The 51455-nt window shown below is 64.0% G+C and carries 48 protein-coding genes (1 of these 48 running past the window's edge); 21 read left to right on the forward strand and 27 right to left on the reverse strand.

Features of this window, described 5'->3' with window-relative positions:
* From AC1DW9_RS24240 to psrA, 8 genes are all read right to left on the reverse strand, one after another.
* A protein-coding gene (locus AC1DW9_RS24240) for a hypothetical protein (protein WP_476776855.1) crosses the window boundary here: on the reverse strand, positions 1–134 show its 5' portion. Its footprint begins 745 nt before the window's first position; the window shows 134 of its 879 coding nt (coding positions 1–134); its start codon is at positions 132–134; its stop codon lies off the left edge, out of view.
* Positions 80–1249, reverse strand: coding sequence for a hypothetical protein (locus AC1DW9_RS24245; RefSeq protein ID WP_476776854.1), 1170 nt, complete (start codon positions 1247–1249; stop codon positions 80–82). Before AC1DW9_RS24245 ends, AC1DW9_RS24240 begins: the two co-directional genes overlap by 55 nt.
* A 169-nt stretch (positions 1250–1418) precedes the next feature.
* A complete protein-coding gene (gene phnY / locus AC1DW9_RS24250; RefSeq protein ID WP_476855199.1) occupies positions 1419–2870 on the reverse strand; it encodes a phosphonoacetaldehyde dehydrogenase in 1452 nt (483 codons plus the stop codon).
* 10 nt (positions 2871–2880) lie between these two features.
* Positions 2881–4128: a phosphonoacetate hydrolase gene (phnA, locus tag AC1DW9_RS24255; protein WP_441493471.1), complete on the reverse strand. Its 1248-nt coding sequence runs from the start codon at positions 4126–4128 to the stop codon at positions 2881–2883.
* 128 nt (positions 4129–4256) lie between these two features.
* Entirely contained in the window at positions 4257–5060 is an 804-nt protein-coding gene (phnE, locus tag AC1DW9_RS24260) for a phosphonate ABC transporter, permease protein PhnE (protein ID WP_441493472.1), read from the reverse strand.
* A gap of 20 nt (positions 5061–5080) precedes the next feature.
* A complete protein-coding gene (gene phnC / locus AC1DW9_RS24265) occupies positions 5081–5890 on the reverse strand; it encodes a phosphonate ABC transporter ATP-binding protein (RefSeq protein ID WP_441493473.1) in 810 nt (269 codons plus the stop codon).
* A 33-nt stretch (positions 5891–5923) separates the two neighbouring features.
* Positions 5924–6802 carry a phosphonate ABC transporter substrate-binding protein gene (gene phnD, locus AC1DW9_RS24270; protein WP_441493474.1) on the reverse strand — a complete coding sequence of 293 codons (879 nt, stop codon included), beginning with the start codon at positions 6800–6802 and terminating at the stop codon, positions 5924–5926.
* 83 nt (positions 6803–6885) lie between these two features.
* Positions 6886–7977, reverse strand: a complete 1092-nt coding sequence (gene psrA / locus AC1DW9_RS24275) for an iron-containing alcohol dehydrogenase PsrA (protein WP_441493475.1) — start codon at positions 7975–7977, stop codon at positions 6886–6888.
* Between the two features lie 120 nt (positions 7978–8097).
* Between psrA and AC1DW9_RS24280 the strand changes: the two genes are divergently transcribed.
* Complete coding sequence (locus AC1DW9_RS24280; protein WP_441508613.1) at positions 8098–8967, forward strand: LysR substrate-binding domain-containing protein; 870 nt, start codon at positions 8098–8100, stop codon at positions 8965–8967.
* 59 nt (positions 8968–9026) lie between these two features.
* On the opposite strand, the gene AC1DW9_RS24285 is transcribed toward AC1DW9_RS24280, so the two are convergent.
* Entirely contained in the window at positions 9027–9650 is a 624-nt protein-coding gene (locus AC1DW9_RS24285; RefSeq protein ID WP_441508612.1) for a TetR/AcrR family transcriptional regulator, read from the reverse strand.
* A 105-nt stretch (positions 9651–9755) separates the two neighbouring features.
* Between AC1DW9_RS24285 and AC1DW9_RS24290 the strand changes: the two genes are divergently transcribed.
* Positions 9756–10781: a saccharopine dehydrogenase NADP-binding domain-containing protein gene (locus AC1DW9_RS24290; RefSeq protein ID WP_441508611.1), complete on the forward strand. Its 1026-nt coding sequence runs from the start codon at positions 9756–9758 to the stop codon at positions 10779–10781.
* 100 nt (positions 10782–10881) lie between these two features.
* Here the strand turns inward: AC1DW9_RS24290 and AC1DW9_RS24295 are convergent, their stop codons facing one another.
* From AC1DW9_RS24295 to AC1DW9_RS24305, 3 genes are all read right to left on the reverse strand, one after another.
* Positions 10882–12531, reverse strand: coding sequence for a SulP family inorganic anion transporter (locus AC1DW9_RS24295; protein ID WP_441508610.1), 1650 nt, complete (start codon positions 12529–12531; stop codon positions 10882–10884).
* A 402-nt stretch (positions 12532–12933) separates the two neighbouring features.
* A complete protein-coding gene (locus AC1DW9_RS24300) occupies positions 12934–13359 on the reverse strand; it encodes a hypothetical protein (RefSeq protein ID WP_441493480.1) in 426 nt (141 codons plus the stop codon).
* A gap of 205 nt (positions 13360–13564) precedes the next feature.
* Positions 13565–14371, reverse strand: coding sequence for an IclR family transcriptional regulator (locus AC1DW9_RS24305; RefSeq protein ID WP_441508609.1), 807 nt, complete (start codon positions 14369–14371; stop codon positions 13565–13567).
* Between the two features lie 145 nt (positions 14372–14516).
* On the opposite strand from AC1DW9_RS24305, the gene AC1DW9_RS24310 reads away from it, so the two are divergent.
* The 7 genes from AC1DW9_RS24310 to AC1DW9_RS24340 all read left to right on the forward strand — a co-directional run bounded on the left by AC1DW9_RS24310 (position 14517) and on the right by AC1DW9_RS24340 (position 21048).
* Positions 14517–15692 carry an acyl-CoA dehydrogenase family protein gene (locus tag AC1DW9_RS24310; protein WP_441508608.1) on the forward strand — a complete coding sequence of 392 codons (1176 nt, stop codon included), beginning with the start codon at positions 14517–14519 and terminating at the stop codon, positions 15690–15692.
* Between the two features lie 81 nt (positions 15693–15773).
* Positions 15774–16763: an NADPH:quinone oxidoreductase family protein gene (locus AC1DW9_RS24315; RefSeq protein ID WP_441508607.1), complete on the forward strand. Its 990-nt coding sequence runs from the start codon at positions 15774–15776 to the stop codon at positions 16761–16763.
* A complete protein-coding gene (locus tag AC1DW9_RS24320; RefSeq protein WP_441508606.1) occupies positions 16760–17200 on the forward strand; it encodes a PaaI family thioesterase in 441 nt (146 codons plus the stop codon). The genes AC1DW9_RS24315 and AC1DW9_RS24320 overlap by 4 nt, the downstream gene beginning before the upstream one ends.
* Positions 17193–18398 carry an acyl-CoA dehydrogenase family protein gene (locus AC1DW9_RS24325; protein WP_476770377.1) on the forward strand — a complete coding sequence of 402 codons (1206 nt, stop codon included), beginning with the start codon at positions 17193–17195 and terminating at the stop codon, positions 18396–18398. Before AC1DW9_RS24320 ends, AC1DW9_RS24325 begins: the two co-directional genes overlap by 8 nt.
* Before the next feature lie 10 nt (positions 18399–18408).
* Positions 18409–19164 carry an SDR family NAD(P)-dependent oxidoreductase gene (locus AC1DW9_RS24330; protein ID WP_441508604.1) on the forward strand — a complete coding sequence of 252 codons (756 nt, stop codon included), beginning with the start codon at positions 18409–18411 and terminating at the stop codon, positions 19162–19164.
* Positions 19165–19172: 8 nt separating this feature from the next.
* On the forward strand, positions 19173–20246 hold the full coding sequence (locus tag AC1DW9_RS24335; RefSeq protein ID WP_476775931.1) for a phosphotransferase family protein: 1074 nt from the start codon (positions 19173–19175) through the stop codon (positions 20244–20246).
* A gap of 13 nt (positions 20247–20259) precedes the next feature.
* Positions 20260–21048, forward strand: coding sequence for an SDR family NAD(P)-dependent oxidoreductase (locus tag AC1DW9_RS24340; protein ID WP_441493488.1), 789 nt, complete (start codon positions 20260–20262; stop codon positions 21046–21048).
* Between the two features lie 177 nt (positions 21049–21225).
* On the opposite strand, the gene AC1DW9_RS24345 is transcribed toward AC1DW9_RS24340, so the two are convergent.
* Genes AC1DW9_RS24345 through AC1DW9_RS24370 form a run of 6 tightly spaced genes read right to left on the reverse strand, consistent with a single transcriptional unit; the run spans position 21226 to position 27518 of the window.
* Positions 21226–22026 (reverse strand): enoyl-CoA hydratase/isomerase family protein, encoded by an 801-nt coding sequence (locus AC1DW9_RS24345; RefSeq protein ID WP_476775930.1) that lies wholly within the window; start codon positions 22024–22026, stop codon positions 21226–21228.
* Positions 22027–22048: 22 nt separating this feature from the next.
* Positions 22049–23707, reverse strand: a complete 1659-nt coding sequence (locus AC1DW9_RS24350) for an AMP-binding protein (protein ID WP_476775929.1) — start codon at positions 23705–23707, stop codon at positions 22049–22051.
* Position 23708: 1 nt separating this feature from the next.
* Positions 23709–24509: an ABC transporter permease gene (locus tag AC1DW9_RS24355; protein WP_441508600.1), complete on the reverse strand. Its 801-nt coding sequence runs from the start codon at positions 24507–24509 to the stop codon at positions 23709–23711.
* Entirely contained in the window at positions 24506–25354 is an 849-nt protein-coding gene (locus AC1DW9_RS24360; RefSeq protein WP_476775928.1) for an ABC transporter permease, read from the reverse strand. The genes AC1DW9_RS24355 and AC1DW9_RS24360 overlap by 4 nt, the downstream gene beginning before the upstream one ends.
* A 24-nt stretch (positions 25355–25378) precedes the next feature.
* A complete protein-coding gene (locus AC1DW9_RS24365) occupies positions 25379–26422 on the reverse strand; it encodes an ABC transporter substrate-binding protein (RefSeq protein WP_441493493.1) in 1044 nt (347 codons plus the stop codon).
* A 40-nt stretch (positions 26423–26462) separates the two neighbouring features.
* Positions 26463–27518, reverse strand: coding sequence for an ABC transporter ATP-binding protein (locus AC1DW9_RS24370; RefSeq protein WP_441493494.1), 1056 nt, complete (start codon positions 27516–27518; stop codon positions 26463–26465).
* A 135-nt stretch (positions 27519–27653) separates the two neighbouring features.
* On the opposite strand from AC1DW9_RS24370, the gene AC1DW9_RS24375 reads away from it, so the two are divergent.
* Complete coding sequence (locus AC1DW9_RS24375) at positions 27654–28373, forward strand: TetR/AcrR family transcriptional regulator (RefSeq protein WP_441508598.1); 720 nt, start codon at positions 27654–27656, stop codon at positions 28371–28373.
* A 10-nt stretch (positions 28374–28383) separates the two neighbouring features.
* On the opposite strand, the gene AC1DW9_RS24380 is transcribed toward AC1DW9_RS24375, so the two are convergent.
* Positions 28384–29163, reverse strand: a complete 780-nt coding sequence (locus tag AC1DW9_RS24380) for an IclR family transcriptional regulator (protein ID WP_441493496.1) — start codon at positions 29161–29163, stop codon at positions 28384–28386.
* Positions 29164–29433: 270 nt separating this feature from the next.
* Between AC1DW9_RS24380 and AC1DW9_RS24385 the strand changes: the two genes are divergently transcribed.
* The 8 genes from AC1DW9_RS24385 (at position 29434) to AC1DW9_RS24420 (ending at position 39001) form a co-directional block, all read left to right on the forward strand.
* Positions 29434–30336 carry an amidohydrolase family protein gene (locus AC1DW9_RS24385; RefSeq protein ID WP_441493497.1) on the forward strand — a complete coding sequence of 301 codons (903 nt, stop codon included), beginning with the start codon at positions 29434–29436 and terminating at the stop codon, positions 30334–30336.
* Positions 30337–30348: 12 nt separating this feature from the next.
* A complete protein-coding gene (locus tag AC1DW9_RS24390; protein ID WP_441508597.1) occupies positions 30349–31317 on the forward strand; it encodes an ABC transporter permease in 969 nt (322 codons plus the stop codon).
* Between the two features lie 10 nt (positions 31318–31327).
* Positions 31328–32230: an ABC transporter permease gene (locus tag AC1DW9_RS24395; RefSeq protein WP_441508596.1), complete on the forward strand. Its 903-nt coding sequence runs from the start codon at positions 31328–31330 to the stop codon at positions 32228–32230.
* The gene (locus tag AC1DW9_RS24400; RefSeq protein WP_476775927.1) at positions 32227–33039 is read left to right on the forward strand and encodes an ABC transporter ATP-binding protein; all 813 of its coding nucleotides are present in this window, start codon (positions 32227–32229) and stop codon (positions 33037–33039) included. Before AC1DW9_RS24395 ends, AC1DW9_RS24400 begins: the two co-directional genes overlap by 4 nt.
* Positions 33036–34079, forward strand: a complete 1044-nt coding sequence (locus AC1DW9_RS24405) for an oligopeptide/dipeptide ABC transporter ATP-binding protein (protein ID WP_441508594.1) — start codon at positions 33036–33038, stop codon at positions 34077–34079. Before AC1DW9_RS24400 ends, AC1DW9_RS24405 begins: the two co-directional genes overlap by 4 nt.
* Positions 34080–34120: 41 nt before the next feature.
* Positions 34121–35755 carry an ABC transporter substrate-binding protein gene (locus tag AC1DW9_RS24410; RefSeq protein WP_476775926.1) on the forward strand — a complete coding sequence of 545 codons (1635 nt, stop codon included), beginning with the start codon at positions 34121–34123 and terminating at the stop codon, positions 35753–35755.
* 74 nt (positions 35756–35829) lie between these two features.
* Positions 35830–37947 carry an acetate--CoA ligase family protein gene (locus AC1DW9_RS24415; protein ID WP_476775925.1) on the forward strand — a complete coding sequence of 706 codons (2118 nt, stop codon included), beginning with the start codon at positions 35830–35832 and terminating at the stop codon, positions 37945–37947.
* Positions 37948–38266: 319 nt separating this feature from the next.
* Positions 38267–39001 carry a GntR family transcriptional regulator gene (locus AC1DW9_RS24420; RefSeq protein ID WP_441508591.1) on the forward strand — a complete coding sequence of 245 codons (735 nt, stop codon included), beginning with the start codon at positions 38267–38269 and terminating at the stop codon, positions 38999–39001.
* A gap of 4 nt (positions 39002–39005) precedes the next feature.
* Here AC1DW9_RS24420 and AC1DW9_RS24425 read toward each other — a convergent pair whose 3' ends face one another.
* The 7 genes from AC1DW9_RS24425 to folE form a co-directional block, all read right to left on the reverse strand.
* The gene (locus AC1DW9_RS24425) at positions 39006–39839 is read right to left on the reverse strand and encodes an amidohydrolase family protein (protein ID WP_441508590.1); all 834 of its coding nucleotides are present in this window, start codon (positions 39837–39839) and stop codon (positions 39006–39008) included.
* A 28-nt stretch (positions 39840–39867) separates the two neighbouring features.
* The gene (locus AC1DW9_RS24430) at positions 39868–40707 is read right to left on the reverse strand and encodes an alpha/beta fold hydrolase (RefSeq protein ID WP_441508589.1); all 840 of its coding nucleotides are present in this window, start codon (positions 40705–40707) and stop codon (positions 39868–39870) included.
* A gap of 13 nt (positions 40708–40720) precedes the next feature.
* Complete coding sequence (locus AC1DW9_RS24435) at positions 40721–41689, reverse strand: Bug family tripartite tricarboxylate transporter substrate binding protein (protein ID WP_476775924.1); 969 nt, start codon at positions 41687–41689, stop codon at positions 40721–40723.
* Between the two features lie 218 nt (positions 41690–41907).
* On the reverse strand, positions 41908–42279 hold the full coding sequence (locus AC1DW9_RS24440; protein WP_441508232.1) for a hypothetical protein: 372 nt from the start codon (positions 42277–42279) through the stop codon (positions 41908–41910).
* 57 nt (positions 42280–42336) lie between these two features.
* Positions 42337–44769 (reverse strand): arylsulfatase, encoded by a 2433-nt coding sequence (locus AC1DW9_RS24445; protein WP_441508231.1) that lies wholly within the window; start codon positions 44767–44769, stop codon positions 42337–42339.
* 461 nt (positions 44770–45230) lie between these two features.
* Positions 45231–45740 carry a 6-pyruvoyl trahydropterin synthase family protein gene (locus AC1DW9_RS24450; protein WP_441508230.1) on the reverse strand — a complete coding sequence of 170 codons (510 nt, stop codon included), beginning with the start codon at positions 45738–45740 and terminating at the stop codon, positions 45231–45233.
* 12 nt (positions 45741–45752) lie between these two features.
* The gene (folE, locus tag AC1DW9_RS24455) at positions 45753–46418 is read right to left on the reverse strand and encodes a GTP cyclohydrolase I (protein ID WP_441508229.1); all 666 of its coding nucleotides are present in this window, start codon (positions 46416–46418) and stop codon (positions 45753–45755) included.
* Positions 46419–46664: 246 nt separating this feature from the next.
* Here folE and AC1DW9_RS24460 point away from each other — a divergent pair, with 246 nt between their 5' ends.
* The 3 genes from AC1DW9_RS24460 (at position 46665) to AC1DW9_RS24470 (ending at position 50841) form a co-directional block, all read left to right on the forward strand.
* A complete protein-coding gene (locus tag AC1DW9_RS24460; RefSeq protein WP_441508234.1) occupies positions 46665–47126 on the forward strand; it encodes a putative pterin-binding protein in 462 nt (153 codons plus the stop codon).
* A gap of 60 nt (positions 47127–47186) precedes the next feature.
* A complete protein-coding gene (locus AC1DW9_RS24465) occupies positions 47187–49583 on the forward strand; it encodes a putative bifunctional diguanylate cyclase/phosphodiesterase (protein ID WP_441508228.1) in 2397 nt (798 codons plus the stop codon).
* 523 nt (positions 49584–50106) lie between these two features.
* Complete coding sequence (locus tag AC1DW9_RS24470) at positions 50107–50841, forward strand: hypothetical protein (RefSeq protein WP_476770547.1); 735 nt, start codon at positions 50107–50109, stop codon at positions 50839–50841.
* A gap of 362 nt (positions 50842–51203) precedes the next feature.
* Here the strand turns inward: AC1DW9_RS24470 and AC1DW9_RS24475 are convergent.
* Positions 51204–51455, reverse strand: a 252-nt coding sequence (locus AC1DW9_RS24475) for a hypothetical protein (RefSeq protein WP_476855200.1), incomplete at its 5' end; no start/stop codon positions are given.

Genomic DNA, 51455 nt, shown 5'->3' on the forward strand with positions numbered 1-51455 from the left:
TCGACAAAACTGGTGGACAGTCCAGCTTCAACATAGGCGGCCTTCCAGGCCAATACGGACGGAGCCAGATCCGCCGCTGTCATGCCGGGAAAGGCTGGGCCGTGATAGCCGAGGCCACCGGACGGGGCGCCCATCGCTCGCGGCCGCCTGCAAAGATAAGCGTGCAGGCGGACTCGCACCGCGCGGAAACATAAGTGATCAGTCCGCGCGCCTCGATGTTCTGTCGCAGCTTCTCGGCCTCTCCGAGGCGCCCTCCAAAACTGTGCAGATGGACGACCTTGATCCGAGGCGAGGCCTTGATCACGCGCTCGAAATCCGCAGCCAGTCCGAATTTGATCCCGCCTGTGATCTCGATCTCCGTCCCATCTCGCATGACCCGCAAGGAATAGGCTGGAAGCCGAGGGTCGCCTCTCCAGGCCATGTCGTAGAGCTCGGCGAGCTGAGGCGCTGCCCCGTTGACCAGATCGCTCAGGAACCTGAGAACGCCGAGACCGAGACTGACCTTGGCGGCCCTGGACCAGAAAGCGCCCAGGCTCAAGGCCGCACGCCGCTCCGCGTGATGTGTCGCTGACCTCCAGGTGCCGACGACCTGCCAGACCGCGATGAGCGTCACGACAAGCCAGGTCAGAACATTGAGCCAAAAGAGCGGTGCCGGATCGTATCCCGTGTCGGTGGAGAAGATCAGGTTGAGCACCAGGATCGTGATCAGCGCGACGATGTTGCCCAGGACGGCGATGCCCCAGAAGGACCAGCCGAGACTCAGCTCGCCGCGCCAGTGCCGGACGATGAAGTTCTTCCGGGGATTGGTGGGGCCAGCCGGCTCGATCGGTGGTGGCAGGAGGCGCGCCTGCCGATCGGCCTCGGGGCCGGATGCCGCCGCAGCGGACGAAGGCGCAGCAGGCGCGGCGATATCGCGCGCAGCACCGCGCATGGGCGGATCAGCCCGATTGAGGGCCATCGATTTGGGCTTTGTCCGCCCGCGTGCAGCCGCGCCACGGCTACGCAGGAAGTCGATGGCAAATACCGCCAGTTGGGGAAGGACGTATGTTCCAAAGGAGTTGAAAAAATCTGGATCGCCGCCATCGGCCATTCCCAGACCGCCCAGCAACGTTGCGATGGTCAGTGAGAGCCCATTGGCGATGAACACGCGGGAGGTGGTGGTGAATCTGCGAATGAGCGCGGAGATGATCGTCGTCAGAATGACGGCCAACAGAAAGGCGCCGATGAATTGCCCGAACGCGATAGCCACGACAGTCTCCCCTGACCTAACGCAACCATACAGAGAGACCTGGGGCGTCCGCTAGCGGGGGATGAAGCTGGATTGTGGACGGCATGGCTGGCGAGCCGGCTAAATCCACGCACAGGCGGTCTGTTCCGGACGCGCACCGGACGATCCGCGCGCGTTGCGGCGGCGGAGATCAACTCGTCCAGGGCAGGGACCATGTCTTGACGTTGGTGAAGCTCTTCATGGCTTCGACGACGCCCTCCTTGTAGCCGAGGCCTGAATCCTTGATGCCGCCGAAGGGCGACATCTCGATGCGGTAGCCGGGAACCTCCCAGAGGTTGACGGTGCCGACCTCGAGYTCCGCGACRAAGCGCTGGATGTAGTCGAAGCGGTTGGTGCAGACGCCCGAGGACAGGCCATAGGCCGTCGARTTCGAGATCCGGATCACCTCGGCGATATCGTTCGGCACGCGGATGATCGGGATCACCGGGCCGAAGGTTTCCTCATGCACCAGCTCGCAGGYGTAGGGGATGCGGTCGACCACGGTCGGRTGGAASAGCGCACCCTCGGCCCGCTGGCCGTAGAGCACTTCGGCGCCTTGCGTCACSGCGTCGTCGACGCGGGCCTGGAAGAGCGCGGCCGAGCGGGCGTTGATGACGGTGCCGACATCGGTTGCCGGATCCATCGGGTTGCCGCATTTCAGCGTCTTCGCCTTCTCGACGACCAGTTTGGCGAAGGCGTCGGCGACGCTCTCGACCACCAGGATGCGCTTCACCGCGGTGCAGCGCTGGCCGGARTTCTTGGTCGCACCAGTGACCGCRAGCTCGGCCGCCTTGTCGAGGTCGGCATCCTCCATGACGATCAGCGGGTCGTTGCCGCCGAGTTCGAGCACGATGCGCTTGTAGCCGGCGGTATTGGCGATGTGCTTGCCGACCCGGACCGAGCCGGTGAAGGTCACCAGATCCGCATCGGGATCGGTGATCATCGCATCGCCCATGGTCGAGGGGTTGCCGGTGACGACCGAGAGCATCTCGGGCGGCAGSCCGGCCTCGTAGAGCACGTCGGCSAGYGCSAGCGCGGTCAGCGGCGTCAGCTCKGTCGGCTTCAGCACGAGGCGGTTATTGGTGGCGATCGCCGGCGCCAGCTTGTGGCTGACCATGTTGAGCGGGTGGTTGAACGGCGTGATCGCCGAGATCACSCCGAGCAAGGGCTGGCGCGTCGTGAAGATCTTGCGYGCCTTGCCGTTCGGCGAGATGTCGCAGGAGAACATCTCGCCATCATCCTTGATGGTGAGCTGGGCCGCAAAGGACCAGACGTCATAGGCCCGGCTCGCCTCATAGAGCGAATCCTTCCAGCACAGCCCGGCTTCGGCCGTGATCAGCCGGGCGAACTCGTCCTTGCGGTCGCGCAGCAACTCGGCCGTCTTCTGCAGGATCTGCTGGCGCTCATAGCGGGTCAGTGTCGGCTTGAAGGCGCGCGCCTTGGCGAAGGCCTCGCGGACATGCTCGGGCCGCGCCGCCGGCACCAGGCCGACGACGGAATTGTCGTAGGGATTGCGGACCTCGACCATGTCGTCGGTCGAGACGAGCTTGCCGGCGATCCGCATCGTCTCGCGGCGGGGTGTCGGGCTGAAGGGAGCGTTCATCACCAGGTCCTCACGCCGCGACGCAATTCAGGGCGACGTCAAAGACGTCGAAATTGCGCAATGGCCCCTGCGGCCAGTCGACGGCGCGGTTGACCAGCATCGGCACAAGCTGCTCGGTCAGGCCGCCATGCGAGCGCAACGGCTCGGTCAAACCCGCCAGGTCGTGCCGCGCGGCGCTGGTCCCGAGCACCTTGTGGCGGGTCGAGATCACCACGATGTCGCCGATCCGGTCGGCCGGGAGCGAGAAGCGGGCGCAGGCAGCGCCGCTGTCCAGCACGACCTCGACGCCGTTGGTGGCTGCGAGCTCGGCGATGAGCGCCCGGCCGTCCGTTCCCTCCGACAGATAGATGGTAGCGAAGGAGCCGAGCGCGCCGTGATGGGCGACATAGGGGTCGGTGATCGGCAGGATCACGCGCGCCTGGCCGGCGCCGCATCGCGCGTCGACCCAATCCTGGAGATAGAGCACATCGGGCTCGCCCGAGGCGAGGTGCTTATCGTTCATGCCGTGATCGGCGGTGAGCGCCAGCACGCAGCCGAGCGCATCGAGTTCGCCGATATAGCGATCCATCATCGCATAGAAGGCGTTGGCTACCTCGCTGTCCGGTGCGGCCTTGTGCTGGATATAGTCGGTCGTCGAGAGATACATGACGTCCGGCCGGAACGTCCTGATCAGCTTCACGCCCGCTGCGAAGACGAACTCCGAGAGATCGGCCGAGTAGACCTCCGGCAGGGGCTTGCCGACGAAGGAGAGCAAGTTCTCGATGCCGTTCTCGGCCAGCGTCGCCTTGTCGGCCTTTTCCGAGGAGAAGGCGATCGAGCGGCCGCTCTTCGGATCCAGGCCCTTGCCGAGCAGGGTGCGAAGCTTGTCCTTGGCGGTGACGACGGCAACCTTGGCGCCGGCCTCCTCAAAGGCCTGCATGATGGTGCCGGTGCGCATGAAGCGCACATCGTTCATCATCACCTCTTCGCCGGCCGCCCGATCGTAGAAATAGTTGCCCGCGATGCCGTGGACTGCCGGCGGCTGTCCGGTGATGATCGAGATGTTGTTCGGATTGGTGAAGCTCGGGATCACCGAGCGCGCCAGCCGGTAGGAGCCGGCGCGCAGCAGGCGGTCGAGATTGGGCGCCAGTCCCCTGGCGATGGCCGCCTCGATATAGCCGGGCTCGGAGCCGTCGATGCAGACCACGACGGTCGGAACCTCCGGCAGGCGATAGCTGCGGCCATTGGCGGCCACGATGTTAGGGGCTCGCGTGAGCATGGGTCTTCCTTTCGAGAAGCGGACTTGGCGCTTCAGCGACATGGGCTGGTCGAGGCAGGGGGGAGCGCGGGCGGCCCGCGCCGGGAAGGTCAGTTGACCGTGGCGAGGGGCGCCACGGTCGAAGGGCGTTAGCGGATCATGGCCCGGACACGCGATGAGATGAGATCGGCCGCAAGCACCATCGCCAGGATCATCAGGATGCAGGTCGCGGTATCCTGGTACTTGAAGAGCTTCATGGAGGAGACGAGCTCGAAGCCGATGCCGCCGGCGCCCACCATGCCGAGCACGGTCGACTGCCGGACATTGGTTTCCAGCCGGTAGAACACCGTGCCCAGCCAGGTCGGCAGCACCTGCGGCAGGACGCCGAAGAAGAAGGTCTGGAAGGGCCCGACGCCGGCCGAGCGGAAAGCCTCCAGCGGTCCCTCGTCGATATCTTCCATCGCCTCGGCGAAGAACTTGCCGAGCATGCCGGCCCCGTGGATCGCAAGGGCCAGAACGCCCGCGAAGGGGCCAAGGCCGATGGCGGCGACGAAGATCAGCGCCAGGATGATCTCGTTGATGCCGCGCATGCAGTTCAGCACCTGGCGCGTGGCGTGATAGACGACCGGGCTCGGGCTGAGATTACGGGCCGCAAAGAAGCAGATCGGCAGCGCGATGACGACGCCGAGCAGCGTGCCCCAGACCGCGACCTGCAGGCTCTCCAGCGCCGGCTTCCAGAGTCGATCCAGAAAATCCGGGTTGGGCGGCATCATGCGGACCAGGAAATCCCACATATAAGGGATGCCGTTCCACAGGTTGCTGGCATTGATCTGCGAACCGAGCGCGGCCCACCACAGGAAGACGACGATCGCGAGCGACAGGGCGCTGACGCCCCACCAGCCGAAACGGCCCTGCGGCGGACGAAGGACGAGTTGCAATGTACCGAATGACATGATCGGGCTCCCCGTCGCGTTCAGGCTGTTGCGGTGGCGATGAGCGGCGTCAGCACCGGCTGAGCCAGCGCGCGCGGCTTCAGGACGCGGCTGATGCCGGGGTCTTCCAGGCCGGGATAGATCTGGTGGACGATCTCGGAGGTCAGCTGGTCCGGCGTGTCGTCGAAGATCACCCGGCCGCCGCTGAGCCCGACGATGCGCTCACCGAACTCGACGGCATAGTCGACCTGGTGCAGGTTGCAGATCACGGCGATGCCTTCTTCCTTGCAGATCGCCTTGAGGTATCCGAGCACGACGCGCGACGTTTTCGGATCGAGGCTCGCCACCGGTTCGTCGCACAGGATCACGGACGGCTGCTGGGCCAGCGCCCGGGCGATGCCGACCCGCTGCTGCTCGCCGCCGGAGAGCTGGTCGCCGCGCGCATTGGCCTTGTGCGCCAGCTCGACCCGCGTCAGGCATTCCATCGCGATATCGACATCGCGCCTGGGAAAGAGCTGCAGCATCGACAGGAAGGAGGACAGCCCGGCCATGCGGCCGACGAGCACGTTCTTCAGCACCGAGAGGCGCTTCACCAGATTGTGGTGCTGGAAGATCATGGCGACGGGCCGCTCGCCGCGCACGCTGCGCTTGGCATCGAAGACGGTGCCGTCGATCAGCGTCCGCCCCGCATCGGGCTGGGCGAGCCCGTTGATGCAGCGCAGCAGGGTCGACTTGCCGGCGCCGCTGGGGCCGAGCACGACCAGGAACTCGCCCGCTCTCACGGTCAGGTCGATGCCCTGCAGCACCGGCCGACCGACATAGGACTTCTTCAGTCCTTCGATCTTGATCATCTCGGATCCTCCGCGGAACCGCGCCAGGCGCGGCTACTTCATCTTGGCCAGATCGAGATTCAGCACCTTCGCTGTGTCCCGGATGATGTCGTAGGCCTGGTCATTGGTCTCGACGAAGCGGTTGAGCTTGCCCTGATCGGCCCAGGTGATGTCCCTGATGTTCAGGAAGGCGGTCCTGATCTGCTTCTTCAGGTCGTCGGGCAGGTTCTTGCGCCAGCAGGTCGGCGATTCCGGGATCGGGTCGGAGCGCCAGACGACCTGGATGTCGGCGGGGTCGATCAGCTTCTTCTGGACCGCGGCGTCGAAGATGCGGTCGGCGATCGTCGCGGCATCGACGCGCTTGTTGGCGACGGCGAGCGCATTGGCATCGTGCGAGCCGGTGAAGAGCACGCGGCCGAAATCCTTCTCTGGATCGAAGCCGAGCTTCATCAGCCCGGCCTTCGGGAAGAGGTGGCCGGAGGTGGAGGAGGGATCGACGAAGGCGAAGGTGCGGCCCTTCAGGTCCTTCACCTCCTTGATGCCGCTGTCCTTCCGCGTGATGATCTGGGCGTGATAATAGGTGCGGCCGGACTTGGCGGTTTCGGCGGTCGCGAAGGCCTCGATCGGCGCAACCGTGGTGCCGAGCACATAGGAGAACGGGCCGAGATAGGCGACCTCGACATGGCCCGAGCGCATGGCTTCGATGACGCCATTATAGTCCGAGGCGACGAAGCCCTGGACCTTGATGCCAAGGTTCTTCTCCAGGGCGTCCAGCAATTGCTGGCTCGATTCCAGCATGGCACGGGAATCCTCCGACGGGATCAGCCCGACCCTGATCAGCTTCGTCTGGGCCCGAACCAGATGCGGCATGGCCAGAACGGCCCCCGCTGCGGCAAGCGAACCCGTCAACACCTTCCGACGCGAAATGTTCATGTCATCCTCCCGAGATGATCCGGTGGTCCTTTGACCTTGCCGGTGAACCGATTACGGGCGCCGTAGCCCTGATGTGAGTGATGTTAGGCAGCTTTGGCGGCCTGTCTCCCGATGAAATTGCGACCCCGCTCACCCTCCAGCGCCTTTGCGACCAGACGGTCCCATTCGACCGGTGACACGCCATAGGCGGCCGGGTCGGTCTTGACGCCGAGCCCTTGCAGGAACAGGCCAAGCCGTTCGGCGCCGGCATCGAGATCGCTGCCGAACACCCGCCGCAGCGCGGCATCGCATTGTGGCTGCGTGCCCATGGCCCAGCGCATCACGATCGGCAGCGAGAAGGAGCAGGCGATGCCGTGGATCGTGCCGCTTTTCAGCGTGATGTCGTAGGAGATGTTATGGGCCAGCGCCGTCTTGGTGTTCGAGAAGGCGAGGCCCGCCAGCAGGCTGGCGCGCATCTGGCGCTCCCTGAGGCCGATATCGTCGAGCCGCTCCATCAGCCGCGGCAGCGTGTCGATGATCTCGCGCGCGGCCTCCACGGCGTAATTGGCCGAGACCGGGTTGCCGTTGACGTTCCAGATGCTCTCCAGCGCATGCGAGAGCGCGTCGAGCCCGGTCGCAAGCGTCAGGCCGCGCGGCGCGCCCAGCGTCAGGGCCGGGTCGAGCACTGCAGCCTCGGGATAGAGCCGGGGATGGGCGAGCGAGTATTTGCTGCCATTTGCGGCATCCCAGACGGTGGCCCAGGAGGTGACTTCGCTGCCGGTTCCCGCCGTCGTGGGAACGGCGATGATCGGGATGATGTCCGAGGCGTCGAGCGGGACCTTGTCGACGAGATGGCGGCGCACCGTCTCGAAATTGCCGCCGCTTGCCGCGAGCACCTTGGCCGCATCGATCATCGAGCCGCCGCCGAGCGCGACGATGACCTCGGCCCGCTCTGCAGAGGCGCCGAACAGGCGGCAGGATTCGACGAGGTCAGCACAATCGGGATTGGTCTCGATATTGGCGATCGTCACCACCGGCGCCCCGGCAGCCTGTGCCAGGCGCTCAGCCAGGTCGCGGAAGATTGGCTGGTCATAGGTGACGAGCGCCCAGCGCCGCTTGCCGATCAGGCCGGCGACCTCGTTGAAGAGGCCGGCGCCAAACCGAATCCTGACGGGATTCCAATAGGCCCAATGCATGCGTTCCACCCTCGTTCCGTCTCGTCTGCCGCGCTTTCCCGGCGCTGTTGGAGTGGATGCTCACAAAGGGCGACCCAATAAACAAATTGATTTTTCAGACGTGATAGATAGAAATTTGCTATGCGTTATACGCGCCTTCGCTCGTTCCACGCCGTCGCCATGGCAGGCGGCTTCAATGCCGCTGCCGCGGAGTTCAACATCAGCCAGCCGACGCTGACCGCACAGGTTGGCGCGCTCGAGGACGAGTACGGGGTCGAGCTCTTCGTCCGGAAGGGGCGGCGCCGGGAACTGAGCGACGCGGGGCGGCAATTGCTGGCGATCACCACCCGCCTGTTCTCCGAGGAGGACGAGGCGATCGCCTTTCTCGAGCAGTCGCGCGAACTCAGGACCGGCCGGTTGTCGATCAGCGCGGTTGGCCCCTATCACGTCACCGAGATGCTCGCGGCCTTCAATCGCGCCTATCCCGGGATCGAACTCGCCGTGAAGATCGGCAATTCGACCGAAGTTCTGGACGATCTCTTCGAGTATCGCTGCGACGTTGCCGTGCTCGCCTATCTCGACGAGGACGATCGGCTGCTCACCATTCCCTATCGCCGGCATCCGGTTGCGGTGTTCGTGCGCGAGGACCACCGGCTCGCCGGACAGGCGAGCATCGAGATTGCGGCGCTCGACGGCGAGGCGATGATCGTGCGTGAGCGCGGCTCGACGACGCGGCGGGCCTTTGAGGAGGCGCTGGCCGCGACCAGGACGAGGCCGCGCACAGTCATGGAGATCGGCAGCCGCGAGGCGATCCGCGAGGCGGTGATCCGCGGGCTCGGCATCAGCTATGTCTCGGTCGCCGAATTCGTGCCTGACCCGGCGCTCCGCCTGATCCCGATCGCGGATGCGGAGATCTACACCTACGCGCATGTCGTCATCTTGCGGAAGCGCGAGGCCAGCCGGATCGTGCGGGCCTTCCTCAACGCCGTCCGCCAGACCAAGGATATGTGATCGCTCGAACCGCTGGTGTTGGGGTGCGTTCGGGGCCGGCCCGAGCGAGAGCGCTGCGGCTACGCGGCGCGGGCCGGAGCGTGCCGGGCCGCGGTGATCAGGGCGTGCGTCATCTGCCGCAGGATCGCTGTCGCGTCGCAGGTGGACAGGATCTGCGAGCTGACGAAGGCCCCATTGATGAGCACCGAGAGCTGGGTCGCGAGCACCTCGGGATGCTTGACCCGCAGCCGCTCGGCGATGTCCTGCAGGCGCCGGTGCAATTGCTGCTTATGCGTGCGGGCCACGAGCCGGGCAGGGTGATCCTCGTCCGGGAACTCCGCGGCGACATTGATCTGGGGGCAGCCGCGATAATGGGGTCGGCCGACACGCTTGCCGATCCAGGCCATATGCGCGTCGAGCTCGGCTTCGCCGTCGTCCGAGTGGCCCGCTGCCACGCCATCCCAGCATGCCCAGAAATCCTCGTCCTCACGCTGCAGATACGCGGCGATGAGGTCATCCTTCGTGCGAAAGTGACGGTACAGGCTCGTCTTCGCGACGCCGGCCGCCTCGATGATCACATCGACGCCGACAGCGCGGACGCCACGCCGGTAGAATAGGTCGGATGCGGTCGCGAGCAGCCGCTCGCGCATGTCGACCTGGCCAGGTTCCTCAGCCAGCCGTTGGTTCGTCGGCTCCGTCCGCATGCACTGTTCTCCCTTGACGAGGCGACGATAGCAGATCTCCAGTTGACACGCTACAGACCTGTCTGTACCTAAAAGAAACAGACAGGTCTGTAGCGGGAGGGAATCATGAGCGATCAGTTCGAGGGGGCAGGGATCAGCAAGCCTGCCATCGCAGTCTACGGAGCCGCCGGACATACGGGCCGCTTCGTGATCAGGGAGCTGCTGCGGCGCGGCTTCCCAGCCATCGCGATCGGGCGAGATGCCGAGAAGCTGGCGGAGGCGGGTTTCCCGGCCGGCGTCAGGCAAGAAGTTGCAGCGCTTGCGGATTCTGCAGCGCTGGCCCGCGTCCTCTCCGGAGCGGCGGCGCTGATCAACTGCGCCGGGCCGTTCCTCGACACGGCCGAATTCCTGGTGCCGGCGGCCTTGCAAACACGCATCCCCTATCTCGACGTGACGGCGGAACAGCCCAGCGCCCGGGCGACCTTCGAGCGCTATTCCTCCCCTGCGGAAGAGACCGGTGTCGCCGTCATTCCGGCCATGGGCTTCTATGGCGGCCTGAGCGACCTCCTCGTCACAGCTGCAATGGGCGACTGGACCGGTGCGGACGAGGCCCGCGTCGCGATCGCCCTGGACAGCTGGCATCCGACCGAGGGCACGCGGGTGACCGGGCAGCGCAACACGGCAAGGCGCGTGACGATTGCGGAGGGGAGGCTGCAGCACCTGCCCGATCCGGCTCCGAACGCCGTCTGGCCCTTCGCCGAACCCTTTGGCGCGCAGGAGATGGTCGAGCTGCCTTTCACCGAGGCGATCCTGATCGACAGCCATCTCCAGCTGTCGGACCTTCACAGCTACCTGAACACGGCGCCGCTGCGCGACCTGCGCGACGTTTCCACCCCGGCGCCGGTCGCGGCCGACGCGTCCGGGCGCTCGGCGCAAAAATTCCTCGTCGAGGTCGAGATCCGACGGGGGGATGCCGTACGGCGGGCGGCCGCGCGCGGGCACGATATCTATGCCATCACCGCACCGCTCGTGGTCGAGGCCGTCGAGCGGCTCCTGAACGGCGCGAAGGCACGCGGCGGCGTCTTCGCTCCGGGCGCAGTTTTCGATGCCCGGGACTTCCTGGCGGCGCTCGCCCCCGATCTCGCGCTCTGATCACTGACGGGGTGGCAGGCGGCGGCGTTCATGCTGTGCTGCCGCCCCGGTCTCTGTCGGTGCGCTGCGCGATGGAGTTCGATCTCGGCGAGCGTGGAGCTCATGTGCCGGCAGGCGTGGCGCCCGGAACGCGGGCCAGGAGACCATGTGCCGCCAACGCTTCGCGAATTCCGAGATGCACCTTGTACGCGACCTCTCCGTCTTCCGGGGCAAGGAGTTTCAGCCGCTGGTCGACTTCGTCGCGCAGATTCGCGATCTCGAGCGCGATTCCGCCGGCCGCGAGCCTTTGGCGGATGCTGGCCAACGCCGCAGCCGCGGTGCCATCGATGCTGGTGATCGGTGAAAAATCCAGGACAACGAGCTTGAGCCCCTGTGTCTCGGCAACCCTGTCCAGAATCCCGCGCCGAATATTCTCGACGTTGAAATAGACCCAGGGGTGGGCTGTCCTCAGGATCAGTGCGCCGAGCGCGGTGGTTGCGCTGGGGCGATTGGCAAGGTTCACGAAGCTGCTGCTCTCGGCATCGAAGCCAAGGGTGGCGATCTCCGGCCGGGTGAGCTGTGCAATGGTCAGCATGAGCGATGCCGCCGCTGCAATGAGCACCCCGTTGAGGACGCCCGCAATCAGCACGCCAAAGAACGCGACCAGCGCGATGATCCATTCCGCGAACGCAACCTGCCGCAGGTTGCCGATCTGCCGGAAGCGGACGAGATGCTTCGCGGCCATCAGCACGATGGCGGCAAGCACCGGCTCGGGCAGGTATTTGAACACGCCCGTGAAGAAGAGCAGTACGAGCAGGATCGCTGCCGAATTGACGAGCAGCGCCGCCGGCGAGACCGCGCCGCCCATGGCGTTGACCGCGCTCTGCGACATCCCGCCCGAGACGGCATAGCCCTGCGAAACACCCACGGCCAGATTGGCCGCACCAAGGGCCAGAAGCTCCCGATCCGTATCGATTTCGGTGCCGTTCTCCTGGGCAAAGCTCCTTGCAACCGAACTCGTCTCGACGAAGCCGAGGAGAAAGCAGGCAAAGGCCAGCGGTACGAGCTCCGTCAGGTCCTCCGGCTTGATCGCGGGGATACCGAAATGCGGGAGACCTTGTGGGATGTCTCCGACAATCGCGATCCCGAGTTTATCAAGGCCGAACAGGTGAGTCGCGATGATGGCGGCGCCCACCACGAACAAGGTGGTGGGCCGCCGCGGCATCAGTTTCTCCAGCACCAGAAACAGGACAACCGCGGCGATGCCCATGGCGAGCGAGGGGCCGTGCGCGGTGGGCAATTCCCGCCAAAGCTGCAGGAGACGTGGAAGGAAATTACCGGTCCCGCCAGACAGGCCAAAGAGCTTGGGCAGTTGCGTCGACGCGATGTAGAGCGCAGCGCCCGTCTTGAACCCGAGCAGGATCGTGTCCGAGATGAAATAGGCAGTCTGCGAGGCGCGAAGCAGGCGTCCGGCGACGCAGATCAGGCCGAACACGATCGCGGTCGCGGCCGCCAAGGCGGCGTAACGCGACAGATCTCCTGCGGCGAGGGCGGACAAGCCGGTCGGAAACAGGACCGAGAGCGCGGATGTCGGCCCAACGGCGAGCTGGCCGCTCGCGCCGAACAGGGCATAGCCGGGGCCGGCCACGAGATAGCAATAGAGCCCGGCGACGGGAGGCAAACCGGCGAGCGAAGCATAGGCAAGGGATTCGGGGATCGTGAAGGCCGCCAGGGCAAGGCCCGCCGGGATATCCTGTTTGAGGTTGCCCATCTGATATCGGCGAGCCCATCCGAACAGGTTCTCGGTGAATCTGCCGATGGACGACCCGCCGCCGCGGTCGGCCTGGGGACCATTTGGTTGCATGGCGCGCCCTCACGATCGTGCCTGCGTGAATGGCCCGGCTCCGGCAAGGCCAATGCCGAAGCAGGACGGCCTGGGCCAAACCGTCTTCCAAGGTCAGCGCCACTTACGATCAACATCAAAGAGTGCACGGCCCCGCTCATGAAGCCGCCGATGCCGGGAACCGTCCAGCGCAAACCGGCGGCCCGGCTCCCTCCACCGACCTGCAAGTGGCCGGCACTGCCCATCGTGGCGCCGATCAGGTGCCCCTCGCATGCCGAAACCAGCGTTCGGCTCAGGATAGTGCCGTGAGGTTCCGCGAGCGGTGCCGTCCTATTTCGGGCAAAGCCTGTAATTGGTGCCGCTGGTATCGTTCGCGCTGTAGAAGCGCTTGATGCGGCCATCCGGTTCCTTGGCCATGATCGCGGACACCTGTGAGGTCGAGACCGGGTTGACGCAGCCGAGCGACAGGAAGTCGCGATCGCCGACACGTTTGACCGACTGGATCCTGCATGTGGCGGCCGATGTTCTGATGCGGTCACCGCTGATGATGAAGGCCGAGACGAAAAGATCGGGTGGGCTCTTGAAGGTCATGCCGTTTCGGCCTGGTGAGAAAATCTCCTCACAGGCCGTGCCGTCGGCAAGCCAGGCTCCCTGATAGGCCGCGTAGCGACCCTCGGCTGCCCAACCATGCGAGACCAGAGCTGTTGCGGCGACAAGACCGGCGATGGCAGCACTTGCGTAAGAGGCGATAGTCATCTGTTCCCCCAATGCTCGACCTTCGCGAACTATAGCGGGTCTCTCATCCCCGTCGATGCTGTGAACGTCGATTTCCGTCCTCATGACGAGATCTTGGTTTACGTTGGGCGGCGAACGCCATGGACCGCTCATGAGGAGGGTATTCCGGAGTCGGTCAGCGGCCGTCGGGATTTCGCCGCGCCCCATGCCCTTTATCACCTCAGGTTCAGTCGCTGCCCAGCGCCTGGCGGATCCGGTGGGCGACATCCTGCAATTGGACGCCCACTTCATCGAGTTTTTCCCTTGGCAGCGAGAGAGCCGATCCCCCGCAGTTCAACGCAAACGGGCGTGAGCCGTGCAGCAGGATGGGCACTCCGACCGAATTGATCTCCTGCTTCCATTCCCCGACCGAGCGAACATAGCCATGCGCGGCGTATTCGCTGACGGCGATTTCGATTCCGGCCCGGGTGCTCTCGCTGTCGGGTTCATGGTCGCACAGCACGTCGACGATGCGCGATCGCGTCGCAGGATCCAGGCTTGCGAGGTAGGCGCGGCCCATCGCCGAGGTCGCCATCCGGATATGCGAGCCGATCTCGATGCCGAGATGCAGCGGGCTCGAACCACGGCATTCCTCGATATAGATCATCGTGCGCTGGTCGGGCGCGCCGAGTGCGACTGAGGCGCCGACGCGATCGGCCAATTCCTGCATCAGTGGCCGTGCGACATCCCGAATGGCCAGGTTGCCGAGCGCCGAGAAGCCGAGCGCCAGGGCTGCGGCAGACAGCGAGTACTGCCCGTTCATCGGTGAGTATTCGAGATAGCCGAGCTTGCTCAACGTGTAGGTCAGCCGCGAAATCGTCGATTTCGCCAGCCCGGTGCGGTCGGCAAGTTCCTGATTGCCCAGAGCGCGATCGCCGCGCTTGAAGGAGCGCAGCACATTCAGGCCGCGCGCCAGCGCTGTGACGAAGCGGGGGTCCTGGTCCTCATTCTCGCCCGGCAGGGCGGCGCCCACCGGCGTTTCGCGTTTGCGCATACTGCTTCGTCACCATCGCTCAGCTGATTGCGACCCAAAGAAGCGGGCCTTGAACCGATCCAACCGCCCGTGCCGGCTTGACGGTCTGATAGACCATATGCGAGAAAACTCGATAATGGAATTAAATTCCGAGGAATGGAATTAGATGGCGCTCGACCCTGATGTGTTCCGCCAGTTGCTCGACACGGTCGAGCGCTTCGTCCGCGAAAAGCTGAGGCCGAACGAGGCGCTCGTGTCGCAGAACGATCAGGTGCCGGCCGAGATCATTGCGCAGATGCGGGAGCTGGGGCTGTTCGGCATGGCGATTCCGGAGGCCTATGGCGGCCTCGAACTCACGCTTTCGGAAGAGGTCCAGGTCTCGTTCCTGCTTGGCGGAACATCTCCGGCCTTCCGCTCGATGATCGGCACCAATAACGGCATCGGCTCGCAAGGCATCATCATCGACGGCACCGAGGAGCAGAAAAGCCGCTATCTGCCTGAGATGGCGAGCGGGGAGCGCGTCGGCTCCTTCTGCCTGACCGAACCGGAAGCAGGCTCGGACGCGGGGTCGCTGCGCAGCTCGGCTCGGCGCGACGGCGATGATTTCGTCATCAACGGCACCAAGCGCTTCATCACAAACGCCCCGGTCGCCGGCCTCTTCACGGTCTTTGCGCGCACCGACCCTGACAGCAAAACGGCCGCGGGCATTTCGGCGTTTCTGGTCGATGCCGATCGCCCGGGCATCACGCTCGGCCGGACCGACAAGAAGATGGGGCAGCAGGGCGCCCACACCTGCGACGTGATCTTCGACAATGTCCGCGTGCCAAAGACGGCGATCCTTGGTGGGCCGGATTACGAGGGCAAGGGCTTCGTCACCGCCATGAAGGTGCTCGATCGCGGGCGCCTGACCATTGCCGGCGTCTGCGTCGGAGTCGCTGAGCGCTTGATCGCCGACAGTCTCGCCTACGCCATGGAGCGGCACCAGTTCGGCAAGCCGATCGCGGAATTCCAGCTGGTCCAGGCCATGTTGGCCGACATGAAGGCGGAGAGCTTTGCCGCGCGCTGCATGGTGGAAGAGACAGCGCGTCGGCGCGATGCCGGCCATGGCATCGCCACCGAGGCGGCCTGCGCCAAGATGTTCGCTTCCGAGATGGTGGGGCGTGTCGCGGACAAGGCCGTCCAGATCCATGGCGGAGCCGGATATGTCGCCGATGCCGGGATCGAGCGCTTCTACCGGGATGTGCGCCTGTTCCGGATCTACGAGGGTACGACCCAGATCCAGCAACTGGTCATCGCGAGGAACATGATCCGCGATGCCCGCCGGGCCGGTGCGGCCGCCTGATTCAACCGGGAGGCCGCTTCCCGGGTCCCCGGACCCGCGGCTCAGGCGGGAGCCTCGTATCCGAACCATAGGGAGAGAAAAATGCGCGCAGTCATCTGCAAGGCGTTTGGGCCGCTGGAAGATCTCGTCGTCGAAGCGAAGGAATTAGGCGAGCCAGGGCCGGGCGAGGTGCGCGTCGCCATCGAGGCGGCGGGGGTCAATTTTCCCGACACGCTGATGGTCGAGGGCAAATACCAGGTCAAACCGCCGCTGCCCTTCACGCCCGGCACCGAGATCGCCGGCATCGTGCGCTCGGTCGGCGATGGCGTCACACATCTCGAGGTCGGCATGCCCGTCGTCGGCATGGTGGGCGTGGGTGCGTTCGCCGAGGAATGCGTGGTCAGTGCCGCACGGCTGATGAGGCGTCCCGCCAGCATGGACCCGGTCACGGCCGCCGGCTTTTCGATGACCTACGGCACCAGCATGCACGCTCTCAGGCAGCGGGCGCGGCTGCAGCCCGGAGAGACGCTTCTCGTCCTCGGTGCAAGTGGCGGCGTCGGCCTGGCCGCCGTCGAAATCGGCAAGGCGATGGGCGCAACCGTGATCGCAGCCGCAAGCAGTGCGGAAAAGCTGGAGGTGGCACGCGCGGCCGGCGCGGATCACCTGATCAACTACGCAACTGAATCGCTCCGGGACCGCGTCAAGGAGCTCACGGCCGACAAGGGCGTCGACGTGGTCTACGATCCGGTCGGCGGGGACTTTCTGGAGCAGGCCGTGCGCGTGACCGCGTGGGAGGGCCGCGTTCTGGTCGTCGGTTTCGCCGCGGGCACCATTCCGCGCATTCCTGCAAACCTTCTGCTGCTCAAGGGCTGCGCACTTGTGGGGGTCTTCTTCGGGACGTTCGCCGCGCGCAACCGGCAGGCCAACAAGGAGAATTTTGCCCAGCTCTTCACCTGGTTCGAAGAGGGCAAACTGAAGCCGCTGATCAGCCGGACGCTTGATCTCGCCGATACGGTCGAGGCGCTTCAGCTGCTCGCTGCGCGCAGCGCCATCGGCAAGATCGTCCTCACGACCGGCCGGGCCCTGTCGTGAGAGCCACGAGCTATGCCGATATCGGCATCTTTGGCGTGCTCGGGCTCGATCTCCAGGAGTCGGCGGTCGGTCACGTCAAGGGCGGACTTCAGATCGGCCCAGAACATCTCAATCGGATGGGCTACGTCCATGGTGGCGTGCTCTGCACGATGATCGACTTCGCCGCCTGCGCCTCCGGCCTGCATGCCGAAGAGGGGCAGGCGCCGCGTTTTGCCATCACCATATCGCTGACCACGCAATTCACCCGGCCGGTCCGGGCCGGATGGCTGTCGGTCGAGGGGCGGACGATCTCGGCCGGCAAGTCGAGCTTCACCGCCGAGGCCCATGTCTTCGACAGCGACGGCGAGCGCATCGCCCACGGCATTGGCACGTTCCGCTGGCGGCCGGGAAGCCAGCCCAATCCTTCCACCCAGCATGCGGACAAAGCAGATGTTTGAGCTCAGGGACATCCACAAGCCGCGCCTGGCGGCATTGCAGCGCTTCATGGACGAGCATGTCTATCCCAACGAGGCAGTCTTCGAGCGCCAGCACGCCGCGCTGCCATCGCGGTGGGGCACGCCACCGATCCTCGGCGAACTGCAGCAGCGGGCGCGTGCCGAAGGGCTGTGGAATCTGTTTCTGCCCGACACGCGCTACGGGGCAGGGCTCAACAACCTGGACTATGCCCATTTCTGTGAGGTGATGGGCCGTTCCGCCATCGCGCCCGAGATCTTCAATTGCTCGGCCCCCGACACCGGAAATATGGAGACGCTGGTTCTCTATGGCACGGAAGGCCAGAAGCGGGACTGGCTCGAGCCGCTGCTCGACGGGGCGATCCGCTCCTGCTTCTCGATGACCGAGCCGGATGTGGCCTCGTCGGACGCCACCAATATTCAAACCGAGATCAGGCGCGACGGCGACGACTACGTCATCAACGGACGTAAATGGTGGAGTTCGGGCGCGCTCAGCGAGCATTGCAAGATCGCGATCGTAATGGGCCGGAGCAATCCGGATGCGCCCAAGCATCAGCAGCAGTCGATGATCCTGGTGCCGCTCGATACGCCCGGGGTCACCGTGGAACGGGCGCTGACGGTCTACGGCTATGATCATGCGCCGCATGGCCATGCCGAGATTACTTTCGAGAATGTCCGTGTGCCGGCCACCAACATGCTGCTTGGCGAAGGGCGCGGCTTCGAGATCGCGCAGGGGCGGCTCGGGCCCGGCCGCATCCATCACTGCATGCGTTCGATCGGCCTGGCGGAACGGGCGCTGGAGGCAGCCTGCCGCCGTGCCCTGTCGCGGACGGCTTTTGGCAAGCTGCTGGCGGACCAGGGCGTCGTCCGTGACCAGATCGCACGCTCGCGCTGCGAGATCGAGGCGGCGCGGCTGCTCGTCCTGAAGGCCGCGCATATGATGGACACGGTCGGCAACAAGGCCGCCCGCCGCGAGATCGCGATGATCAAGGTGGTAGCGCCGAACATGGCCTGCGACGTCATCGATCGCGCGATCCAGATCCACGGGGCGGCTGGCGTCTCCCAGGACCATTTCCTCGCCGCCGCCTGGGTCAAGTCCCGCAGTCTGCGCTTCGCAGATGGCCCCGACGAGGTCCATCGCGACAGCATCGCCCGCATGGAACTGAAGGCCTACCGCAACTGAGGTGCAGGCAATGTTCGACGTCCAAGGAAAGGTCGCTCTGATCACGGGCTCGTCGCGTGGGATCGGCAAGGCAACCGCGCAGCAACTGGCGCACAGCGGTGCCCGGGTCGTGGTGTCCAGCCGAAAGCAGGACGCCTGCGACGCCGTGGCCGGGGAAATCCGGGCGAGCGGCGGCGAGGCCATCGCCAAAGCCTGCCATGTTGGCTCGCATGAGCAGCTGAAGGGGCTCGTCGACCACGTCCTGGAGGTCTGGGGCGGGATCGACATCCTGGTCTGCAACGCGGCGATCAATCCGGTCTACGGACCCTTGTCCACCCTGCCGGACGAGGCCTTCACCAAGATCATGGCGGTCAACGTGCAGAGCGCGATCTGGCTCAGCAACCTCGTCCTTCCGCAGATGGCCGATCGCGGCGGCGGCGCCGTCATCATGATGTCCTCGATCGCGGGCCTGCGCGGCACCGGAGTCATTGGCGCCTATGGCATGTCCAAGGCCGCGGAAGCGGCCCTGGCGCGCAATCTTGCCGTCGAATGGGGCCCCAAGGGGATCCGGGTCAACGCGATCGCGCCCGGCATCGTGCGCACCGACTTCGCGCGGGAGCTGGTGGAATCGCCCGAGCGGCGCGCGCAGATGGAGCAGCGCACTCCCTTGCGCCGCTTCGGCGAGGTCGAGGATATCGCCGGTATCGTGCATTTCCTGGCCAGCCCGGCATCCGCCTACATCACCGGCCAGGTCATCGTCGCCGATGGCGGCGAAACCGTCAGCTGAGGTGCATGATGACCGCTCCCGTGGCCACCCTTGTCGACGTGATCGAGAACCACCGTTTCGACGAGGGAGCGCTGGCCCGCTGGCTCGACGCCCATGTCCCCGGTTTCGGCGGCCCGATTTCGGTGCGCCAGTTCCAGGGCGGCCAATCCAATCCCACCTTCCTGATCTCTGCGCCTGATCGACGCTGCGTGCTGCGCAAGAAGCCTCCGGGAAAGCTGCTGCCGAAAGCGCATCAGGTCGAGCGCGAGTTCCGGATCATCAGGGCGCTGGCGGGGACAGCGGTTGCTGTTCCGCAGGCATTGGCGCTTGGCGAAGACGCCGAGGTGATCGGGACAGCCTTCTACGTCATGGATTTCGTCGACGGGCGTCAGTTTGACAGCCTGGCGCTTCCCGACCTGCCGCGCGACGACCGCGCTTCGCTCAATTTCGCCGCCGTCGATACCCTGGCGGCGCTGCATGCGGTGGTTCCCGAGGATGTCGGGCTAGGAGATTTCGGTCCCTCCGGCGGCTATGTCGCGCGTCAGGTCGAGCGCTGGACCAAGCAGTATCGTTCCTCCTCGGAGGCCGGCGAGATCGCCGACCTGACCTGGCTCGCCGATTGGCTGCGCGAGCATTGCGGCGTGGCCGATGAAACCACGATCGTGCATGGCGACTACCGGATCGGCAATCTCTGCTACCGCCGCGATGGCCCGCAGGTGTCGGCGGTGCTCGACTGGGAACTGTCCACGCTCGGCCACCCGCTCAGCGATCTCGCCTATTACTGCATGCCCTATCATATCAGCCCGACCGTCGCGGGCGGACGGGGGCTATCGGGGCTCGATTTCAAAGAGCTCGGCATCCCCCGCGAAGACCAGGTGATCGCGCATTACTGTCGGGCGAGCGGCCGTGCCTCGCTGCCGGACTGGCACGTCTTCCTGGCGCTCTCCTTCTTCCGTCTGTCGGCGATCCTGCACGGCGTGATGGCCCGCTCCGTGCTGGGCAATGCCAGCGATGCGAACGCGGCCGAGGTTGCACAGCGCGCCGGGATGCTGGCCGAACTGGGTCGGCAGGTGGCCCTGTCCGGCACGAACAACCGATACTGAGACGAGGCGAGGGATGACCATGCGTTTCAAGGACCAGCTCTGCATTGTGACCGGAGCGGCCAGCGGTATCGGCCGGGCCACCGCACAGCGTTTCGCCGCTGAGGGCGCGCTCCTCGTCCTGGTCGATCGGAACGAGGCGGAGCTCGCAAACGTCGTGGCCGACCTGCCGCGGGCCCGGGACCATTCCGTCGCGGTGCTGGATATCGCTGACCAGGACGCGGTCTCCGCATGTGTGTCCCGCGCACTGGAGCGGCATGGGCGTATCGACGTTCTCTGCAACAATGCCGGCATGGCGAGTTCCAAGGGGAGCGCGCTCGAGCAGGATCTCGCGGAATGGGACCGGGTGATGCAGGTCAATGTCTTTGGCGCGATGCTGTTCATGAAGCATGCCGGCGCGGCCATGGTCGCGGCCCGTCGCGGCGCGATCGTCAACACCGCCTCCGTGGCCGGGATCAGGGCTGGTGCGGGCGGGAATGCCTATAGCGCTTCGAAGGCTGCCGTCATCAACATGACCCAGACGGCCGCCTGCGATTTCGGCGCCTATGGCGTCAGGGTGAACGCCGTATGTCCCGGCCTGATCGAGACGGGAATGACCAGGCCGATCTTCGAGAAGGCGCGCGAACTCGGGAAGGAGGACCGGCTGGGCGCACGCTGCGAATTGCGCCGCTATGGCCATCCCGAGGAGGTTGCCCGCGTGATCGCCTTCCTGGCCAGCGAGGACGCGAGCTATGTCACGGGCCAGGCTCTCGCCGTCGATGGCGGCAACACCGCCTCCCTCAATCTCCCCGGCATGAAGGTCTAAGGCGTCGGCTCGAAAAGTCGATTGTGGTTTTAAGGAAACTCGATCCAGACACGGAAGTGCTGGATCTCTGACCGGATATGACAACCGATCCGAGATCTAGCCGACGCTCCAGGGCAGGGAGCAGAGCCGCCCGGCGGGGCGGCCCCGCTCCGAGCGGCTCGCTGTGGCGCGCCTTGCTCAGTTCTTGCCCTTGTAGAGAAAGGCATCGACCTTCTCTTCGCCGTTATAGGCCAAGCGCTGCATGCGGTAGAGGTTCTTCACGTAGTCGAGCGCGTCCTGGCGAGACATGTCCATGCAGCGCATCGAGGCCTCCATCTCGATCCGCAACGCGAGTTGAGGGTGGCGTGCGATGCGCGCGGCATATTCCTCGGCCTTCGCCAGAACCTGGTCCGAAGGGACCACCGCATTGACGAGGTTCGCCCGCAGCGCGTCCTGCGCCGAGAGCGGGTCGCCCGTCAGCAGCATTTCCATCGCGATCGTATGCGGCACATACCGAGACAACCGGGTCGAGCCGCCCGCCCCACCCATGCCGTAGGCGATCTCGGGGAAGCCGAACTTGGCATCCTCCGACGCCACGCGGATATCTGTGAGATGGCTGAGATAGATCATGCCCTGGCCGTAGCAATAGCCGCGCACCGCGCCGACGATCGGCTTGAATCGGTTCAGCGAGAGCACTTCGCGCGACCAGGTGAACGTGTCCGGCTCGCCCTCCGCGATCCGGTGCTTCGGGGCAAGGTAATAGGCGAGTTCGTCCTTGGGCGTCGCGAACTTGGCGTAGTCGTTCTTGATGTCGTCGCCGGCCGAGAAGGCCCGGTCTCCGGCGCCCTGCAGAATGCCGACCCGCACCTCGTCGTCGGCGAGGAATTCGAGCATCATATGATAGAATTGCTTGTGCATCGCCGGCGTCATCGGGTTCACCGATCCGTTGCGGATGGTGAAGTATCCGATCTTGCCGACACGCTCGTATTCGAAAGGCATGAGATCTATCCCTTAGATATAATCAGAACCACTGATTGGTGACGCGGTCGAAGCTGCCGACGCGAAGGTCGGTTTTTTCGGCAATGAGCTTTTGCTTGGCGATCTTCTCGGACGGCGTCTTCGGAAGCGCGTCGCGATACTCGACGTAACGAGGTGTCTTGAACGGGGCGAGCCGGCTCTTGCAGTGCTCGAAGATCATTTCGGGCGAGGCCTCGGCTTCCGAAACGCCGGGCTGCAAGACGATATAGGCCTTCACTTCTTCGCCGCGCGCTGCATCCTTCACGCCGACGACGGCGGCTTCGAGAACCTGCGGCATTTCGGTCAGCGCAGCTTCGACTTCGCGGGCGGCGATATTCTCGCCGCTTCTGCGGATCATGTCCTTCAAGCGCCCGACGATGTAGTGGAAACCTTCGGCGTCGCGCCAGAACAGGTCCCCGGTGCGGAACCAATCCCCCCTGAAAGAGGCTTCGTTCGCTTCCGGCTTGCGATAATAGCCCAGCATGATGCCCGGCCCGCGGATGCAAAGCTCGCCAACCTCGCCAGCGGGCAGGACATTGCCCTCGGGGTCGGTGATCTGTACCTCGCGGAAGGGCGCGACCATCCCGCAGGAGCCGGAGCCGACCATGTGATAGGCCTCTCGCGGCAGGAAAAGCGCCGATCCGACCTCGGTCATCCCGAAGGATTCCCGGGCGATCGTGTTGTAGCGCCGCTCGAAGTCGGCGTGCTTTTCCTTGTTGAAGCCGAAGATCGAAACGCGCTTCAGCTCATTGTCGGCGTCGGATGGCTTGGGTGCCTGCTGATAGACGATCTCGGGAAAGAGGCAGTAATGGATCTTGTATGTCCTGACCCAATCCATGAAGCGCGTCGCGCTTGCACGGCGGGCGACGAAGATCTGGCCGCCGACACGCATCGCCATCAAGGTCAGCCACTGCGGATCCATGTAGAAGAAGGGTTGAGCCGCCAGGATATTCCTGGAATTCTCGGCGTCGCCGCCTCGCATCGCGGCCACCAGGGAAATGGTGAGCCAGTATCGGTGCGTCAGCATGCAGCCTTTCGGGAATCCGGTCGTGCCGGACGTGTACTGGATGTTGACGAGGTCATCGAGCGCGGGTTGTGGCAGGTCCGCGGGGAGGGCGGGCGGTTTCCGCTCGATCCGGGCATATCGATCCGACGCATCGGAAGCGGCCCCGACGACAAGAACGTTGGAATTCCGTAACGGTGCCTCCGCACTCAGCGCCTCGTAGGAGGGCAGGCAGTCCGCATGGATGACGAGATACGTCGCCTGCGAGTCCGTGAGCACATAGTCGAGCTCTCGGCCGGTATAGCCGATATTGACCGGCACCATGACGGCCCCGAGTTTTGCCAGGGCAAGCCAGGTGAGGGGAAACGCCGGGATGTTGGGAAGCATGACGGCGACATGAGCGCCTTTGCGCACGCCCGCCGCATAGAGGCCCGCCGCAGCCTGTTCGATCGCCGACCTGGCTTCGGCATAGGTTGCGACGCCGCCCTCGCTCTCCTCGAAGAACGTCCAGAGGGTCTTGTCGCCGTTCACCGAGGCCCGCTCGTCGACGAACGAGCCGATGTTCTGCGCCAGCGGCGCCGCCTCGATAGTGCTCCTCATATGATCGACGAGAGGCTTGAGCTCGGACCAATCGCTGGGGCTGCTGTTGTTTTGCTGCATGTCAGGCCTCGGACACTGAATTCGACTGGTATCGGCGTTCATTCCGGCGGCGAACGATCTCACCCACGGTCATCGCGACGATGCTGAGAAGAGTGAGCATGACCGCGACGGCAGGCACTGTCGGATCGAGCTTGAGGCTGAGATCGTTCCAGATGCGCACGGGAAGCGTCTGCAATCCGCCGGAGATGAAGAGCGTGATGATCAGCTCATCGAAGGACGCGAAGAAGGCCAGGATCGCCGAAGCAAACATCGCTGGCGCTAGGTAAGGCAGGGTCGTGTGCAGGAACGCCCGGATGGGGCTCGCGCCAAGGACACGCGCTGCCCGCTCGATCGTCATGTCGTATCTGCGAAGGCTGCCCGACACGATCATCACGACATAGGGCAGGGCGATCAGCGCATGAACCAATGTCAGCGCGTAGATATTGTTCACCAGCTGCCAGCGCAGGAACACGATGTAGAGCGCAAGGGCGATAACCACCGATGGGATGATGAGGGGCGCGATGAAGATGGCACTCAGCAGGCCTTTTCCGCGAAAATCCGTACGAACGAGCGCGACCGACGCCAGGGTCCCGAAGAGCAGGCTGAGGATTGTCGCACCGACCCCGATCCTGAGGCTCGCGAGCGTGGCGTCGACCCAACTCTGATCGACGAAGAATTCCCTGTACCAGCGCAGGGACAGCGACTTCGGCGGGAATTCGAGGAACTGGCTGTCGGTCAGCGAAATCGGAACGAGGAAGAACAGCGGCAGCAGCAGAAAGCTGGCGACGAGGACAAAATACGCGGTCAGGACGGCCCGGGTCATCGTGCGAGCCCTCCGGTCGCGAATTCGGAGCGTTTCCGCGTGAGGGCCCAGTAAGCCAGAAGACAGGAGAAGGTCGCCGCCAGCAGCGTCGAAGCCATCACCGCCGCCAGGTCCCATTTCAGCGTCTTGTGAACCTGGAGATCGATGAGATTGGCGATGAGGAGACTTGTGCGGCCGCCCAGCAGCGTCGGCGTGACATAGAAGCCGAGGCAGAGGATGAAGCAGATGATGCCACCCGTCGCCGCTCCACTCACGCTGAGGGGAAAGACCACCTTCCAGAAGGCCTGCCTTGGCGATGCACCCAGGGATCGGGCCGCTTTCACGAGATCCCGCTCGACATCGAGTATCGAGGTCAGGCAGGTCAGGATCACGATCGGCAGCAGGATCTGAACCATTCCGATGTGAACGGCGATGGGCGTATAGAGCAGCTGAATGGGCTCCGCCGTCAGGCCAAGGGCGGCAAGCGCTTTGTTAAGAATGCCTTCGCGCCCGAGCAGGATGATCCAGGTGTAGGTCCTGACCAGGATGCTGATCCAGAACGGTAGGAGGATCAGATAGGTCGCCAGCACCCGCTTGCGCGGCGAGAGCTCCGCCATGAAGTAAGCCATGGGGTAGCCCATGACGAGGCAGATCACCGTCACAGTCGCGGCGGTGACGAACGTCCTCTGCAGGACGATGATGGAAAGCTGCGAATTATAGACCTGTCGCAGCGCCTCGGCCGTGAAAGCCGTTCCATCGTGTACGGTCAGCTTCAGGACGCCGAATACCGGAAAGACGAAGAGAAGCGCTGCCAGCAACGTCGCTGGCGCGAGCAAAAGCGTGGTTTTCGTCCACCGGAGTTTCATGATGCAGCCAGGTTCCCGAGTGGCTCAGATCAGCAGCCATTCGTTCCAGCGTGTTGAGACCGCGTCGAGATTCTCTGCCCACCAGGCACTGTTGAACTCGAACTGCACCGCCGCGTTTTCGGGCGAGGTCGGCAGGGTCGCTGCGAAGGCTGGGTCCAGCAATTCCATCATTCCCGGCACGAAGCCGGGGTAGGGGACCTGCTTCACGAATGCCGCCGATGCCGCAGGGTCCATGCGAGCCTTCATGAAGCGCATCGCCTCGGTGGGGTGCTTCGCGCCCTTTGGAATGGCGAGGAAGGAGAGCATCAGGGCTCCGCCCTTGAAGGTGATGTCGACGGGCTTGCCCTCGTTCCTCAGGGGGGTGATGCGGCCGTTCCAGCATGAAGTCATGCTGACCTCGCCGTCGATCAGCAACTGGACGTGCTGGGCTCCGTTGGTCCACCAGACCGGGATATGGGGCTTGAGCTGGTCGAGCTTCTTGAAGGCGCGGTCGACGTCGAGCGGATAGAGCTTGTCGAGCGGAACGCCATCGGCAAGCAGGGCGAATTCGAGGTTGCCCTTGGGCGAATTTTCCAGCGAGCGCGGGCCCGGGAAAGCTTTGACGTCCCAGAAATCGGCCCAGGATTGCGGCGTCTTGCCGTTGCCGAATTTGTCGGTCCTGAAAGCGATCACGGTTGAATAAGAGGCCCGGACCATCGCAGTCGGCTGCTTTGCGATGGCCGGCAGCTTGTTGTCGGGATCGATGATCGAATAGTCGATCTTTGCAAGCCATCCGGCTTTGGTTGCGGTCACGACGTCGTCGCCGTTCAGCTCGGTCAGATCCCACTCGACATTGCCGGACTCGACCATGGCCTTGAGCTTGGGAAGGCTCACGGGTGCTGTCGGCCTGACCTTGATTCCCGTCTCCCTGGTGAAAGGCTCTTCGAAGATCTTCGTGATCATCGTGGCGAGCGCCCCGCCGGAGCCGTTGACGACGATGGTCACGTCCTGAGCGAAAGAGGGTTTGAACGCGAAAACGCCGGCAAGTGCACCTGTGGCGATTCCGAAAGCTCTTCTGGTCATCGTCATGATCGATAGTCCCCTGAGTTTTTTTGGTGGTCTGGGAAGCTCAACCCGTGAGCGAGACGAGGTCAGCGACGTTGAGATCGAAGCTGATCGGCGTGCCCAGCGGCAGCACGTCCTGTCCTGGCCTGCGTGGCTCGATGGCCGAGATGTCCTTGCCGTCCGCAGCGCGCAGCACGTAGCGGACGGAATTGCCGAAGAAGACGGCCTCCGCGAGGGTGGCCCGATGCGCGCCGGCGGCATCTTGGCGGATCTGGATGAGCTCCGGCCGGATTGACGCGAAGCTGGCCGCCGAGAGATGCGCGACATTCCCGGACACGCGGCCAAGCCCTTCGAGCATGACGGACGCTGGCGCGGCGCCCTCGACCTTGAGGATGTTGTTTGCACCCACGAATTCCGCGACGAAGCGTGATTGCGGCTTGTCGTAGAGCTCTTCCGGAGGGCCGATCTGCAGGACCTGGCCCTTGTCCATGACCGCCAGCCGGTCGGAGAGCGTCAGCGCCTCGCCTTGATCATGGGTGACATAGATGACGGTACACCCGATCTGGCGCTGGTATTCCTTGATCTCGAGCTGGAGTGTCTCTCGCAGCTTCAGATCAAGGGCGCCCAGCGGCTCGTCCATCAACAGCACCCGGGGCTCGAACACGACCGCGCGTGCAAAGGCCACGCGTTGCTTCTGGCCCCCGGACAGTTCGTGCGGCATGCGGTTCGCTAGTGTGTCCAGCCGCACCATCTGGAGCGCCTTCTCCGAGCGCCGCCGGGCTTCGGCCCGCGGCACGCCGCGCATCTCGAGGGGAAAGGAAATGTTGCGGATGACATTGCGATGGGGAAAGAGCGAATAGCTCTGGAACACCATGCCGATGTCGCGCTTCTCCGTCGGCAGCTTCGTGATCGGCACTCCGTCGATGAGAATTTCACCGCTGTCGATATCCGTGAAGCCTGCCAGCGCGTTGAGGGCGGTCGTCTTTCCAGAGCCGCTCGCCCCGAGCAGGGTCATGAACTCCCCGCGCTCGACATGCATCGAGAAGCTCTCCAGCGCGACGAACTTTCCATACGTCTTTCGAACGCTTCTGAAATCGATCGTCGCTCCGGTCGAACTCATTTGATCCGGCTCCGAATGAGAGGCATATTTGAAAAGTGACGATAGTGTCATTTTTTGTCAAGCGCGCTATGCTGGTATTGAGATTGCGGCGCGATTGAGTGTGCTGTCAGAAGCGATAGTGAGAAGGGCGGGCCCTTGTTGTTGGAAAACGTAAATTTCGATTACGTGGATTACCTGGAGAAACGCTTGGCTGCCGCGCAAAGCGAGAAGAAGATCATTCGCACTGAGCTGCAGCTCGAGCTGGCAACCGCGCGCCTTCTCAGAGAAAAAAACTATCACGCAATTTCGGTTGATCTCATTGCGGCGACCGCTGGTGTCGCGCACGGGACGTTTTACCGGTATTTCGCAGCCAAACGCGATGTCGTTGCTAAGACTATCGCCGATTATTTCATGTTCGTGCGCGCATCGCGCCACCCAATTGCCCGTGATGCGTCGCAATACGAAGCAATCCACCAGGCCAACCTGCACTATGTCGAATGCTTCCGTCGCAATGTCGGACTCATGCGTTGCCATTTCCGGCTCAAGGACGAGGACGAGCTGATCGCCGAGGTTGGCCGTAGCGCCGACAACGCCATGGTGGAGCGCGTCCTCGCCAGGCTGCGCCGCGAAGGACAGCTCGAGCTGTGGGATGCTGAAAAACTCAAACTGACCATCTTCTGCCTGATCGGAATGGTCGATGAGCTGTTGTTGAAGATCTACGGGCAGACCCAGCCTTCGCTCGCTGGGTTTCAAGCCAAGCCCCAACTCGTGGCGAGCACCCTATCCGATATGTGGTTCTCGACGATCTACGGTTCGCAATCGCTCGAGCGCATTGCGCCGGGGGCGAGTTTGCCAAGGCTACGCCAGGTCGACTGAGTGATCGCCGTCAACTCGGCATGATATAGCTCAGCTGATTGCGAATATTCGCAGCCAGCGAAATCAAGCGGGGTGCGACCTCGTCCTCGATCTGGTTGGGGCTGAGCCGGAACACAGGCACCCGGCAGTTCATGCCGAAGCAATCGCCGTTGGCGTCCCGGATCAGCGGCACGCCAGCGGAATGGGTGCCCGGAATCCAGACGCCCTTGGCCACAGAAAACCCCCGGCTGCGGCAATCGATGACGCCCTGCAGGAAGGATTCGGAGTATTTCGTCCAGAGTTCGGGCGAGCGACGCTTCATTTCTTCGAGCTTCAGCTTGAGTTCGTCCTCTGACAGGAGGGAGCCGAGCGCATGACCGATCGTGGCCGGCAGCAGCGGCCCGATCGTGCCGAGGTCGGGCGAGGTCCAGATGTTCTCGTTCACCCGCGAGGTCTCGAGATAGACGAAGTTGGTTCGGTCGATCGTGCCGATCGAGACGGTCCCTCCGAGGTCCTGAGCCAGCTTCTGCATCGAGGGCCGCGCGATGTGCAGCAGCTTCAGGTTGACCAGCAGCGGGTTGACCAGCATGAGCGCGCGCCAGCTCAGCCGGAACTTGGATTTCTCCTGCCTGAGGTAGCCCATTCTTTCCAGCGTATAGGTCAAACGTGCGACCGTGGAACGGTTGATCCCCGATTCCTTCGCGATCTCGCCATTGCTCATCAATGTGCGATTCGGACGAAAAGTCTCCAGAACAGCCAGTCCCTTGACGAGAGTTGTTGCGATGTCGGGATCGTCTGCGGGGATCTTCAAGAATTTCTCCATCTATGTAGTTGGCTTCGTTCGTATTATTTCGATCGATTATTGTTTGATAATTACCGGATGCGCTTGATGAGCGGGTTTGAGAGCCTCGACCTGCCCCGGCGTTGTCGGGGTGAGAATTGGCCTCTTTGGCTCAAATGTCAAGATAGTGAACATTTCTGGAAGAAATTAATCACTCTCTTGACTCACCCCCGAAGCGAGCGCTCAATTGTCGAAGGCGGGTGGATATCTGCGCCTGCACTCGTCACGGAGAAAATGTGAATGAGCCGCGTGATCGACATGGAACTGAGCTTGCCTCATAGCGAGGCGAATCCGGATCTGGAGCGCATCTCGCGAGGACGGCCGGGCACGCCCTTCGCCCAGTCGCTGCCGCGGCCCGAGGGCTACGGATTCGCCAATTACGGGAATGTCTTCAGGAGCAAAGAGGCGGCTCCGAAGAAGGGGGAGGCTGACGACGGCGGTCTCGTGCGGCTGGTCGAGGATATGGACCGTGCCGGTATCGCGCGGGGATTGCTGGTCGGCGCCGAGAACAGTGCGACGGGCCGGATTCACCAGGCCCATCCCGGCCGCTTCTTCCTGTTCACGACATTCGATCCCTTCGACGGCATGCGGGCGGTTCGCGAATTCGAGCGGCTGGTCAAGGAGGAGGGCGCAAACGGCCTGCGCCTGTCGGCGCTCTATAACGGCGTGCCGGCCAATGATCGCCGCTACTATCCGCTCTACGCGAAGGCAGCCGAGCTCGACGTCCCGGTCCGCATCTACACGGCGATGAACTACGCCAATGACCGGCCCTATGATCTCGGGCATCCGCGCTATCTCGATGATGTCGCCATCGACTTCCCCGAGCTCAGGATCGTGGCGGGCCTCGCCGGCTGGCCCTGGGTGAACGAGATGGTCGGGCTGCTCCGCCGGCACCCGCGGCTCTATGTCGACACGGCGGCCCACCATCCCCGGTATTTCAGCCAGCCCGGTTCCGGGTGGGAGCAGTTCCTTCAGTTCGGCAACACGCTGCTCCAGGACAAGGTCATGGTCGGGTTGTCGCGCTACCTGTTCGGGACCTCTTTCGAGAGCATCATCGAGCAGTACAAGCAGCTGCCGCTCAAGGAAAAGGTCATCGAGAAATGGCTGTACGGCAACGCCGCTGAATTCTTCCGGCTGAACTGAGGGCGGGGTCCGATGCTTCGCTTCGTCGGCCGGCGGGCGCTCTACGCAATCCCTCTGCTCCTGGCGATCATCATCCTGATGTTCTCCATGCTGCACATGATCCCGGGGGATCCGGTGCAGGCCCTCGTCGGCGACTACCCCGTTCCGCCGGCGTATCGGCAGGCGATCGAAGAGAAGTATCGCCTGAACGACCCCTTCCTCGTTCAGGTCGGCAATTATCTCCTCAATGTCGCGCAGGGCGATTTCGGTTTCTCCTATCAGAACCAGCGCGGGGTCCTCGACCTCATCCTCGAACGGGCGCCCCGCACGATCCTGCTCGCATCGGTCAGCTTCGCCCTGGCGATTCCGCTCGGCATGGCGATCGGCATCGCGGCGGGAACGACACGCCGGCCGGGCGTCGACAAGTTCTGGACGACCACCGCCCTGATCGCCTACGCGATCCCGACTTTCTGGCTCGGCCAGCTCCTGGTGATGCTGTTCGCACTCCGGCTCGGCTGGTTTCCGACCCAGGGCATCGGCCCCCTGATCAGCCGCACGCATGGTGTCGCCTGGCTCTTCGAAAAGCTGCGCTATCTCGCGCTGCCGGTCCTTGCCTTCGGCATCCACGAGGGCATGCGGATCGCGCGGATCATGCGCGCCAGCGTCATCGACACGCTGTCGCAAGGCTACATCATCACCGCACGCTCCAAGGGCCTGAGCCGCGGGCAGATCATCCGCAACCACGTGATGCGCAATTCGAGCCTGCCCCTGGTCACGATCGCCGGCTATGCCTTCGGCTCCGCGCTCGGCGGCGCCGTCCTGCTCGAAACGGTCTTCACCTGGCCGGGCCTTGGCCTGCTGCTCGTCGACTCGATCCGGCTCAGGGACAACATGACGGTTGTCGGTGTCGTGATCTTCTCGGCCGTCGCCGTCGTCGCCATGAACCTGATCGTCGATCTCCTCTACGCGGCGCTGGACCCGCGCATCAGAACCATGCGGTGAGGTCGAAGCCATGTCAGACAGCAAAACCGCCATGGCGCCGGCATCCGGCAACGGCATCCCGGTCGGGAGCTGGCAGGCCCATGTCGCCAATCTCTTCGGAACGCGTCACGGCGCGCTCGGAGCAGGCATCCTCATCGTCCTGGTGATCGTGGCGACCGCTGCTCCGCTGATTGCACCCTACAATCCGTTGGAGCAGACCCAGTTGAGTCTCGCGCCGCCATCGTCCCAGTTCCTGTTCGGCACTGACAATATCGGCCGGGACGTGTTCTCGCTCGTCGTCCATGGCAGCCGCTCGTCCCTGCTCGTCGGGCTCGGGGCGGCGCTGGCCGCACTGCTCGTCGGCGGCACTCTCGGGGTCCTGGCCGGCTATTTCCAGGGCCCGGTCGAGGCGGCGCTGATGCGGCTGGTGGAGTTGTTCCAGACCCTTCCCGTCATCATTCTCGTGCTCTGTGCCGTCGCGCTGTTCGGCTCCAATTTCTGGCTCCTGATCGCGGCGGTGGCGCTGGCGATCTGGCCGATGGAGGCCCGCCTCGTCTACGGCCAGTACATCAAGCTTCGCGACCGCGAATTCATTGCTGCCGCCCGCGTCGCCGACCTCTCGACGGCCCACATCATGTTCCGCGAGATCCTGCCCAACGCGATGCAGCCGATCATCGTGCAGGTCGCGCTCGACGCGAGCATCGCCATCCTGATCGAGGCCGGGCTCGGTTTCCTCGGCCTCTCCGATCCGAGCAGGGTGAGCTGGGGCCGGTTGCTCTTCGTCGCGCAGGACTACATGGACAGCGCCTGGTGGATGAGCCTGTTTCCCGGCGCAGCCATCTGCATCACCGTGGTCGGCCTCAATCTCTTTGCCGACGGGCTGAACGAGGTCATCGATCCGCGCAGCACGAACGGGATGGGAGGGCTGCAATGAGCGCATCGCTTCTTCTCGACGTGCGCGACCTGAAGGTCCATCTGCGTCTCGGCCACAAGGTCGTGAAGGCGATCGACGGGGTCGATTTCCAGCTCGGCCGGGGCGAATGCGTCGGCATCGTCGGCGAATCCGGTTCGGGCAAGAGCACGATGGCGCGAGCCGTGACACGCCTGATGCCGAACGTGAACATCGAGGAACTGAGCGGCAGGCTTGCCTTCGAGGGCCGCGATATCCTTGCGATGGACGACGGCGACCTGCGGGCCCTGCGCCGCGGGCGCGGCTTCTCGATGATCTTCCAGGATCCGCTCGGCTATCTCAACCCGACGCAGCGGATCGGCCGGCAGATCCACGAGGCGCTCTCCCGGGATGCAGGGCGCGGCTCCGACAAGACCCGCGTTCTCACCCTTCTGGACGAAGTAGGTCTACCCGACCCGGCCAATCTCGCTCGTCGCTACCCGCATGAACTTTCGGGCGGCATGCGCCAGCGCGTGATGATCGCGATCGCGCTGGCCAGCGATCCTCAGCTTCTCTTTGCCGACGAACCGACGACGGCCCTCGACGCGACCGTGCAGCTGCAGGTCCTGCAGACGCTCTACAGGCTGCACAAGGAGCGCAACATGGCGATGGCCATCATCACGCACGACCTCGGTGTCGTCGCCGAGCTTTGCGATCGGGTCTACGTGATGCGCGCCGGCAAGGTGATCGAGAGCGCCGAGACCATCGCGCTCTTCGAGCAGCCCCAGCACGACTATTCCCGGCGCCTGATCGATCTCAGCACGCGCCGGCTGACGCGGGAGCTTCAGTCATGACCGCTCCGATCATGCGAATGACTCGCGTCGAACAGCTCTACACCAGCCGCAACGCCAACGGACCCGGCTGGAACACGGTTCGGGCGGTCGATGGCGTCGATCTTGACGTCAACGAGGGTGAGACCCTGGCGATCGTTGGTGAATCCGGCTCCGGCAAGAGCACCTTGGCGAAGCTGCTGCTGATGCTGAACCGTCCGACGGCGGGCGACGTGCAGTTTCGCGGCACCTCGCTGGCTTCGCTCGGCACCTCCGCCAGGCAGGCGTTCCGACGCCAGGTCCAGGCCGTGTTTCAGGACCCGGCCTCGTCACTGAACCCCCGCATGACGGTCGAGCGCATGCTCGGCTACATCGTTCAGCGCCATGAGCTTGCTACGCTGCGCGAGACGCGGGCCTTTCTCGCCGGCCATCTTGCCGCGGTCGGCCTTAACCCCCCGGACCACTATCTCGACCGCTATCCGCACCAGCTCTCAGGCGGGCAGCAGCAGCGCATCGCGATTGCGCGGGCGATGATGCTTCGGCCCGCGATCATCATCGCCGACGAACCGCTGTCGAGCCTCGACGTCTCGGTCCAGGCCCAGGTCCTGCAGCTGATGCGGGATCTGCACAAGGCGACCAATGTCGGCTTCGTGGTGATCAGCCACGATCTCGGAGCGATGGAGTCGATCGCCGACCGGACCGCCGTGATGTATCGCGGCCGGATCGTCGAGATCGGCCGCTCGATCTACGAGCGCCCCTTCCATCCCTATACCCGGCTGTTGCTCGATGCGCGGCTTTCGCTCGATCCACGCCGTGGCCGGATCCGCAGCCTGAGCGCGACACAAGTGCGAGCGGATATGCCTGAGCCCATGCAGGGCGGCTGCCGGTTCCGCCACCGCTGCCCCTTTGCGATCGAAATCTGCGCGACGGCCGACCCCGCGCTGAAACCGGTCGGCCAGACCGGAACCTTTGTGGCCTGTCACCGCGCGGACGAAATCGGCGCGTCATCGCGTCCGGCAGGTGTGGCCCCCGTAGAGAGGACGCCGAGGCCCGTCGAGATCTGATTCAGGGACTACCCAGAAAAGCCAAAGGGAGAGAGCACATCATGGACACGGCTAAACGAGGCGATGCGTGGACGATGCAGAGGCTGGGCGCGATCTCACTGCTTGCGGGAGCGTCGAGCCTTCTGCTCTCCGCCGGAGCCCAGGCGGACGATGGCAAGCCCGTCCCGGGTGGCACGGTCATCGCCGCGCTGAATTCTACGACAATTCCGAATCTGAACACCCAGATGACATCGTCGGTCCCGGCGCTGTTCGCCGCTGATGTCTGGGCGGACGGGCTGATGACCTATGACCGCGAAGCCAATCGCGTTCCGCGCCTGGCAAGGAGCTGGACCATTTCCGAGGACGGCAAGACCTACACCTTCAACCTCCGCGAGGGCGTGAAGTGGTCGGACGGCAAGCCGTTCTCTGCCGCCGACGTGGTCTTCACGCTGGAGAATTTCGGCAAGTTCAACACCTATCTCACCAAGCTCATGCCGCTGGTCGAGAAGGCCTCGGCTCCCGACGACAAGACCTTCGTCCTGACGCTCAAGCAGCCGCTGACCGCGACGCTCGATCTGTTCGACAAGGAAGTGTTTCCGCTGATGCCGAAGCACGTCTACGAGGGCAAGGACATCGCCACTCACCCAGCCAATATCGCTCCGGTGGGCCTTGGCCCGTTCAAGTTCGACAAATGGGTCAGCGGCCAGTCGATCACCTTCGTGCGCAACCCGCACTATTGGGAGGCGCCCAAGCCCTATCTCGACTCGGTGATCTTCGCGCTCATCCCGAACCCGCAGCAGCGCCTCAACGCCATCGTCAACGGCGAGGTCAACTGGTTCCGGCCCGAGGTGGTACAGGTCCCGGCGACGCAGCAGGCGGCGAAGCGGGGCTCGTTCCGTGTCGTGCCGATCGTCACCAACGCGCCAGAAACTGCCGTCATCGACTTCAATCTGCGGCGTTCGCCGATGAACAACGTCAAGGTCCGGCAGGCGCTGTTCCACGCCATCGATCGCCAGCGGATCGTAAGGGATGTCTACCAGGGGCTGGCCGAGACCGCCAAGAACGCCATCCCGACGCAGTTCAAGAACCTGCATGACCCGTCGGTCAACTATGACACGATGTATGCCTATGATCCGAAGCGCGCCGCCCAATTGCTCGACGAGGCCGGATTTCCGCTGAAGGACGGCAAGCGCTTCGCGCTCGAGCTGGCCGTGATTTCGGCCGCTCCCTACGACGCGGTGGCGCAGGTCGTGCAGGCGCAGTGGACGGCGCTCGGCATCGACGTGAAGCTCAGCGCGCTCGATCAGCAGATCTGGACCAACAAGGTCTATACCCAGCATGATTTCGATGCGTCGATCATCTCGCTGACCGGACGCTCGAACCCGGTTCTCGGCGTCGACCGCAGCTTCGTCTGCAATGAGACCAGCGTCCCCTACGCCAACCCGACGAGCTACTGTAATCCCGAGTTCGACAAGGTCGCGGCCAATGCGGCTTCGGCGCCGGCGGATCAGCAGAAGGCGCACTACAAGATCTATGCCGAGATCATCGCGCGCGATCTGAACCAGCTTGCGCTGACGAATTCGCGCGTCTTCGAGGCCGTGACGAACAATTTCAAGAACTTGGACGCTCAGTTCAACTTCTCGTTCAACACCCATCCGAACTGGGCGGAAGCCTGGCTCCCGAAAGACAAGCAGTAACTTCCGTCGGACACAGCGCCCGCAGCCGCCGATGGCGGCTGCGACGGCACATCGCTATCGAAGGACATATCGCCTTGCATATCGACGTCACCCCCATGGTCAGGCCACGCTCGGTGGCCATTATCGGCGCCTCGGCGAAGCGCGTCACGCAGGGCAACGTGGTCATCAGCAATCTGAAATCATGGGGCTACACGGGGGAGATCCTCCCGATCCATCCCCAGGCCGATCAGATCGAAGGTCTGCGCGCCGTCAACTCGGTTGCCGAGATCCGCGCGGAGACTGACCTTGCGATCATTGCCATTCCCGCAGCGCATGTGCCGGGCATGTTGCAGGAACTCGAGTCGAGTTCCGTACGCTCGGCGATCGTCTTCACCAACGGATTCTCGCATGACGAGGAGAGGGCAATTCGTGCATTCGGCGCCCAGAGCCGCATCGTCTTGCACGGCCCCAACTGCATGGGGCTGGTCAATTTCACCGACTCGATCCCGCTCTACCCATCCAGGCCGTCGCTGCGCCTGAGGCCCGGCAACGTCGCGCTGGTGGCCCAATCCGGATCGGCGGCGATCTCGGTGATGAACTCGACGGTCATCGGGCTTTCCAAGGTCGTGACCGTCGGCAGCGAGTTCCAGGTTGCGGCCGCAGATTATGTGCGCTGGTTTGCGGACGACGATGAGACACGGGTCATCGGGGTGGTCGCGGAGTCAATCAAGTCTCCCCGTGCGCTCGCCGAGGCCGCCGAATGCGTTCATGCCGCGGGCAAGTCCCTGGTGGTGCTCAAGGTTGGTCGCTCGGATGTCGGCGTTGCGGCCACCCAGGCCCATACGGGGGCTCTGGTGAGTGATCGCGACGCCTATGACAGCTTCTTTCGGGAGACCAATATCGCGACGGTCGCGGATTATGACGAGCTCATCGCGGCGCTCGAATGCTCGGCGGTGGCGCGGCGCATGGTCCGGGGAGCAAGCATCGGCATCGTCGGCATTTCCGGCGGTCAGACCGCCCTGGCCTGCGATGTTGCGGAACTGCAGGGCGTAATTGTTGCGGCCTACAGCGCGACGACCGGGCAACGCTTGCGTGCTGCCTTGCCGGGAACGGCCGGCAACAATCCGGTCGATTTCGGAGCGACGGTCAATGTTGAGGACCGCAATACGCCTGAGGCCATGAAGGCGGTTCTCGGTGACGAGAATGTCGGTGCCGTCGTCGCCCTTCAGGATACGCAGGAGAGCCTTAACCCTGCGACGCTGCAGAATTACATGAATGTGCTCGGCGTCTATGCCGAGGCCGGCAAGGCGAGTGAAACACCGCTGGTCGTGATCTCGCCGACTTCGGAGAATGTCGATCCGGGCGTTCGTTCGATGCTGGCCGATCACGGTGTGCCGCTGCTGCGCGGGCTTCACGCCGGACTTCGCGCCGTCGGCAATCTCGCGCTCGGCAAGCCGGGGCCCGCCGGCTCCTGGGCGCGCCAGCGCAGCGCCGCGCGGACGCCGTTCAACAAGGAGGTCGCCAGCCTGAGGCGCGAGATCGAGCAATGCTCGGGCACTCTCGATGCCGAACTGTCATTCCGGCTGCTGCGCGCCTACGGCATCCCTCTGGTCAAATCGATCGTGGTGAAGGACGAAGGCGAAGCGGTCGCCCGTATCGGCGAGCTCGGATTTCCCATGGTGGTCAAGGTCGCATCCCGGGACGTGCAGCACCGGTCGGATGTTGGCGGCGTCGTGCTGGACGTCCGCGATGAGGACGGCTTGCGCCGCGCGATCGCGACCATTGCCGAGAATGTCGGCAGGGCGCTGCCGGCTGCGACGATCGACGGCTATGAATTGCAGGAGCAGCTTGTCGACGGTGTCGAGGCCATGGCTGGATTCACGGCTGCGCCGCCATTTGGCCAGATGATCGTCCTGGGCAGTGGCGGCACGCTGGTCGAGCTCCTGGCCGATCGAGCGGTCGCGCTTGCGCCGCTCGATCACGAGCAGGCAGGTGCGATGCTCCGCCGGACCAAGCTCGACCGCATATTGGGAGGGTATCGCAATTTGATGCCCCAAACGGACACGAGCCATCTGGTCGATCTCGCGGTGAAGCTCTCGCAACTCGCTAGCGATTTCGAGGGCTTGCTGGCGGCATGCGATCTGAATCCGGTTCTCATCCGAAAAGGTTCGGGTGAGGTTCGCGTTGTCGATGCACTCTTCGTTCGTGGCTGACAGCAATTGTGACGGCAGCGCCTGATCGGTTGCGGCGAGGCGGCGTCAGGCCTCCCGCCTGCGCCGGTCGGGCCGAGGCATCGGTGCGCTCGCCGCCAAGACTTGGTGCGGATGCCGAAACCCGGCAGAGGGATCGCCGTATGCGCGTGCCATGCAGGGTGCGCCGGGGGGGACACCGATCAGCGTTCCGTATTCCGGTGCGCTTCCTGCGAGAATCTTGGCCGTAGATGTTTTTCCTCCCAGCTTGAGGTTGTTAGGCTGTAGGCATCATCAGATGGTGGGACGTCCGCCCTGACAGGCCCGAGTACGGAATAAGGACATGCTGCAGAATACTGACGAGCGTTTGCCGTTGCATGCGCGCCTGCGCGATGCCCTCGCGTCCCGCATCGCATCGCTTGAATGGGAAGCGGGCCAGACCATCCCCTCCGAACAGGTTCTGACCAGGGAATACGGCGTCTCGACCAACACGGTGCGCAAGGCCGTGGAGCAACTCATGCGCGAGGGCTTGCTGGAGCGCCGGCAGGGCAGCGGCACCTTTGTGCGGCGCCCCTCATTCGATGGCAGCCTGTTTCGCTGGTTCAATTTCAAGGATGCGGGGGCACATGCCGGCAAGACCGTGCCGGAGAGCCGTCTGCTCAAGCGCGAGATCATCGAACCTGATGCGGAGGTGGCGGCGGCACTGCGACTGCCGCCGGGCGCACAGGTCCTGAAGGTGCTGCGGCTGCGGCTTTGGGCCGGCGAGCCGGCCATCTCGGAAGATCTGTTCCTGCCCTTGCCTCGCTTTGCCCGGTTTGCGGACCTGCCGGAGGCGGAGATCGGGCCGCTGCTCTACCCGGTCTATGAGCGCGAGTTCGGGCAGGTGGTCGCGGCCGTCGAGGATGAACTCTCGCTGGGCCACGCCGATGCGACCAGGGCCGCACTGCTGAATGTGCCAGTGGGCGACCCGATCATCGTCGTCGAGCGAACCTCCATGGATGCCAATGGCGCGCCGATCGACTGGCGCCGCGCCTATGGCCGGGGAGATCGCTTTCGCTACAAGGTGCGCTTGACCTGAGGGCTCAGGTCGCGGAGACCCGGTAGAGGGCAAGGCCGTTATCCCAGAAGGCGCGGCCGGCGAGGTCAGCCCCCAGCACCTTTTCGACGAGGTCGATATCGGCAGGCTGGAACGGGCGCTCGGCGCGTGTCGAGGGCAGGTCGGTGCCAAACACCAGCGCGCTCGGATTTCTGGCGGCAATCCGTTCGAGCGCCTTGGCAATATCGAGCTTGGCCCGGCCAAAACCGGTGGCCTTCACCTTCGCGCCCGCGTCGACGAGATCGAGCACGACAGGCAGGCCCGCTTCGGTCATGCCGAGATGGTCGATGACGATCTGCGGCAGCTTGGTGAGCTTGTCGACATAGGGACCGAGCGCTGCCGCATCGGCATAGATTTCGGCGTGCCACTGGCCGGCTGCGTGGGCCCTGGTCGCCAGCGACATCAGGTCGTCGACGCTGTCGATGCGGCCGCGGAACATGTTGAAGCGCAGCGCCCGGACACCCAGCGTGCTCAGCCGCGCGATCTCTCCGTCGGCAATCGTGTTCGGCACCTGCGTGACGCCGACCCAGCCCTTGCCCAGCTTCGCCAGGGTGCTCTCGAGATAGGTCTGGTCGAAGCCGTGGAACGAGCCGGATACGATCGCTCCGGCGCGGACGCCGAGCGGCTGGGTGGCTGCCTGGTACTCGCTGAGAGGGTAGTGCGGTGGCGTATAGCCTTGATTGGGTACGATCGGGAAAGCGTGATCGATGATGTGACAGTGGGAATCGAAGATGCGGCGCGCACTGGCCCGGACCGCGCCGGCCCCCAGCGTCATCGCTGCAGCGCTTCCCCATAAGAAATGGCGGCGATTCATCGTCATGGCGTTTCCTCCAGCATGATTTTCTTGTTCAGTTCACCTGCGCCGCGGCCGGGTGCCGGGCGATTGCCAGGATTTCCCTCGCCACGACGTCAGGCTTTTCGACCGGGGCGAAATGCTTGGCATCGGGGATGATCACCAATCGCGCATCCGCGATTGCCTCTGCGAGCTGCTCGGCCATGGCGAGCGGTGTCGCGTGGTCGAACTCGCCGACCAGGATGGTCGTGGGGCAGTGGATGGCCTTCAGGGCTGGGCGCAGATCGGTCTCGCCCAGCATGGCGCAGCTATCGGCATAGCAATGCAGGTCGTTGGCCTGGAACACGGCCAGGCAGTCCTCGACGATCTCGGGGCTGCTCGCCCGGAAGCAGTCGCTGAACCAGCGTGCCAGCTGGAAGTCGATATGCGTGCCCATGCCGTCGCGCAGCGCGCGTTCGCCGCGCTCGCGCCAGGCCGGCAAGGCCTGGTGGCCGTAGGTCGCCGTCGTGTCGGCCAGCACGAGGCCCGATACGCGCTGCGGAAAACCGGCGGCGACCGCCTGGGCCACGCAGCCGCCCATCGAGCAGCCAACGACCGTAGCCTCCTCCCAGCCGAGTTCGTCGAGGACGGCGATGCAATCGGCCGCCATCATCTCGCAGCTATAGGGGCCGCGCCGCCGCTCGGACGCGCCATGGCCACGGCAATCGAGCGCCACGACTGTCGCTTCCTGGTCGATCGCCGCCGCGACGCCGCGCCATTGCCGCCAGCTCATGGCGAGGGCGTGGATCAGGAGGATGCGCGGCGCGCCAGGAAATCCTGCCTGCATCAGAGTGGCGTTGATCGCGCAACCGTCCGCCGCCCGTGCAGCGATCTGGGCACCTTCGATACTGAACATCAGGATGCTTCCGCTATTGAGGCTTGAGACCGGACAGGGTCACGATCTCGCGCCAGCGCGGCAGATCACGCGCCATGGCAGCGCTGAACTCGGCAGGGCCGGCGCCGACGAACTCGAAGCCATTGTCGATCAGCCGTGCCGTGATCGCGGGGCTTTGCATGACGGCCACGGTGTCTGCGTGGATACGGTCGCGCAGCGCATCAGGCAGTCCGGCTGGGCCGACAATGCCATACCAGGTCTCTACCGAAGCGCCGGGGGCGATTTCCGCCATCGTGGGAACGTCGGGAAGGGATGGAAAGCGCTTCTCGGAGGAGACGGCGAGCGGCACGACCGAGCCGGACTGGATGGCGGCGATCAGGGCCGGCAAGCCCGTCGAGACCAGCTCGATCTGGCCGCCGAGGACGTCGGTCAGGGCGGGGGCGCCCCCGCGATAGGGCACATGGGTCAGCGTCAACCCACTGACCTTTGCCAGCAATTCGGCGACGAGATGGCCGGGCGTTCCTGTGCCCGCGGTGCCGAAACGATAATCCGTGCCGCCGCCTTGCTTCACCATCTCGACCAGCGTCCTGGTCTTCAGGGCAGGGCCGCCGACCAGCACCTGCGGTGAGCGGGCGATCAGGGTGACCGGCTTGAAATCCTTCAGCGGGTCGAAGAGCCGGCGCGTCATCAGGCTGTCATTGCTGAGCAGCCCGTCGCTGACGAGCAACAGCGTATATCCGTCGGGCGCGGCCTTTGCCACGCTGGCCGCTCCGATGTCGCCGGCTGCGCCAGGCTTGTTCTCGACAACAACCTGATGCCCCCATTTCTCGCTGAGAGCCCGGGCCGCGAGACGGCCGATCACGTCGAAGCTGCCTCCGGCGGGGAAGGGTACGACGAGCGTGACGAAGCGCTGCGGGTAGGGGTCTGACGCGTTGGCTCCCGTCCAGCCTATGCAGGCCAGTAAGCCCAATGCACCGGTAGCGACCAGCTTGGCCATCTTCATTGGCAGTCTCCCTTGAGCCGCAGCCTTGGTGACACGCAGTCATTATGCTGTCAATGGGTCATGCCAATGACCTGAGGAATCATGCTTGTACTGCTCGGCGATCATGTCCTTGTGCTGCGCGACGCTGACGACATCTAGGGCTTCGTGACGAGAGGGTTCGTGCATCTGCGCCGAACCCTGCGAGATTGGCCCAGACCGGCCGATATCCGGCCGTCTCCCTATCTCGCCGCGCGAACCGCCAGCGCGATCGACCGGAGCAATAGTGCGGTCAGGACGGCGTGGAAGATGACCGCTGGCCATAGCAAGACGCCGCCGGAAGCTCCGGTAAGATCGAGATAGGCGAGATAGAGTGCGACCGCCCCGCTATAGATCAACATGCCCAGCAGAGGCGGGCCGGGCCAGCAGGCGATCCCCAGTGCAACCAGGGCGATACCCGCAATGCTCGCGATCTGCAGGGCAGCCCCGTCCAGTTCCTCGCCGAGCAGCACTTGCGCGACGAATGAAGGCACGACCAGCAGCGCCAGACCGGTTGCGATCTCTGCCACGGCGGCGATCGTCAGCACGTTCTTCATCGCCTGGGCCCGGTCCATCTTGTTGATCGAATATTCGCACGAGAGGCACGGGAGCGCGCAGGGATCTGGCTGCGTTCACTGCACCGGCTCGAGCTTGACGGTCAGCTTCTTGATCTTGCCGGTGAACTTGAACGGTGGGTCATAGCGATGCTCCAGCAGCGCGACCCCGGTGCGGGTATCCAGGCCAACATCGAAGCTTTCGTCCTCGGGAAACGTGATCGGGATGGTGTGGTCCATCGATTTCCTGGCCACTTCCTGTCCGTCTACGGAAAGGACGCCGGTGCCGCCCTTGCCCAGGCCCGGGCCGTCGGATTTGAAGTCGAAGACGATGCTGTGTTTTCCCGGCGTCAGTTCCGGCCCTTCCCAGATCGTCCGCTGCAGATCGAGGAGATTGTAAAGGAACACAGGCTTGCCGCGGCCGATCCCCAATTCGCCCTTGCTGAGGAAGAGGCCATAACCACCGAAGCGTCCGCCCTCGGTCACGATCATGCCTTCGCTGCCGCCCTCGGGAATCTCAACCTCTGCGGTGATGGTGTACGACTTGTCGAGGATCCTTGGGGCAGCGCTCGGCGGCACACCGGACAGCTCTCCTGAATAGGTGAAGAGCGTTCGGCCCGCCGTCAGGCTCGGACGCGGTGTGTTCCAGCGCGCGAGCGACGAATTGTCGAGCGGCAGTGCGTCGTATTTCTTGGCTTCCGAATAGAACAACGCCTGCATCTGCTTGACCTTGTCCGGCAATTTCGCAGCCAGGTCATTGGACTCCGTGGGGTCCTGCCTGACGTTGTAAAGCTCCCAGTTGTAGCCCGTGATCACATCCGGAGGCGTGGCCGTGCTCAGTGCCCAGGGCAGGGTCGCCGGAGTCGTGGCCGCCACCCAGCCGTCATTGTAGATCGCGCGGTTGCCGAGCATTTCGAAATACTGGGTCTTGCGCCGGGATGGCACGGCCACACTCGCCTTGTCCCAGGTGTACATCATGCTGACGCCGTCGAACGGACGCTGCTTGATGCCGTCGAGAGTAGCGGGGGCAGCGACACCGGTCGCTTCCAGAATCGTCGGCACGATATCGATGATGTGGTGGAACTGCCGCCGGATGCCGCCCACATCCCTGACATGGCCGGGCCAGGACATGGCCATGCCCTGGGCCGTTCCGCCAAAGTGCGAGGCGACCTGCTTGACCCATTTGAACGGCGTGCTCATCGCCCAGGCCCAGCCGGCGGCAAAATGCGGAAAGGTTCGCTCCGAGCCCCAGAACTCGTACCAGAGCAACTGGTCCTTCACGGGCACTGCAACGCCGTTGAAGGTTGTGAACTCGTTCGGCGTGCCGTTGAGCATGCCCTCGGCGCTCGCGCCATTGTCGCCGCTGATATAGATGATCAGGGTGTTGTCGAGCTGACCGAGGTCCTCGACGGCCTGGATGACCCGTCCGATCTCGTGATCGGTATAGGCGAGATAGGCGCCGTAGACATCCATTTGCCTGGTGAAGAGCTTTTTCTCCTCCCAACCGAGCGAATCCCACTCCGGCAATTCTTTGGGCCAGGGGGTCAGCTTGGCCTCGGCCGGCATGATGCCGAGCCTCTTCTGGTTGGCGAAGATCGTCTCGCGCAGGGTGTTCCAGCCGCCGTCGAAGAGGTGCATGTCGCTGATCTTGGCGATCCACTCCGGCGTGGGATGATGCGGCGCATGCGTGCCACCGGGGACATAGTAGACGAGGAACGGCTTGTCCGGCGCGACCTCCTTGAGCTGCTTCATATGCTGGATGGCCTCGTCGGCCATGGCTGTGGTCAGGTTCCAGTTCGATGCGCCCTGGAACGGATAGATCGGCGTCGTGTTGCGGAAGAGATTTGGTTGCCATTGGCTCGCGTCTCCGCCGACGAAGCCGTAGAAATAGTCGAAGCCCAATCCGGTCGGCCATTGATCGAATGGTCCGGCCTGGCTCGCCTGGTAGAAGGGTGTGTTGTGGTTCTTGCCGAACCACGAGGTCGCGTAGCCATTCTCTCTGAGGATCGTCCCGATCGTGCCGTTCTCCTTCCGGATGATCGAATTGTACCCTGGAAACCCCGTCGCGATCTCGCCCACCACGCCGAAACCGGCGACGTGATGGTTGCGCCCGGTGATCAGCGCCGCGCGCGTCGGTGAGCACAGCGACGTGGAGTGGAAGTTCGTGTAGCGGATCCCGCTATTTGCGATGCGGTCGAGCGCCGGAGTTGGGACAACGCCTCCAAAGGTGCCCGGCGCACCGAAGCCGACATCGTCGGTCATGATGAGCAGCACGTTGGGCGCGCCCTTTGGCGGCACGATGCTTGGCGCCCACCAAGCCTTCGATTCGGAAGCCTTCTGGTTGATCACTCCGCCGAATCTCGGATCGGGGGGCGGCAACTGCTTTCCGTTAAGCGTCGTCGTCGCGCTTGGCGAACCTAGGGTGCCAGTGACTTGCTGAGCCAGTGCCGGCAGGCAGACCAGGGTGAGAAGGCTCGCGCCGGCGAGGGCGCTGCGACCGAGTTTCGCCATAGCAAACTCCCGCTGCCTTGAAGAGACCGGTACATCGCTGCGAAAAAACTGCGCTCCCACCCGGGGGACCGCCCATCATGATCTCGGTTCAACTGGAGGTCTAGGCAGAATCGGACGCTTTGACCGCTGAATCCGGCAAGGAATGACCATGCCGCGATCATCCGGTCGACAGCATACCGGGTTCGGTCCCGATCCGGCATCCACGACCTGCTGTGACTTGTGTCGCGCGGAGGGGGCAATCCTCACATGGCCTGCGCTGAATGTGCCGTTGCGATCGGCGGCAGCCCGCATCGCCGATCAGGATGCGACGTCGGGGCTGAACCGTCTGCGCCTCCAGTGACGGATCTGCCCCGCTTCCCCCGGAAATTCGCCGGAGCCGATCCTCCGGATTGGCCTGAAAGCCGGTAGGTCGGGCCGCGATCTGGCCTGCGAATGGAGCGCCGGTTTTGAAGCGTCAGCCGTTAGCCCTGCCGACGCTCGAAGATCGCCGAGTTTCCGTCATGCTCGCGGACCTCGACCGATTCCAGCCAGACACGCTCGCCGATCTGATTGGCAAGCCAGGCCGCAACATGGTCGAACGTGTAGCGCGCTGTCGCCTCGCAGCCGACTGCGGGCATGATCCGCAGGTCGACAAGGCCCTTGTCGGCCAGCCCCTGGAACGCGTCGAGATGCGGGTCGTCGGCCGCGACGATCATCGTGTGGTCGAACATGTGCTTCAACCAGGTCTTGATCTCCTTCATCCCGCCGAAATCGAAGCACCAGTTGCGCTCGTCGAGCTCGTGGGTGGCGAAGATGAATTTGAAGGACAGCGCATAGCCGTGAACCAGGCTGCAATGCGAATGCGTTGCGCGCCATTGCCGGAAGCAGCAGGACAAGCCTTCGACGAAGTCATAGGTCTTGGTCGACCGATAGACGTCCCGGTGAACGATTCGCGAAGGCCTGTGGTCCTGCATCATTACCACGCTATCCATTGATTCGGGTCCCTACCGGCGTTCCAGGGATGTGCATTCCTGCAGGAATTCGGCCTTGTATGAATCGTTTGTGGCGAATTCGCCGTAGAATGAGCTGTTCACCATGCGGCTGGCATGACTGGCCCGAACGCCGCGATGAGTCTTGCACATGTGGACGGCGCTGATCCTCACCGCCAGGCCGCGGGGATTGGTGGTCTCGACGATATGCTGCTCGATCTGCTTGACCAGCTCTTCCTGAATCTGGAGGCGGGCTGCGAAATGCTGGATGATGCGATCATATTTCGACAGGCCGATGATCTTGCCTTCCGGTGACGGCAGGACGCCGATGAAGGCCACGCCATAGATCGGCATCAGGTGATGGGCGCAGGTCGAGCGGACATCGATCGGGCCGGTGACGATCAGCTGGTCATAGCTCGTGGCATTGTCGAACTCGGTGATCTTCGGCGGCGGGTTATAGCGGCCGTGCAGGAGTTCCTCGACGAACATCTTGGCGACCCGCGCCGGTGTATCGCGCGTGTTATGATCGTTCTGGTGGTCGATCTGCAGAATATCGAACAGCTCTTCGATCTTCTTCGCAGCCGCGGCCCGCATGTCCGCCCGCTCGGTCTTGTCCAGGTAGCCCTCGACCGCGTGGTTTCCGAGGCGGGCTGAATTCGATAGGCTATTCGCTCGTGACATGTTGCATCCAGATGCCTTCGTGGGCGGTAGGGGTCGCACGTGGGTCGGGTTAGTACGTCAAAATCGCAGGGGAATTCGCGGGGTTCTTGTGTAAGTATATCAATAATTTAACCGAGTTCCGCTTTAGAGGTTTTTAATGGCCGGCTCGTAGGATTTCGAGCTTGGACCGATCGGGAGCCCCTCATGTCTATAGACACATTGCGACGTGGAATCACCCTGGGCGCGATCTCGTCCATTGGTCTGCTCATGGCCGGGACAGTCAGCGCCCAGACCTTGGCCGCTCCGACGGACAAGGTCATCCTGACGATATCCGGAAAGATCTCCGTGACCAATAGCGGGGATTCCGCACAGTTCGATCGCGCCGCGCTCGAGGCGATGGGCCTCATGACAATCGAAACCAATACCCCGTGGTACTCCGGACCGCAGAAGTTCGAGGGCATCTCCCTCGATAAACTGATGAAGTCGGTCGGCGCCAAGGGCGACACCGTTCAAGCGATCGCACTCAACGACTATACGACAGAAATACCGCTCGAGGACTTCGCGAAGTACAACGTCATCCTGGCGCTGAAGCGCAACGCTGAATACATGCCGATCCGGGACAAGGGGCCGCTGTTCATCGTCTATCCCTATGACAGCAACCCTGAGTTGCGCAGCCAGAAGTTCTACAGCCGCTCGGCCTGGCAGGTTTCAAAGTTGATTGTCCGCTAGGGAGAGGGTAGATAATGGCAACTGTCTAGCATCTGTGGGAGAATCTGCCGGGATTAACTCATGCTGAAGATGCGGAAGATAGAAACCTTTCTCGGGGCCGTTCTTGTCGGCCTCGTTTTGTCTGCATTGTATGTATCAAGTCTTATCGTCGAGCAGCAGAATCTGATCCGACAGACGGCGCGTTACAATGTAACCTGGCTTGCGAGCCAGTCCGTCGTCGAGCTCCAGCGCTTCCAGGAGCGCGTCGCCAGCTTCAGCATTCCGTCCAGCAAGGTCGACGCCGACGAGGTGGCGCTGCGCTATCAGATCCTGCTCAACCGCCTCAGCCTGCTCAGCTCCGGCGAGTTCGAGGAGTTCGTCAATCAAGGTGCCGACAGGCGCGCGACCGTCGATGAATTCCGCCAGGCCCTGGCCGAGATCGAACCCTGGGTCGACCATCTCAACCCAGAGAATGCCGCGCGGATCCGTGCGCGACTGGCGCCGCTCGACCAGAAGATGTCGAGCCTTGCAGCGGCGGCCAACCGCATTTCCGGCGATCAGGTCGATGGCGATCAACGTGAGCTTCTGAGCCTGCACTGGTTCTTCTCGGGCATCATCGTGACGCTCGTGCTGATGTCGCTTGGCCTGGTCCTGCTGCTTCATTTTCGCAACCGGCTGCTCAATCATGCCCATCGCGAGATGCATGTGCTGACCGACGGGCTGAAGGACGCGAAGGGCGAACTCGAACGCGCTAATGAGGACATTTCCAGCAAGAACGACAGCCTGAAGAATCAGAACGAGATGCTGGTGCTGCGCGACATCGAATTGCGGACCCAGAACCAGCGCTTCGATGCGGCCTTGAACAACATGTCGCAGGGATTGCTGCTGGTCGACGGCGAACACCGCCTGATCGTCTGCAACGAGCGCTTTCGCCAGATGTTCGAGCTGCCGGCGTCGAGCACCAAGCCGGGGGCGAGTCTTACGACCGTGGCTGACGAGCGCTTCGCTGCCCTGCTCGCCCATCAGAAGGCCATTGCGTCGGGACCGCGATCGGCGACGTTCTCGTTCGAGCTGGCCGCCGGCACGGTCTGCTCCGTCTCGCAGCAGCCGATGCCGGATGGCGGCTGGGTTGCGACCTATGAGGACGTGACCGAGCGCCGGCGCTCGGAGGAGCGCATTGCCTATATGGCGCATCATGATGCGCTGACGGATTTGCCGAACCGCGCCCAGTTTCGCGAACATCTGGAGCGCGCGCTCGAACTTCATCACGGCGAGGCCGGCAGTTTCGCCGTGCTCTATCTCGACCTCGATCGTTTCAAGACCGTCAATGACACGCTCGGTCACGAACTGGGCGACGCGCTGCTGAAATCCGTCAGCGTCCGATTGAAGAAGGCGGTCCGCGGCAGCGATATCGTCTCTCGCTTCGGCGGCGATGAATTCGCTGTCCTGTGTCGCGGGTACCCCGATCTCGACGAGCTTCGCCGGATCGCCTCCCGCATCGTCGAACGCATGGGGCAGCCTTTCCGCATTGCCGGTCGCGACATCAGGATCGGGACCTGCGTCGGCATCGCGATGGCCATCAAGGATGGTAGCGATTGCGATTCGCTGCTGCGCCATGCCGACATGGCGATGTACGCGGCGAAGAATACCGGGCGGGGGACCTACTGTTTCTATGAGGCCCCCATGGAAGAGCAGATCGACGCGCGGCGCGCGCTGGAAGATGCGCTCCGTCGGGCGCTCCAGGAAAACGAACTGGAGGTCTACTACCAGCCCATCGTCAATCTGAAGCGGATGGAGATCGTCAGTTTCGAGGCGCTGCTGCGCTGGACCCACCCGGTCCGGGGGGCGATCTCCCCAGCAGAATTCATCCCGGTCGCCGAGGAGACCGGGCTTATCGTGACGATAGGTGAGTGGGTGCTGCGGCGCGCCTGTGCCGATGCGGCGCAATGGCCGAACGGCACCCGGGTATCGGTCAATCTGTCGGCCGTCCAGCTCCGCAACGACGACTTCGCCCAGATCGTGTTCAGTGCGCTGGCTGGCAGCCAGCTGCCGGCTCATCGGCTCGAACTCGAGATAACCGAATCCGTGCTGCTTCAGGACAGCGATGCCACGCTCGCCGTGCTGCACCAGTTGCGCCGCTTCGGCATCCGCACCTGCATGGACGATTTCGGCACCGGCTTCTCCTCGCTCAGCTACCTCAGAAGCTTTCCCTTCGACAAGATCAAGATCGACCGGTCGTTCGTCAAAGACATGCATGTGCAGGAGGATTGCCGCGCCATCGTCACCTCGATCGCCCATCTCGGGCAGAGCCTGAACATGACGACCACCGCCGAGGGCGTCGAAACACGGGAACAGCTGGAGGCGGTCATGGCGGTGGGCTGCACCGAGGTGCAGGGCTATTATTTCGGGCCACCGACCCCCGCGGCGGATGTCGCGCAGGTCTTCTCGCGCCTGGAGAAGATGCGTCTCGCGGCCTGACGCCGCAGGCCGCCTGCCAGGGAAGCGGGCGACATCGCGCCGCTGCCACCCATCCCGGCACAGGATCCGCTCCGGCCGATGATCCTGGCGGCCACGCAGCCGTCCTCCCGGCCAGGCAGGCGGCCCAGCCGAGGCGCCGCCGCCGGCCGGCCAGTCCGCCGGAGACAGCGCACCCTCGCGCATCCTTTCCCGCGACCGCGCCGCCTCGATCCTGCCCGGGAGGCAGGGGCTTGAGCCTCATCCTTCGAACGGAGGATGACGTTCGCAAGGCTCCTTCCTAGTTTCCCAAGGCTGCCTCAAGCGCCGCTTCGGCGAGGCCAGGCAGCAAGGGAATGGCCGGATTCCGTCTGGGGCCGAAGCCGATCTGCGTCGGGCCTGGGTGGGGAGGGGCAGGCGAAATGCCGTCGATCCATGGAATGCACGCACGGGCGGGAATGGCCAGGCGCGGGGACCATGGCGCAGCCAAATGCCCTGAAGTCAGTGCTCGGTTCCCGGGCGCCCAGGCAAGACGGAGAGGCTCGCGATGATCCTGGAGATGTTTGGGCCTTCCGGCGCCGGAAAGACGACGATGGTTTCCGCCCTGACCGCCCATCTGCGCGGCCTCGGCTATGTCGTAAACCCTCGGATCGGTGTGCGAGCCCATCCGCTGAGGCGCGGCATTCTCAAATGTCTGGCCAGCGTCAAGCTGCTCAGGTCCGCCGGTCCGGCCGCTGGCGTCGCGGAGCTCTTCCGGATCCTGCCACCGAAGGACCGGCTTTGGTTCATTCGTCTGTATTGGCACCTGGCCCTGCTCCATCACGAATGGACGGCGGCGCAAGCCTCCGATGCGATCACGATCTTCGATCAGGGCATGGTGCAGGCAGTGGCCTCGCTCATCCTGCTCAGCGGCATAACCGACCGCGACCCTGTCGGACGCGCGCTCGACATCGTGCCGAAGCCGGACCTGCTCGTCCGCTTTGAGGCGCCACGCCCCCTCCTGGAGGAGCGCCTTCGGGATCGCTGGCGGAAGATCGGCCCGCTTCAACGCTACCTCGAAATCGACCTGCAAGGCAGCCTGGACCACGTCGACCATGTCGACCTGATCTCCGACATGGTCAGCGCACGCGCGCTCCCCATGATCCGGATCAGCAGCATCGATGCCCCGAGCTGCAATCTGTCGATCGACCGGATCACCGCCGAGGTGCAGGCCAGGATGCGCCCATCGCGCGTTGTCGCTGAGGAGCCCGCAGCACGTGGTTATGCGGCGCTCTCACATTAGTCTATCCGATCGGATATCCCGCTTTCCGTCCGATGATCCAACCCTCTGTGAGTTCACCGGCTTTGCCGAAAACCGCAACCCGGTTCCCGGGCCGATACTGTAGCTCAGGCGCCGGGGCGGGGGATCGGCATTGGCTGGGGTGACCTAAGCTGCCGGCCGCGGTGGAGGTCGCCGCGATCACCGGCCCTGTCGTCGAGGCTGTCGCCCGCGACATCCCGGATTTCACTCGGAGTGCTGTCGCTGTCCGGGCCCCACCATCGGGCCCTGGCAGCGCCCGCGCCACGCAACTTCAGCTTCGACAGGCGGGAAAACGCAAGGAGGCCCGCGGTTTCCCCGCGAGCCCATGCACAAGCTCATCGGCGTCAGACGGAAGCGCTCCGTCCCGATTTGAGCTCGGTCGGGCGCAATGGCGAGGACACGGTGTCCCCAGGTTCGGCCACGGCGGCAGACGCCCGTTGCAGCATGCCGAAATAGTGCGATCGAAAGGCGGGGAAGAATGTCAGCGCCGGATAGAGCGGGTCGGTGAGAGCGCCGAGACGGTAGGCAATGGGGGGAATCAGCGTTTTCGAGGCCAGTTCACTCTCGAACTCGGGAAACAGGTCCTGGATGTGGCG

This window comes from Allobosea sp. P4_E12 (assembly GCF_056401655.1).

What these genes read in the sequence shown, in the direction of transcription:
- phnA (WP_441493471.1), bottom strand. Translation starts at nt 4,128, where the DNA reads ATGCTCACGCGAGCCCCTAACATCGTGGCCGCCAATGGCCGCAGCTAT.
- phnE (WP_441493472.1), bottom strand. Translation starts at nt 5,060, where the DNA reads ATGTCATTCGGTACATTGCAACTCGTCCTTCGTCCGCCGCAGGGCCGT.
- phnC (WP_441493473.1), bottom strand. Translation starts at nt 5,890, where the DNA reads ATGATCAAGATCGAAGGACTGAAGAAGTCCTATGTCGGTCGGCCGGTG.
- phnD (WP_441493474.1), bottom strand. Translation starts at nt 6,802, where the DNA reads ATGAACATTTCGCGTCGGAAGGTGTTGACGGGTTCGCTTGCCGCAGCG.
- psrA (WP_441493475.1), bottom strand. Translation starts at nt 7,977, where the DNA reads ATGCATTGGGCCTATTGGAATCCCGTCAGGATTCGGTTTGGCGCCGGC.
- AC1DW9_RS24280 (WP_441508613.1), top strand. Translation starts at nt 8,098, where the DNA reads ATGCGTTATACGCGCCTTCGCTCGTTCCACGCCGTCGCCATGGCAGGC.
- AC1DW9_RS24285 (WP_441508612.1), bottom strand. Translation starts at nt 9,650, where the DNA reads ATGCGGACGGAGCCGACGAACCAACGGCTGGCTGAGGAACCTGGCCAG.
- AC1DW9_RS24290 (WP_441508611.1), top strand. Translation starts at nt 9,756, where the DNA reads ATGAGCGATCAGTTCGAGGGGGCAGGGATCAGCAAGCCTGCCATCGCA.
- AC1DW9_RS24295 (WP_441508610.1), bottom strand. Translation starts at nt 12,531, where the DNA reads ATGGGCAACCTCAAACAGGATATCCCGGCGGGCCTTGCCCTGGCGGCC.
- AC1DW9_RS24300 (WP_441493480.1), bottom strand. Translation starts at nt 13,359, where the DNA reads ATGACTATCGCCTCTTACGCAAGTGCTGCCATCGCCGGTCTTGTCGCC.
- AC1DW9_RS24305 (WP_441508609.1), bottom strand. Translation starts at nt 14,371, where the DNA reads ATGCGCAAACGCGAAACGCCGGTGGGCGCCGCCCTGCCGGGCGAGAAT.
- AC1DW9_RS24310 (WP_441508608.1), top strand. Translation starts at nt 14,517, where the DNA reads ATGGCGCTCGACCCTGATGTGTTCCGCCAGTTGCTCGACACGGTCGAG.
- AC1DW9_RS24315 (WP_441508607.1), top strand. Translation starts at nt 15,774, where the DNA reads ATGCGCGCAGTCATCTGCAAGGCGTTTGGGCCGCTGGAAGATCTCGTC.
- AC1DW9_RS24325 (WP_476770377.1), top strand. Translation starts at nt 17,193, where the DNA reads ATGTTTGAGCTCAGGGACATCCACAAGCCGCGCCTGGCGGCATTGCAG.
- AC1DW9_RS24330 (WP_441508604.1), top strand. Translation starts at nt 18,409, where the DNA reads ATGTTCGACGTCCAAGGAAAGGTCGCTCTGATCACGGGCTCGTCGCGT.
- AC1DW9_RS24335 (WP_476775931.1), top strand. Translation starts at nt 19,173, where the DNA reads ATGACCGCTCCCGTGGCCACCCTTGTCGACGTGATCGAGAACCACCGT.
- AC1DW9_RS24340 (WP_441493488.1), top strand. Translation starts at nt 20,260, where the DNA reads ATGACCATGCGTTTCAAGGACCAGCTCTGCATTGTGACCGGAGCGGCC.
- AC1DW9_RS24345 (WP_476775930.1), bottom strand. Translation starts at nt 22,026, where the DNA reads ATGCCTTTCGAATACGAGCGTGTCGGCAAGATCGGATACTTCACCATC.
- AC1DW9_RS24350 (WP_476775929.1), bottom strand. Translation starts at nt 23,707, where the DNA reads ATGCAGCAAAACAACAGCAGCCCCAGCGATTGGTCCGAGCTCAAGCCT.
- AC1DW9_RS24355 (WP_441508600.1), bottom strand. Translation starts at nt 24,509, where the DNA reads ATGACCCGGGCCGTCCTGACCGCGTATTTTGTCCTCGTCGCCAGCTTT.
- AC1DW9_RS24360 (WP_476775928.1), bottom strand. Translation starts at nt 25,354, where the DNA reads ATGAAACTCCGGTGGACGAAAACCACGCTTTTGCTCGCGCCAGCGACG.
- AC1DW9_RS24365 (WP_441493493.1), bottom strand. Translation starts at nt 26,422, where the DNA reads ATGACGATGACCAGAAGAGCTTTCGGAATCGCCACAGGTGCACTTGCC.
- AC1DW9_RS24370 (WP_441493494.1), bottom strand. Translation starts at nt 27,518, where the DNA reads ATGAGTTCGACCGGAGCGACGATCGATTTCAGAAGCGTTCGAAAGACG.
- AC1DW9_RS24385 (WP_441493497.1), top strand. Translation starts at nt 29,434, where the DNA reads ATGAGCCGCGTGATCGACATGGAACTGAGCTTGCCTCATAGCGAGGCG.
- AC1DW9_RS24390 (WP_441508597.1), top strand. Translation starts at nt 30,349, where the DNA reads ATGCTTCGCTTCGTCGGCCGGCGGGCGCTCTACGCAATCCCTCTGCTC.
- AC1DW9_RS24395 (WP_441508596.1), top strand. Translation starts at nt 31,328, where the DNA reads ATGTCAGACAGCAAAACCGCCATGGCGCCGGCATCCGGCAACGGCATC.
- AC1DW9_RS24400 (WP_476775927.1), top strand. Translation starts at nt 32,227, where the DNA reads ATGAGCGCATCGCTTCTTCTCGACGTGCGCGACCTGAAGGTCCATCTG.
- AC1DW9_RS24405 (WP_441508594.1), top strand. Translation starts at nt 33,036, where the DNA reads ATGACCGCTCCGATCATGCGAATGACTCGCGTCGAACAGCTCTACACC.
- AC1DW9_RS24410 (WP_476775926.1), top strand. Translation starts at nt 34,121, where the DNA reads ATGGACACGGCTAAACGAGGCGATGCGTGGACGATGCAGAGGCTGGGC.
- AC1DW9_RS24420 (WP_441508591.1), top strand. Translation starts at nt 38,267, where the DNA reads ATGCTGCAGAATACTGACGAGCGTTTGCCGTTGCATGCGCGCCTGCGC.
- AC1DW9_RS24425 (WP_441508590.1), bottom strand. Translation starts at nt 39,839, where the DNA reads ATGACGATGAATCGCCGCCATTTCTTATGGGGAAGCGCTGCAGCGATG.
- AC1DW9_RS24430 (WP_441508589.1), bottom strand. Translation starts at nt 40,707, where the DNA reads ATGTTCAGTATCGAAGGTGCCCAGATCGCTGCACGGGCGGCGGACGGT.
- AC1DW9_RS24435 (WP_476775924.1), bottom strand. Translation starts at nt 41,689, where the DNA reads ATGAAGATGGCCAAGCTGGTCGCTACCGGTGCATTGGGCTTACTGGCC.
- AC1DW9_RS24440 (WP_441508232.1), bottom strand. Translation starts at nt 42,279, where the DNA reads ATGGACCGGGCCCAGGCGATGAAGAACGTGCTGACGATCGCCGCCGTG.
- AC1DW9_RS24445 (WP_441508231.1), bottom strand. Translation starts at nt 44,769, where the DNA reads ATGGCGAAACTCGGTCGCAGCGCCCTCGCCGGCGCGAGCCTTCTCACC.
- AC1DW9_RS24450 (WP_441508230.1), bottom strand. Translation starts at nt 45,740, where the DNA reads ATGGATAGCGTGGTAATGATGCAGGACCACAGGCCTTCGCGAATCGTT.
- folE (WP_441508229.1), bottom strand. Translation starts at nt 46,418, where the DNA reads ATGTCACGAGCGAATAGCCTATCGAATTCAGCCCGCCTCGGAAACCAC.
- AC1DW9_RS24460 (WP_441508234.1), top strand. Translation starts at nt 46,665, where the DNA reads ATGGCCGGGACAGTCAGCGCCCAGACCTTGGCCGCTCCGACGGACAAG.
- AC1DW9_RS24465 (WP_441508228.1), top strand. Translation starts at nt 47,187, where the DNA reads ATGCTGAAGATGCGGAAGATAGAAACCTTTCTCGGGGCCGTTCTTGTC.
- AC1DW9_RS24470 (WP_476770547.1), top strand. Translation starts at nt 50,107, where the DNA reads ATGATCCTGGAGATGTTTGGGCCTTCCGGCGCCGGAAAGACGACGATG.